35 protein-coding genes and 2 pseudogenes are annotated in these 44,721 nt (G+C 46.0%); 26 read left to right on the top strand and 11 right to left on the bottom strand.

What is annotated here, in order from left to right; genetic code table 11:
* Positions 1 to 492: 492 nt before the first annotated feature.
* Positions 493 to 851 (top strand): annotated as a pseudogene (locus tag H6G00_RS15795) (sigma-70 family RNA polymerase sigma factor); the annotation flags it as partial.
* A gap of 47 nt (positions 852 to 898) precedes the next feature.
* Here the strand turns inward: H6G00_RS15795 and H6G00_RS15790 are convergent.
* Positions 899 to 1,147 (bottom strand): hypothetical protein, encoded by a 249-nt coding sequence (locus H6G00_RS15790; RefSeq protein WP_190797483.1) that lies wholly within the window; start codon positions 1,145 to 1,147, stop codon positions 899 to 901.
* Positions 1,148 to 1,764: 617 nt separating this feature from the next.
* Here H6G00_RS15790 and H6G00_RS15785 point away from each other — a divergent pair.
* The 3 genes from H6G00_RS15785 to H6G00_RS35450 all read left to right on the top strand — a co-directional run bounded on the left by H6G00_RS15785 (position 1,765) and on the right by H6G00_RS35450 (position 3,140).
* Entirely contained in the window at positions 1,765 to 2,049 is a 285-nt protein-coding gene (locus tag H6G00_RS15785) for a hypothetical protein (RefSeq protein WP_190797482.1), read from the top strand.
* Between the two features lie 17 nt (positions 2,050 to 2,066).
* Complete coding sequence (locus H6G00_RS15780; RefSeq protein ID WP_190797481.1) at positions 2,067 to 2,363, top strand: helix-turn-helix transcriptional regulator; 297 nt, start codon at positions 2,067 to 2,069, stop codon at positions 2,361 to 2,363.
* Between the two features lie 234 nt (positions 2,364 to 2,597).
* Positions 2,598 to 3,140, top strand: a complete 543-nt coding sequence (locus tag H6G00_RS35450) for a hypothetical protein (protein WP_242042295.1) — start codon at positions 2,598 to 2,600, stop codon at positions 3,138 to 3,140.
* Positions 3,141 to 4,130: 990 nt separating this feature from the next.
* Here H6G00_RS35450 and H6G00_RS15770 read toward each other — a convergent pair.
* Positions 4,131 to 5,366 carry a hypothetical protein gene (locus H6G00_RS15770; protein WP_190797480.1) on the bottom strand — a complete coding sequence of 412 codons (1,236 nt, stop codon included), beginning with the start codon at positions 5,364 to 5,366 and terminating at the stop codon, positions 4,131 to 4,133.
* A 1,030-nt stretch (positions 5,367 to 6,396) separates the two neighbouring features.
* On the bottom strand, positions 6,397 to 6,618 hold the full coding sequence (locus H6G00_RS15765) for a transposase family protein (protein ID WP_206757013.1): 222 nt from the start codon (positions 6,616 to 6,618) through the stop codon (positions 6,397 to 6,399).
* Positions 6,619 to 6,692: 74 nt separating this feature from the next.
* On the opposite strand from H6G00_RS15765, the gene H6G00_RS15760 reads away from it, so the two are divergent.
* The gene (locus H6G00_RS15760; RefSeq protein ID WP_190797479.1) at positions 6,693 to 10,412 is read left to right on the top strand and encodes an NACHT domain-containing protein; all 3,720 of its coding nucleotides are present in this window, start codon (positions 6,693 to 6,695) and stop codon (positions 10,410 to 10,412) included.
* A gap of 141 nt (positions 10,413 to 10,553) precedes the next feature.
* Here H6G00_RS15760 and H6G00_RS15755 read toward each other — a convergent pair whose 3' ends face one another.
* The 4 genes from H6G00_RS15755 to H6G00_RS15740 all read right to left on the bottom strand — a co-directional run bounded on the left by H6G00_RS15755 (position 10,554) and on the right by H6G00_RS15740 (position 12,639).
* Positions 10,554 to 11,252: a hypothetical protein gene (locus H6G00_RS15755; RefSeq protein WP_190797478.1), complete on the bottom strand. Its 699-nt coding sequence runs from the start codon at positions 11,250 to 11,252 to the stop codon at positions 10,554 to 10,556.
* Positions 11,249 to 11,905 (bottom strand): hypothetical protein, encoded by a 657-nt coding sequence (locus H6G00_RS15750; RefSeq protein ID WP_190797477.1) that lies wholly within the window; start codon positions 11,903 to 11,905, stop codon positions 11,249 to 11,251. Before H6G00_RS15750 ends, H6G00_RS15755 begins: the two co-directional genes overlap by 4 nt.
* A 73-nt stretch (positions 11,906 to 11,978) precedes the next feature.
* Entirely contained in the window at positions 11,979 to 12,299 is a 321-nt protein-coding gene (locus H6G00_RS15745) for a helix-turn-helix transcriptional regulator (RefSeq protein ID WP_190797476.1), read from the bottom strand.
* 52 nt (positions 12,300 to 12,351) lie between these two features.
* Positions 12,352 to 12,639: a hypothetical protein gene (locus H6G00_RS15740; protein WP_190797475.1), complete on the bottom strand. Its 288-nt coding sequence runs from the start codon at positions 12,637 to 12,639 to the stop codon at positions 12,352 to 12,354.
* Positions 12,640 to 13,063: 424 nt separating this feature from the next.
* Here H6G00_RS15740 and H6G00_RS15735 point away from each other — a divergent pair, with 424 nt between their 5' ends.
* The 4 genes and pseudogenes from H6G00_RS15735 to H6G00_RS36670 form a co-directional block, all read left to right on the top strand.
* Positions 13,064 to 13,246, top strand: a complete 183-nt coding sequence (locus tag H6G00_RS15735) for a hypothetical protein (RefSeq protein ID WP_199318517.1) — start codon at positions 13,064 to 13,066, stop codon at positions 13,244 to 13,246.
* Positions 13,247 to 13,818: 572 nt separating this feature from the next.
* Positions 13,819 to 15,789, top strand: coding sequence for a hypothetical protein (locus H6G00_RS15730; RefSeq protein WP_190797474.1), 1,971 nt, complete (start codon positions 13,819 to 13,821; stop codon positions 15,787 to 15,789).
* Between the two features lie 3 nt (positions 15,790 to 15,792).
* The gene (locus H6G00_RS15725; RefSeq protein ID WP_190797473.1) at positions 15,793 to 17,022 is read left to right on the top strand and encodes an FAD-dependent oxidoreductase; all 1,230 of its coding nucleotides are present in this window, start codon (positions 15,793 to 15,795) and stop codon (positions 17,020 to 17,022) included.
* A 149-nt stretch (positions 17,023 to 17,171) separates the two neighbouring features.
* Positions 17,172 to 17,318, top strand: a pseudogene (locus H6G00_RS36670) (hypothetical protein); the annotation flags it as partial.
* Between the two features lie 3 nt (positions 17,319 to 17,321).
* On the opposite strand, the gene H6G00_RS15715 reads toward H6G00_RS36670, so the two are convergent.
* Together H6G00_RS15715 and H6G00_RS15710 are read right to left on the bottom strand one after the other, a co-directional pair.
* Positions 17,322 to 17,921: a hypothetical protein gene (locus H6G00_RS15715; RefSeq protein WP_190797472.1), complete on the bottom strand. Its 600-nt coding sequence runs from the start codon at positions 17,919 to 17,921 to the stop codon at positions 17,322 to 17,324.
* Between the two features lie 134 nt (positions 17,922 to 18,055).
* A complete protein-coding gene (locus H6G00_RS15710; RefSeq protein WP_190797471.1) occupies positions 18,056 to 19,108 on the bottom strand; it encodes a PDDEXK nuclease domain-containing protein in 1,053 nt (350 codons plus the stop codon).
* A 144-nt stretch (positions 19,109 to 19,252) separates the two neighbouring features.
* Here H6G00_RS15710 and H6G00_RS15705 point away from each other — a divergent pair, with 144 nt between their 5' ends.
* From H6G00_RS15705 to H6G00_RS15640, 14 genes are all read left to right on the top strand, one after another.
* Positions 19,253 to 19,891 (top strand): AAA family ATPase, encoded by a 639-nt coding sequence (locus tag H6G00_RS15705; RefSeq protein WP_190797470.1) that lies wholly within the window; start codon positions 19,253 to 19,255, stop codon positions 19,889 to 19,891.
* Positions 19,875 to 20,786: a ParB/RepB/Spo0J family partition protein gene (locus tag H6G00_RS15700; RefSeq protein WP_190797469.1), complete on the top strand. Its 912-nt coding sequence runs from the start codon at positions 19,875 to 19,877 to the stop codon at positions 20,784 to 20,786. Before H6G00_RS15705 ends, H6G00_RS15700 begins: the two co-directional genes overlap by 17 nt.
* A 130-nt stretch (positions 20,787 to 20,916) precedes the next feature.
* Positions 20,917 to 21,510 carry a DUF1819 family protein gene (locus tag H6G00_RS15695; protein WP_190797485.1) on the top strand — a complete coding sequence of 198 codons (594 nt, stop codon included), beginning with the start codon at positions 20,917 to 20,919 and terminating at the stop codon, positions 21,508 to 21,510.
* A 23-nt stretch (positions 21,511 to 21,533) separates the two neighbouring features.
* Positions 21,534 to 22,118, top strand: a complete 585-nt coding sequence (locus H6G00_RS15690; protein ID WP_190797468.1) for a DUF1788 domain-containing protein — start codon at positions 21,534 to 21,536, stop codon at positions 22,116 to 22,118.
* A 14-nt stretch (positions 22,119 to 22,132) separates the two neighbouring features.
* The gene (brxC, locus tag H6G00_RS15685; RefSeq protein WP_190797467.1) at positions 22,133 to 25,693 is read left to right on the top strand and encodes a BREX system P-loop protein BrxC; all 3,561 of its coding nucleotides are present in this window, start codon (positions 22,133 to 22,135) and stop codon (positions 25,691 to 25,693) included.
* Positions 25,690 to 26,853 carry an ATP-binding protein gene (locus H6G00_RS15680; RefSeq protein WP_190797466.1) on the top strand — a complete coding sequence of 388 codons (1,164 nt, stop codon included), beginning with the start codon at positions 25,690 to 25,692 and terminating at the stop codon, positions 26,851 to 26,853. Before brxC ends, H6G00_RS15680 begins: the two co-directional genes overlap by 4 nt.
* A gap of 7 nt (positions 26,854 to 26,860) precedes the next feature.
* Positions 26,861 to 27,406, top strand: a complete 546-nt coding sequence (locus H6G00_RS15675) for a hypothetical protein (RefSeq protein WP_190797465.1) — start codon at positions 26,861 to 26,863, stop codon at positions 27,404 to 27,406.
* Between the two features lie 5 nt (positions 27,407 to 27,411).
* Positions 27,412 to 30,918, top strand: coding sequence for a BREX-1 system adenine-specific DNA-methyltransferase PglX (gene pglX, locus H6G00_RS15670; RefSeq protein WP_190797464.1), 3,507 nt, complete (start codon positions 27,412 to 27,414; stop codon positions 30,916 to 30,918).
* Between the two features lie 2 nt (positions 30,919 to 30,920).
* On the top strand, positions 30,921 to 32,714 hold the full coding sequence (locus H6G00_RS15665; RefSeq protein WP_190797463.1) for a DUF262 domain-containing protein: 1,794 nt from the start codon (positions 30,921 to 30,923) through the stop codon (positions 32,712 to 32,714).
* The gene (gene pglZ / locus H6G00_RS15660; protein WP_190797462.1) at positions 32,714 to 35,209 is read left to right on the top strand and encodes a BREX-1 system phosphatase PglZ type A; all 2,496 of its coding nucleotides are present in this window, start codon (positions 32,714 to 32,716) and stop codon (positions 35,207 to 35,209) included. Before H6G00_RS15665 ends, pglZ begins: the two co-directional genes overlap by 1 nt.
* A gap of 13 nt (positions 35,210 to 35,222) precedes the next feature.
* A complete protein-coding gene (brxL, locus tag H6G00_RS15655) occupies positions 35,223 to 37,289 on the top strand; it encodes a BREX system Lon protease-like protein BrxL (RefSeq protein ID WP_190797461.1) in 2,067 nt (688 codons plus the stop codon).
* 721 nt (positions 37,290 to 38,010) lie between these two features.
* On the top strand, positions 38,011 to 38,325 hold the full coding sequence (locus H6G00_RS15650) for a hypothetical protein (protein ID WP_190797460.1): 315 nt from the start codon (positions 38,011 to 38,013) through the stop codon (positions 38,323 to 38,325).
* Positions 38,326 to 38,350: 25 nt separating this feature from the next.
* A complete protein-coding gene (locus H6G00_RS15645) occupies positions 38,351 to 38,728 on the top strand; it encodes a hypothetical protein (RefSeq protein WP_190797459.1) in 378 nt (125 codons plus the stop codon).
* A 5-nt stretch (positions 38,729 to 38,733) separates the two neighbouring features.
* Positions 38,734 to 39,183 carry a hypothetical protein gene (locus H6G00_RS15640; protein ID WP_190797458.1) on the top strand — a complete coding sequence of 150 codons (450 nt, stop codon included), beginning with the start codon at positions 38,734 to 38,736 and terminating at the stop codon, positions 39,181 to 39,183.
* A gap of 334 nt (positions 39,184 to 39,517) precedes the next feature.
* Here the strand turns inward: H6G00_RS15640 and H6G00_RS15635 are convergent, their stop codons facing one another.
* Positions 39,518 to 40,240 carry an ImmA/IrrE family metallo-endopeptidase gene (locus H6G00_RS15635; protein ID WP_190797457.1) on the bottom strand — a complete coding sequence of 241 codons (723 nt, stop codon included), beginning with the start codon at positions 40,238 to 40,240 and terminating at the stop codon, positions 39,518 to 39,520.
* 4 nt (positions 40,241 to 40,244) lie between these two features.
* On the bottom strand, positions 40,245 to 40,607 hold the full coding sequence (locus tag H6G00_RS15630; RefSeq protein WP_190797456.1) for a helix-turn-helix domain-containing protein: 363 nt from the start codon (positions 40,605 to 40,607) through the stop codon (positions 40,245 to 40,247).
* Positions 40,608 to 40,835: 228 nt separating this feature from the next.
* On the opposite strand from H6G00_RS15630, the gene H6G00_RS15625 reads away from it, so the two are divergent.
* The 3 genes from H6G00_RS15625 (at position 40,836) to H6G00_RS15615 (ending at position 44,645) form a co-directional block, all read left to right on the top strand.
* On the top strand, positions 40,836 to 41,642 hold the full coding sequence (locus H6G00_RS15625; protein ID WP_190797455.1) for a PD-(D/E)XK nuclease family protein: 807 nt from the start codon (positions 40,836 to 40,838) through the stop codon (positions 41,640 to 41,642).
* Positions 41,643 to 41,657: 15 nt separating this feature from the next.
* A complete protein-coding gene (locus tag H6G00_RS15620) occupies positions 41,658 to 43,904 on the top strand; it encodes a Piwi domain-containing protein (protein WP_190797454.1) in 2,247 nt (748 codons plus the stop codon).
* Between the two features lie 267 nt (positions 43,905 to 44,171).
* Positions 44,172 to 44,645, top strand: coding sequence for a tyrosine-type recombinase/integrase (locus H6G00_RS15615; protein WP_242042294.1), 474 nt, complete (start codon positions 44,172 to 44,174; stop codon positions 44,643 to 44,645).
* Positions 44,646 to 44,721: the final 76 nt, after the last annotated feature.

Here is a 44,721-nt window from a genome sequence, read left to right as displayed (position 1 = left end):
CACCTCACTTTTACGCTCACCACGCTTTACTGCATCAATCGCTTTGCGACGAAGGTCATAACTGTAGGGGGCTGACATTGGCACTCCTAAACGCTTATCTATCTCTAAAATAATGTCCTAGCTTAATTGCGTAAAGCTATAGCAACTAGGGTTCGCTTGCGTCAGTCCCGAGGAAAATCGTCGGACTCTTTAGGAGGGATGGGTGATCGCTGTGCTGCTTTTATCTAGACCAAAACAATAAGCCCCAACCTAGCGGTCAGGGCTTTATTTTCGTATGTGCTGACCTTATAAAGCGTGGTCAGCGGTTTTGATATGGATATATCATCCTGCTTCCTCTTGCTCTGGCATAGTCGGAAACCTACCCATCTTGATGGGTAGAAACAGGCAGACGTGATCTTCTGCATCGGAGCACAATATCTAACCCAGCCTTAGCTCGACAGATTGAAGCAGGATTGACAGCCAGGGAGGAGGCACCAACAGGACCAGACAGTGATACAGCGGGGCGATCGCGCTAAACGGCGGCTGATTGAGGCAAACCTGCGTCTGGTTATTTCCATCACCAAGAAGTATCAGAATCGGGGCTTAGAACTGCTGGACTTGATTCAGGAAGGGGCTTGGGGCTTGACCGGGTTGCTGAGAAGTTTGACCCAGCCAAAGGCTTCAAGTTCAGTACTTACGCTTACTGGTGAATTCGGCAGACGGTGACAGGGGCGATTACCCCAAAGGGGGAGCTGCTTTGTATCGCCACTCAGAGCCGGACGATTTGCGTCCCGGTTCACATCGTTGAAAAGCTGAATAAGGTCAAGAAGACCAGGCAGCAGCTAACAGCAGAGTTAGGCAGAATGCCAACCACAGATGAAGCGGCGATCGCCGTCCAGAGTTTGTCCTAAACAAGGGCTTAGAGGGTATCTGCCTCTGGCTGGTCTACCTTTGGCATTTCAGTTGCGCCATGCTCGGTGATGAGGTAATCGGCATCTGCCGTATCTAACCTGATCCTCACTGAGTTAGCGTCATCTACTCCCTCTAATTCACTCTCGGAACTGCTTCTCTCCAGGGCGGCGATCGCCTCCGGGTCGCCCTGCTGTGCTAACACAGTCAGCAAGTTGATGACGGTCTGGTTAACGGATTTAGATACTGGTTCTGACATGATTCAACCTTCGTGCAGTAATTGACCCAAGATTCTACTGCATCGCTGCATCATTGCCCATACTTTTCACTCCACAGGCGATCGCCCAGGGGTTAAAGGTTCTTATGACGCTCGCATCAGTCCAAAACCTGGTCACGAGATGTCACATAGAATGACCATTTTGGCTATGGCGATCATCCTCTTCAAGGTGTAATGAACCCACCTCCTGACCCGTCAGCGATTATTATGTAGCCTTGGAAGAGATCGCCCGTAAACCGGAAGAGATTGCGGCAGGACACGTACAAAATCCTGCAAGATTGCCTTCAAAGCCCCATTTTTCGTTTGCCTCTAAGGCTGAAATGACAGAAAACGGAAAATACTGAAACCACTTCAAAACAAAGCTTTCAATTTCGTATTGCAGGACTTTGCATGTGTCCTGTCACAATCCCTACTTCGAGGTCATCAAAGATGGAGACAGGCAGGGCGATCATTGTACGTTTGCTCATTTCAGGCAGCATAGATCCTTCAGCAAATATTAGCTCCTTCGTGCTAAAAAAAGATTGATTGCATCTTATTAGCACTAATACTATGCTATTAATGCTGATTATATGCTATTCCTCTGTGTGAGACTAAGTTCTATGAACAAGCCGATCTCTCCCGCCCGCTTCCCTGCTGAACGAACTGCTGGAAGATCTACCACCACCCAAATTTCGACTAGGACAGTATGTGCGCTGGTGCTGTATGCCCAGCCACGACTACGGGAGAATGTTGGGATTGTGTATGGCAGTGGGGCAAGCGTGAAGGTGCGGGGGTATCACTATGCGATCGCCCTGGATACTTCTAGTCCATCCTATGCAGATGGCATTACCTCTGATTGGGGGGCTGAGGATGACTTGGAACCAATTGACCTTAAAGAACCGTAGGTAGCGGAGGAATTATTGTGAGACGAAGCCCCTCCCGCAGACAGTGGGAACTCTTTCAGCTTTATTCCACCTGCCCTCCTCCTTTGCACCCAATGGTTTTTACACAGTTTTGGGAGGTGAGCTACAAGGAATTGGAGACTCTCACCGGTGCCTCACTTAGTACGATCGAGCATTGGTTTAGTGGAGGAAGAAGCCGTCGAGAACCTTCCGATGCTATCTGTCGCCGACTGGCAGAGATTCATCTGCTGTGGTCAAATAGCGATCGGATTAAACCGAGCCTGATTCAGAATTGGTGTCGGTTGCAAAAACAGTGAAGAAGTACGATAGTAGGCTGCGCTCACATTAACTGCGTCTATTGCAGAAAACAGTTTATGGCAACGCATCGTTATAGAGCGCCATACCTACGAAAAGACCGAGAAGGGGTTTGAACCATGCAGAGTAGAGACTGAACTTATAGGGCGATCAGCAACTGTCATTTTGACAGAGCTTGCTTTCTATTTGATGGTTTTTGCCTTTTCAATTAGAGGGTTAGTTGAATGTAATTAATCATGTTCACTGATTTACCATCGCCTCTGTCCCATGATCTTGCTTGGTTGATCATCGTGCCTAAACGTGTAGAATTCTGTCAACCTTCATTCCATTTTGGTGAGAGAGTAAAATTTTGTCAGGGACAAGGCAAGGATCGATCCTGGGAAACAGGACGGATCACAGGAATGAAGTTTTCTCAGCAGGAAACTTGGATTTACTTCGTGGAACTAGATAAAGATAGTCCGCTCTCTATATGTGGCGTTCAAGAACTGTTTGCCAAAGAAAACGAATTAAAACTGGTTCGCGATTCATCTTCCCTTAGAGAAAGAATTCGGTTTAATCAGCAATGGTTTCACACTAAGCGAGCAGCTGCTATGTTGGGAATTTCTGAGGAACAGCTTCGTAAGCTGCGCCGTAACGAATTGTTCAAAAGCAACTATCATTATCGAGATACAAGCATCCCAGGAGCAGGACGACCTTACTGGCAGTGGCATGTAGAACGTTGTGCGGAAGCACTAGAAGCCTCACCGAAAAAATGTCGCACCATCAAAGGCAAAAGGTAAGGTATTGTCCCTACTTTTGAGTCTCCGCTCAAAATTAAGAAAAAATTAGATAAATTTAGCGGATCGGTCGTTGAAAGTCTTGTTCTAGCGTGAGTCTTACTCATATTTCAACTATGAGTAAGAGCTATTTTCTTCATGGTGTAATTTCCCAACAAATGTCTAAAACCCATGAAGGCTCTTCGTTATGGAGATTTAAGAGGAAGCTGGCATATTCTTTTTGGCACTTAAATGTAATTAAACATTCTGTAAAATTAAGAAAATTTTAGACTAGTCGAGAAGCGTCTAATCCTGGGATAGCACGAACTTACTGATAAAATTCTAGATACTGTTGTGAATTGCTGAACCAATTCGAAGGAGCTTTCAGGAGTTACTAACCCAGCAACTTTTGATCCAACATAAGAAATCGTGCTTTGACTTCGTTCAGCACTCGCTTGTCCAGTGGGTTGAGCGAAGTCGAAACCCACACCAGTAAGGTATTTTGTTGCCGAGTAAATTTCAAGCCCAGTAAACAGCCCTTCAAAGCTCACTATCTGTCAGTTTGGGTGCTCACAAGCACTATTTTGAAGGATACTTGACATCGAGCTAACATCGGTTCGGACTTACGGATGCACCGTTAACCCAATGCCTCAAACCTCTCCACTGCTTGATGAAACGATTGTTATATAGGATCTAAGCGATCACGCCAATGTGCCTTCAGAGTTTGTTTCTCATTTAGGAGCCATTAAGCAAGTTGCTACGATATCAATAGATCTCATCAATTGCGAATCAGCCTTCTCTGCAAGAAAAACATACTTCCTCGAATGATTTTCTTGATGATTGCAACAATGCTACAAGTGGGGCAAGCTTCACATATTAAAGATATTCAACTGTTGTCCGTCCTCAGTACAATTAGAGTCTGACCTCCGTTTGCCCTCGTTGCGACTGGTTGTTTTCAGCACAACGGTATCAGACTTTGCAGACTAGTGAATTTCAACGGATTGAATTGGGGAGCTAGCTATCTGTATCCTTTGGGGGAGAATCACTCTGAGCAGTCTCTGATCTTATAGTAGAGGGATCAGCTTTAGTCTGATCCTGAACGTATTTCTGCATCAATCGGTCATACTCTTCCTGTTGATCTCTTTTGTTGATCCACTTAAGATAAGTCTTTGTATGGACAGCGAGACTATGTCCCATCTGTCGAGCCGCTAACGCATCTGGTAAGCTAAACTTCATAGTCCTTATTGCCCAAGCATGTCGCAAATCGTAGAGATTGAAAGGAAGATTTGATTTGCATCTCAAGTGCTCCCAACATATTTGTCCGTAGTCTGAATTGATTTCACACGAACGTACTTCTGGTAAGTTGACCTCCCGTAGCTTGAAAAGTTCAACCCATTCAGGGCGAAAGGGCCAAACCTGATGAACACCGGTTTTTCCGCCTGTAATCTCAAGCATTTGCCCTGTTTGAATAAAGTGCTCAAGCTCCAGATGAAACAATTCATGCGGTCTCAACCCATACGTTGCAATCATTCCATAACCCCAACGCCAAGCAGGATCTTCAATCTTGAAAAACCAATCAGCAATTAAATCATCGGATGGTGGGTTACGGGGTGCGGAATTTGAAGATGAATAACTTCCAGCCAAATCAGAGAAGTCAGCTTCAATATCAGCACAAGCAGCTAACAACTTAAAAACTTCAGACGTGCGCTTCCGGGTTGAGCTATTTTTTGGTTGTAACTCGATAATACTTCTCAAAAGCTCTACCGTTAGACTCTCTTCCCCATGCTCCTTTGTAACTTTATTAAGTGAGGTGACATAATTTTTTTTCCAAGAATTATTATCTGTGGCATTACGTTCTTTTGTTAAAAAATACTTTTTCTCTAATAACTCTGTTGCCTTGTTAACTGTTATTAATTCTGTCTTAGCCTCAGCAAAAGACTCAGATTCTTCTGTAAAGATTTCTGGTTTCAAGAATTCCTTGTAGTTAATCCAGTCGAAAGTTCGACTAGACAATGCTCCACCAATTTCCTTTGCTTTCCTTTCTGCCAATTTGACACCTTTAGGATCAGCACCATAAGTTGGAAGCTTATGCTGATGTCGCTTAGTTCCACCAGATCCAGGGATCGGGTCTGCCGTGAAAATCAGATAGATACAGCGCCCAATCCGCTTCATCGTTACCTTGATTCCCGCTGTTTTGTGACGTTTGTTGATAGCGTCAATGTTTGCGTCAATTTGTTCAAGACTTTTCATTGGTTGAAAGGGTAGAAATTAAGAGGGTCCACAGATAAAAACTGAGATAGCCACAGTACTGGGAATGCACTACAAAACTAGACCACCACTTCGATAAAGCTATTCAGCCTTATGTAGCAGAGGGGACAACAGGTAGAACAAACGTCTGGTCAAATTAGCCCTACCTACTCAAGCTATGAAAACTAAATGAAGGCAACGGAGTTTAAGGAGGAAAAGCTCATAAGTAGAAAAATAGTTTTCCTGAAATAGCAGTAAGTTTAAAGGGTAATTTCCCTACTTAGATTTCAGGTTCAACTTGGCAATCTTGAGTGTTCTAACTTCTCCTGGTCTAAATCCGTACACATACAGAAAAGAGAGGCATAAAGCCAGATGCGGCTTCAGCAAGTGACTTTGATGAAGTCACTTCTGTCTTTGAAGTCATCTAAACTCCTGCAACTCATTGGAATTTTTCATCAGGAGTTACCTAATTTATAAAGTTGATAAAGATAAAGGACAGAACTGTTATTACAAATAATTGGCAGCACGATGTAAGGGCAACGAATTCCTGTCACGCTTACAACATCTGTCGTTCAAGTTGTTGAGAAAACTGTCCTTAGGCTTAGTCGTCTCTATACGGATACGATTTCTTGCAGAAAATCGTATCCGCATCACATTCAACTGGCATAGTTCCAAAATACTTTGAGGGAACAAAAAATTCGAGATCAAAAAGGATCAAAAAGGATCAGAATATGAAATTCCCTCTTGGCAACAGGAAATAGTTTTAGGATTTACGCAAGAGACATTCGAACGGATGGGTGCCTGAGTTGCTCAATCAAGTAGTCAGAGAGCATCCCATGCTTAATCTGATAAACCGTTCTACCGTTTGATCAGCAATTGCTCTGAGGCAAGTCCAAACGAGCAAGGCACAAGCAATATGGTTGCGTTGAATCCGAGCTTTGCAGCATTAGACTTGTTGTGAATAAAGTTTTTTAAGGAAAAGAATCTTTCCTTATCACTTCCATCTGAGTTAGGCAACTACCAAATAGAAGTTTTATAGCCCAGTTGCTATCAACATCGAACGATCATCAAAATCAGTCACACGATTTCTGTAAAGATCGCCCACAATTCTGTATCGTTTCACTTCCGCAAACGCATTCTCACATCGTACACGCCGACTGCTTTTCTCCCGATTTTCCTGTTTCTGTTCTTCACTTAGACCGCCTTCTCTCAGTTTCTCATGGGAAATCTCAATGTTGTCATACTCCTTGTGCAAACCCGGATTAAGTATGCCTGCACCTCTCAGATTGGAAATAAGCTTGTTAGTAGTAGCATCTACAGCTTGAAATCATGAAACAGAAGTATGCCTCACGAAGTGTTCGGCTATCCAAATCTGGGTTGGATCGTATAGAAAAGGCAAAAGCGGAGTTAAGCCGAGAGCGGAAAAAAGCAGTGACCATAGAGGTTATTGCTGAAGAGGCTGGTGTATCTGCAGGCACAGTTAAAAGATTCTTGAAAGAAGACGGGATTCGGTTGCAGAATGCATACAAGATCGGGTTAGCTTTAAAGATTTCTAATGATGAGCTTGACACTCTAATTACTAGAGAATGTGCAGCATCAGGAGATGAAGAATCATTAGAGCCTATAGGCGTTGAGCAGAAACTCGTTTTAGCAGCACGTCAACTCTACCGGTTCCAGTTAGAAGGAATCCGAGGTATAACCTCTAACCCTCTACTGAAAAGTATCGGCTCTAGCTTTGACTGGAATGACAGCCTCGTACCTATAGGTTTAGCCAAGTGGAAAAAGGCTCCAAAACAACCTTTGGGGGTTCAGCCTGAAGAAGGCTCTACCTTCTATAGTCCCGCAAACTCCCAAGAAGGACAATTCTCTCCTAAAACCTTCCTTCGCACCACAGTGGAAACATCAAGATCTGGACAACAGGTTCGAGCTATTGTTCTTGGAGAAGCAGGGTCTGGCAAGACTACCTTCTTACAATGGTATGCCCATAGCATCTTTGAGTGCGAGCAAGCTGACATCGTGATTTGGGTGCCTTCCGGTGAGTTAGGGCAGCAATCTCTAGAAGATTACCTGACAACTACATGGCTTAAAAATGCCCTTGCGACGACACAAGTTTCCGTCGAAATGCAGGAGGCTCTGGCAAAATTATTCTCCCGTCATCGTGTTTGGTTGGTGATAGACGACATAGAACAGATGATCTCGCTCTCCAAGAACTTATCGATCAGTTGGATCAGACAAGCCCATATTTTGTTGTCCTGTCGCCTTTCTCACTGGAATAACAACTGGAACCTTCTCTCAAACTACAATGCGTACCAAATTCTCGATCTGAGTACGACTTCTACCACTACGGACGCAATAGATACCTTTATCAACAAATGGTGGAAAGCTAACTCGGAACGCGGACTAAAGTTACAAACTCAGTTGAGGAACCCTAGAAACTCTCGACTCCGAGATTTAATTAGAAACCCGTTGCGCCTCACGCTGCTCTGCCGCCTCTGGGAATTTCAGGAGGGTGAACTTTCCCAAACAAAGGCTGAACTTTTTGCAGAATTCGTCAAAGCATTTTATTACTGGAAGCAAGACCAGTACTGTGTTAGTCAGCAACAGAAAGAAGATTTACACCACGCTCTGGGGCAGTTAGCCCTACAAGCCCTTGAAAAAAATAGTTCAAGGTTCCGCATCCGTCGCGGTTTACTCGAAAGAGTTTTTTCTACAAAACTAGACCTTCTAAAATTGATTATTGACCTTAACTGGCTCAATCCAGTTGGGAACGCCGCAGAAAGGCCATACGAGGAAGTGTACGCATTTTGGCATCCTACTTTCCAGGAATACTTTGCTGCGATCGCGATCAATGCAGAAACACCAGAGGAAGATAGCTGGAGCTTTTTTCTACCAAACTCGCACATCGACTGCCCTGTGAGAACCGAGAGGGGCGCTCACCCATACCGAATTTTTGACCCCAAGTGGAAGGAGGTGTTCCTCCTGTGGCTTGGGCGTAAAGATGTGGAAGCAGTAGAAAAAGAGAAATTAATAGAAAAGCTTTTAGACTTTAATGATGGTTGTGGCGGCTTCTACAATTTACAAGCTTGGTGTTTAGCAGCAGCAGGGATTGCCGAATTTGAACCACAAAATACTGCTGTGTCAGAAAAAATCATAAAGCAATTGCTTGAGTGGGCACTGCATCCCGACCTAACGGAAACTCTTGAAGAAGCGTCCGAAAACATATTGCTCAAGAAGCTGTTAGCAGACTTGTCTTGTGTCCGTAGCCAAGAAATTTTTAAAGAGAGTCTCAGCCATCACTACTCGATCGCTAAAAAGGCAAGACTTGCTCTTAGCGAGACAAATCTTGACCTAGCAGTTCCTATCTTGCTGCAACTACTGGCATCAAATCAGTCTAGAGGTATGCGGTTGAAAATTGTTGAGTTACTTGGTGAAATTGGCAAGAACAACTTAGATGCTGCGATCGCGTTGACGAATTTAGCTCAGACTGATTCTGACGATGAACTCCGCCAAAAAGCTCTGGTTAGTCTATATAAATTCTGCACTGGAACGATAGAAACGGTTGAGGTTATAAGCGAGAGCTTAAAAAACGATGAAGGATCGTATTTATATCAAGCAATTAATAGAATCTTGAGAAGTCAAGGTATTGATCATGAAGTGATCGTAGATAGACTTCAACAAGAACTGCAATGCACTCAAGCTCAAGCCCAAAAAATAATTATTTCTAGAAATCTTTTCAGATTCTCTCCAGATAACCTAGACACAATAAATTTACTCATTCAACATTCTGAACCTAATGATATTAGCCGATTACAACTAGACGATGATTTTGAAAATACAGAGCAATTTACCAATGCTTTATGTTCGTGGCTCAGAAAGCAAAGAACTTGCAGAAACAATGAGGCAATAGAGAAATGTCAGGAGATCGCCTCCCTACTAGGAAAGCTTGATCCTGGTAACACCATTGCTAGAAGCAAATTAGAGAAATTACTACCAACTGCTCCAGATAGATCCCTGCGTCTTTCCATTGCTCGAAGCTTATGTGATGTTAGCCCACGTCATTCCGTAGGAGTCAAAACTTTAATAGAGTTGTTTAGATCTAGCCAAAATGAAGATGAAAGGCTTGATGCTCTTATGCACCTTTTAGTTCTAAATTTGCATAAAGAAGCATTAACAGCTATTAATTCTTGGGATTTAACTACTCTTAGTGAACCTGTACAAGTTAAAATCGCTTGTAATTTAACTGACAGAATTGGTACTGACAATTTAGAAGCACGTAAAATCCTTATTCACTTAATGAATAACTCAAGTTACCCTAGAGTTCAACTTGATATAGCTAAGCACTTTCTCTTGGACAAAAAAACTTCCTCTCAAGCTGTTGATGTAGTTCTCAGTATATTTGAGGTACTAGATGAATTAGAACAAGCCAAATTAATAAATTTTTTTATATCAAATAAGATCAGGAATTCGAGAGCTATATCAAAATTCAATCAAATATTGAGCAGCACTGACAAGGAAACTTTGCTTGAGGTAAGTATTCTATTCTTTAGTACCTTAGAAGTGAACAGAAATAAAGCCATCAGAAGTTTTAATTACTTACTCGATAATAGCAGCAACTTAATTTGTAAATATCGTGCCATTGTCAATCTGCATTCAAGTCATCTTAAGTCCTCATTAATTATCCCTCTACTTATTAATTGGTTGAATACAGATATATTCTCTGAGGTATTATTTAACATTAATGAATTAATTGGTTCACTAAACGGGATAAGTTTTTCTTTCAACGCACAATTAGAGGTAGAATTTGAGGGTTTTCCTAATCCCAACAATTTACAACCCGAACTGGTTGGGTTGCAAGGATTAAAAGAATTAACAACTCAAGAACATTTTGAACAGGTTGTTAGCAGTATAAGGGGCAATCTGCAACCAGACTCTAACAAAAAGCCCTTCAACTACGCTAGCTGTTATGCGATCGCATTACACTGTGCAGAACAGCTTCCCTACCCAGAATTCTATGATTACTTTGTTAGCTCTTCTAATTGTTCTCAGTAATGTCTTTTCATCCTAACAGGATTCATTCGCCTTTCTAAACCCACAAACGTTACCTTGATTTATATTGTTGCAACACAACCGGTTTATCGGTAGCCATTAAGTTAGCTAGTCACAAAGCGAGTGCTAGAGGAAGGGGAAGAGTCAGAATAGTTGCTGTGGATTTCTAGGATGCCTATACACCTGATTTGCCAGCTCCACCAACCCCTCTCCTGCCAGTTCCATCAGTCGTTCAGGCAAGTTCTCGGTTGCAACAAAGATGCTGCCGTCATCATCCACCACAAACTCTAGAGACTCCGCCGTCACGAGAAAAGGAAACCACTCTCCCTTCACCTGATAAGGAGATTGAACTTGCTCAACATCGACAACACACACTTCCGTTAGCGGAAAAGCAAACAACCCCTCGATCGCCCCTTGCAGCCCTACCTCTGTCACTTCAAACGGCACTTGAGATTGGCTCATCCAGCGCCTTCGCTCCCCCAGGCGCTGCATCTCCCTCGACTGGTTCAACCGCTCCCCCAACTGGGCGATTTCTCTGGCAGGAAACTTTAACGTCCGTCGCACACTCGCTAAGTAAGAATCAAAGTTGAACTGCACACTATCCTCCTGCAATCTCCCCTGCACCTGCTTTTGGACAATGGCGATCGCTGCTTCTAATAAGTTCGCTTCCTGATCGCCTTTCCTCTCCCGTGACAGACTTCGCATTTGTTCGCGCACTAACTCGACTAAGCTCAACTCCAGACCGCTACTGTGCTGCTCGACCTCTCGCTGCATCAAGCAACGGGCGATCGCCACGACGTTTTGCAACACGAACTCTTCCTGAGACAACACCTTCAATCTCATCCGCCCACCTCTGTCAGGTAGCAATAGTATTGGCTCTCGCTGATTAATGCTGTGCCCACCAATATCCCCACGACCGGTTGAGCATCTAATTCAGCACAAGCAGACGTATAAGCTGCCATCCGAATCAACTCTTCCTCAATCACCTGCTTAACCTCAGCAATAGACTGAGTCGTCGCCTTGGACTCCACCAGATAGATCTTGCCGTCGCCCTCCATCACAATATCGGGATAGTCGTGATTGGGGCGGGCAAGCTTGCGGCACCCGTAGAGCCGCTGAATTAAGAATCCCGCAATCCCCTCACCAATCCCTGCCACGGCACTCTTATTCGGAGCTACCACCTTGTTCTCAGTGCGGCTATAGAACAAGGGAAGATAGCCCGGTTCCAAAAAAGCCCCACAGGAGTAAGTAAACCAGTATTGCAGTTCCTCCAGGGGGCGATAGACCAACTGTTCAGAGTACTTAGTGATCATCCGTTTCAAGAGGTTCTCCTCAATCTGCAAGGGAGCAGCTAAGCTGTAGCTCATCGGCTTAACCGCAAGTCGGGACTGCAACTGGAAGCGCATCGTATACCGGCTCGCCGCCGCTTTAGCGAGAGACTGTTCGAGCGAGGAGAGTTGGCAACAGCGACGTTCTAGATGGATTTGAATCGGCATAGGGTGGAGGATGAGAACGGGCGACTAACCCTCACACTAGATTTCCAGACTCCCACAATGCAAACCTTCCCTATCACGGTGAGGGTTCTTTCCCATTGGTTCGCAGCATCGGGCAAAGATGTCGCCTGAGAGCGAGGGGAACTTTGTAATATTTCTCCCAAAGCAAATCCATCTCGGCAAGACGACGTAAATAGAGAGGTTCAGGCGGACGGTAGTTGCCCGACCCGGCAAACCAGCGGTCTACTGTGGGTTGAGAGCAGCCACAGATCTGCGCCATCTGAGCATGAGTGACATCCCACTTGGCATAAAAATCAAGATGGGACATCTGCAGCTGACAGTGGGTGTAGAAGTGGAACAGTCTTAGTTCATGCTGTCCCAAGTTGCGAGGACTCATCGTGGTTCTTCTTCCAAAGCAACAGCAGCAGGCTGAATGAGGGCGAGGGTTGTTAGGGAAATTCTGGCAGGCGAATGTCGTCCTCCCAGGCAAGGTCAGCTTGAACCCAGGCACGAGAGGGGCTAGCAGGGGAGAGGAGAATAAGATATCGCCATGACCAAGCTTTCAGGTGACTGGCTGGAGCATATTGCAACCCAACAATGGTGCCAAAGTCTTGACTGGGTAGAGGATTCCAGCAGACCTGGTCTCCTAGATTGAACTTAGGCGCAGAGGTACTGTGTGGAAACTGCTCGGGTAGAGGTAGAGAGAATTCGGTAAATAAAGTTGAGGTCTCTGCCATAGCAATCTGCTTGTATCAATGGGTGATGACGATGTAGCTACGTAACGATCTCAAAGCTCTGCTGTCATTGAATCGGTAAGCTTTTGTGGTCTTCATTCTTCTTTGGCTTAGATACTCCTATGCGAGCGTATAGTGATGCCCCTTAGCCTTCACGCTTGCCTCATTGCCATACACAATTCCAACGATTCTCCCGTAGTCGAAGCTGGGCACACAACACCTGTACTGTCCTAGTTGAAATTTGGGTGGTGGATCTTCCGGCAACTCGTTCGGGAGGGAAGCGGGCGGGAGAGATCTGTTTGTTCATAGAACTTAGCCTCACACAAAGGAATAGCATATAATCAGCATAAATAGCATAGTATTAGTGCTAATAAGATGCAATCAATCTTTTTTTAGCACGAAGGAGCTAATATTTGCTGGAGGATCTATGCTGCCTGAAATGAGCAAACGTACAACGATCACCCTGCCTGACTCCATCTTTGATGACCTCGAAGTATGGGCAGAAGGCGAGGGAAGACCAACAGCCAACCTCGCTGCATTTCTTGTAGAAATTGCAGTGAAGGAAAAGTTTCGGGAAAAATACCTCCCGAAAAAGGAAAAGGAAAAGTAAGGCTACTAGCGGCTGGAATAATTGTTGAAATTCTGAGCCTTTTTGAGCTTTTTTGATCCTCAAAAACCTATATCTAGGGGGTAGACTCAATAAAATAACGGGAAGGCACTACTAAATAGTTCTTTTGTACTATTGCGTGACGTGCCAGATTCGTAGTTAAAGGTTCGTTATTGATAGGAGTAGGAAGTTGATAAGGAGGGTGCCCAAAAACGTTTGAACCCCCAACTGTTGGTACCAGTCAGGGGTCGCACGAAGTATTCATTGAAGTCACCGAGTTTATGGCACACAAGCGGTGAGGTAAGCGTGGAAAACTTTCTGCCGCTGTGTTGATCGGTATGTAGCCTGGACAAGCCTATTAGGCAAATCCATCGTTGCATGACGAGATTTTGCCATGCAAGTAAATATTAGCATTTTGGGATCAAGTTGCAAGTCCCAGTAAGATTCTTTATGCAATTTTTGCTTGTCTGGTAAGCAACTCCGGTGACTTTTTAACTCGCTACAACCAAAAGTCACTCATCGGAGATTCTTATGAGAAACGTTTTCTCCTTGCTTAATTGGCGGGGAGGCAAATCATGATTGCCTCCCCTGCACAACGCCCTGTTCCACAACGCTTCGAGTTCGTTCGAGAGTGGAACGACGATTTTCTTCAACTTTTTCCCCATCGCGGCGATTACCTCTGGGCAGAACACCCTGAACCCGGTAAGCGCCCTACATGGAAGACCGAAAGTCGGCATCTTTTGAGCGATCGCACGATTAAACAGGGAGCCTATCTATTTGGGGTTCGGTTTGGACCAACCACGAACTATCTGTTATTCGACATTGACATTCGGAGCTATTACCACCCCCGGCAAGATCCCTTTGCTATCTGGAGCATGGTTGAGGCACTGGAACCCCTGGGGCTAGTGAGCTACGTAGCCGTCACGAGTTCCAATAGCGGTGGGCTGCACCTGTACTTCCCATTTGAGGAAGCTCAAACCTCATGGGCGCTCGCCCTGGCTGCCAAAACCCTGCTACAGAACAAAGGGTTCAAGTTTCAGGGCGGACAGCTTGAAATCTTCCCAAACCCCAAACCCTTCTCTGAAGCTCAAATTAACTACAGCGGGCACAGACTGCCACTTCAGCAGGGATCTTATCTACTGAATCAGGAATGGGAGCGAATTTTCACCGCTCAGTCTACTTTTGTCCAGCAGTGGCAGTTTGCAGCGCGTAAGAACTCTGTCTCTCGCCAGGGAGTTGAACGAGTTTTACAAACTGCAGCGCCCAAGCACTACAGCAAGAAGCTCAAGGTTTCTGGGCAGAAATACTACAGCGACCTGTGCAACGACTTACGAGATGGATTCACAGGTCCAGGACAGACCCAACCGCTATTTGCTAAAGCTGCCAATCGTGAACGGGTGTTCTACCACGCCATTCATGGAGGCAGTCCCTTAGAGGGTGAAGCTTTAGCAACCAGAATTGCCGAAGTCATTCGTTCCCTGCCAGGCTTCGACGAATTCTGCGGACACCAGCATGAGGTTGAAGAGCTAGCCAAGTCCTGGGCAAGAGCTGCCGAGCGACGATACTATCCCTACGGCTCAAAGAAGCCAATCCTGGAGAACCAGTCCGACCACCAGCTTCTACCCAAAAAGCCAACCTGGAATCAGCAGCAAGCGCAAGAAGCAAGAGAGCGGATCAAACAAGCAATCGCCGACCTGGTTGAGAAGAACGTCCTACCACCCCAAACCACAGCCCGAAGAAACGCCCTGCGAAGCTACAGAATCGGCAACACAACACTCGATAAAAACCGTGATTTATGGCATCCAGAAAACCTAAACCCCTTACTAGATGAGCAATACCACCCTATCAAGCCGGATTTAGAGAACTCAGATCGCCCAGAATTCTTACCACGAGAGGAATACCACCCTATCGCTCCTAATAAGCTTTTATGCCCGCCTGCCTCTGCGCTTCAAGCGCAGGAGGCAGGTCAGATCGACCTTCTGGCTGTTGGGGGGTCTGGGGGGTTATCCACAGGTGATTTTTCAGACGGTTCTCAACCTACACAGGAGCTACAACCCACTGAATCTGCGGGTGATCCGGTGGTTGAACCAGGACCCTCACTGATTCGGGAGATTCTGAGCAAGCTTGCTGCCAACCGCCAGAGGGCTAAATCCAACCCCTACTCAACCCAACCTCCACCGGATGAAAACTACTTCCGCCAGACGCAGCAGCGGCAGGGCGATCGCCCTTGGGTTCGGGATGAATTCGTTCAGCAATCCCTGGAATTGTCGGAGATTAATCCACCACCTACGTCTGCCCCAGCTGTAGGTGAACAGGGTGCCTCTGTCGGTTCTGCGATGTCAGGGGACTCAACCACTTCTTCATCTCCATCTGTGCAGGCGCTCCTGAGTGCAATCGAGTCTGAGGTTGAACGACTAGGTTGGATTGCAGCCCAGGAAGCGATTTGGGTTGCCCAACATTTTGCCGGGAAGAGACACTCTGAGCTGAGTCTAAGAGAGCTAGTCCTGCTATTGCGACAATTGAAACAGCTACATCAAAACCGCTAAAGGATGGAAAACCTTCAACCCTTGTCTGATTCCTTCTGGCTTGCAGATTCAGTCAATCGGAATTTGCAAAGTACACCTCAGTTGCCCACCGCTTCTGACGTGGTGGTGATTGGTGGAGGCATCTCTGGTGTCAGTGTTGCCTACTGGCTGAGTGAACTGGGTGTCGAGGTGGTGTTATTGGAGAGGCGAGGGCTAGCGGAAGGTGCAACTGGACGAAACGGAGGACATCTAGCACCTGGTACGAACAAAGACTTTGCCGATGCGATCGCCACTCATGGGCTGGAGGAAACGCTCACCATTTGGCGCTTCACCCAAACCGTCGTCCAACTGGTGCATCAGTTTATTGACCAACATCAGGTTGATTGCGACCTCCACTTCAATTCTCTGGCATCGCTGGCACTGACCGCGCTGGAGGTTGAGCAACAACGGCGGTCATTTGAGTTGATGTGGGATTCAGGGTTTGATGTCGAATTCTGGGACAAAGAGCAGGCTATGCATCACACCCAGAGTTCACGTTTTCTGGGAGGACTCCTTTACAAAGAACATGCTCAGGTCTGGGCCACCAAGTTAGTCGTGGCGATCGCCCGTGTCGCGATGCAAAACGGAGCCAATATCCAAACCGGGACACTCGTTGAAGCCGTTGAGCAAAGCCGGAATGGTTTAATAGTTCGCACTCCACAGGGTGAGATTCGAGCAAAATTCGTGGTTCATGCAACCAATGCCTATGTGCGTCATCTGCGCCCTGTCCTGAAGGATCTGATCGTGCCTGTGCGGGGACAGGTCATCGTTACAGAACCCGTACCACCGTTGTGGGATTTTGATTGGATCACTAATCACGGCTACGAATACTGTTTGCAACGTCCTGATGGTCGGATTGTTTTAGGTGGAATGCGATGGCGATCGCCCACCCACGAGTGGAACGTTGAAGACGACAGCCAGATTGAACCTGCCGTTAGCGAAGGACTACGGACATTTTTACCAGATCACTTTGAAGCGTTACGCAATGTCCAAATTGGGCAGGAGTGGACCGGCATCATGGGGTTTAGCCCGGATGATAATCCATTCGTGGGTGAGCTACCGGGCTACCCCGGTGAGTACATCATCGCGGGCTACACCGGACATGGAATGCCGATCGCTTTTGGGGTAGGCAGGGCGATCGCCCAATTAATTACAGGACAGCAGCCCCAATTGCCACTTGCGTTCTCACCTGCTCGATTGTGGCAATTGAAGTAAAAGAATCGATTTCAGGAGTGGGTGCAGGACAAGGTTGGAGCTGTATTCCCCCAGTTTGAACAGAGCGTGTGGGTGGTTCAGACCACGCACCGGAGTACTGAGCGAAGGTCTCCGTCAATGGCAAAGAGTACGGGGAAGAAAAAGGGCGTGGGAGAAAGGAGGCTGAAAAGCAGGCTGCTGAGGATATCCTATCTAAGCTAAGGTCAGGAGTTAACTTAGAGCTAGGGTTAGATTCCAATAGTTTTCGGAATGGCATTTCAACGGGACTCCTCTTTCCAAAAACTATTGGAACTTGACAGCTAGAGTCGTCCAAGCTCAAGTAGAACGATTGTACAGTCGGCGATCGCCATCTCTGTGCTGGGGCGACCAGTAGTCTCTCGAATAAATGCCTCTATCTTTTCGGCATTCCATCCTAGAGGTTTGGTATACCGTGCGATCGCGGCTCTCATCAGTTCGGCAGAAATGGGATACTTGGCGATCGCCTCTCCCAGTAACTCGGGTTCTTCCAACCAGGAGGTGAGGTCAGGGCGGATATACCAGTCAGCTTGGGCTGGGTCGAAGTTTGGTGGTGGAGCAGTGAAGTAAATTGCGTCAAGTTCATCTTCAACCTGGAGCCAGCCAACCTCTTTGGCAAGGAACAGCCATTCCTCTTCGTCTGCCTCCAAGAATCGAGCGTTGTCCTCTGCCCCTTCGCCCAACGGGTTATAGACACCTGCTAGCCAGGCTAAGGTGTGTTGGTCAGGGTTCTTGTGTCTATCTTGCTCTAAGAAGTTTTCGATCTCTTCTCTAATTTCTACGCTGCGCTGTTGGGAGTCAGTCTGCTTCTTCTGGAGTTTCTGGGATGCAGATTTCCGAGAACTACGCTGCTTCGGTTGTACGACTCCAAATCCCCGCGCCATGTTTTTCCCTCCCATCTGTCCGTGAAGCAAAAATACTTCCTCTATCTTCTGAGTATAGAAGCAGGGTTTTGAATAAGGCAGGCTAGAAATCCCTCCCGCACTATAGTTCTGCTTGTTGTTAGCTTTGCCGAACGCTATTCGCTCTGTTCTGGCAGACTTTCTTCGATATCTGAGGCGATTGCCTCTATTTCCATTTCTAACTGCTCAATGGAGGGTAAGTTCTCCTGAAGTTTGCCAGGTAGCTGGTGAGTGGCCACGGCAATCGGTGTATTCAAGTTTCGCAGGGCATACTCTGCCTTTGTCTTTCTCTTAGATTTGCAAAGAATCAGCCCAATTGTTGGATTGTCGGTTTCGTGGCGCATTAGATCATCCACTGCTGACACGTAAAAATTCATTTTGCCAGAGTATTCCGGTTGGAATTCTCCCATCTTCAAATCGATCACAATGAAGCAACGCAGCTTGAGGTGGTAAAAGAGCAAGTCGAGGTAAAAGTCTTCACCATCAACCTCAAGGTGGTACTGGCTGCCCACAAAAGAGAACCCAATGCCAAGTTCTATTAGAAAGTCTCGAATATGTTTGACCAGCGCCTGCTCTAACTCACGCTCTTGTACATCGCCCTGAATCGAGAGAAATTCAAAATTGTACGGATCTTTAGTTAGCTGCTGTGCTAGGTCTGACTGTGGTTTAGGTAATGTGCGATCGAAATTGGTGACAGCCTTACCCTGCCGTCCGAAGAGATTACTTTCAATCTGCCAGACTAGGACATCCCTGCTCCAGCCGTTTTCAATGGTTTTTTCTGCGTACCAGAGCCGTTGCTCTTGAGTCTTTAGCTTGTCGAGAAGAGCAATGTTGTGCCGCCATGGCAATTTACCAACGCTGCGTTGGTAAATTGCCTCATCTGGGTAGGACTCTGCAAAAGCCTTCATATAGCCCAAGTTGGAGCGGGAAAATCCTTTAATCTCTGGAAATTCCTTCCTCAGGTCTTTTGCCAACCGTTCGACAACCCTAGTTCCCCACCCCTCGCTCTGCTGCTGTTCCAAAATCGATCGCCCGATCTGCCAGTACAGGTGGATTAGCTCCTGGTTTACAGCCAGCGCCGCTCTAACTTGAGCGGTCCTAATGCGCTCTTTGAGTCGATTTAGGAAATCATCGTAGTCCTGGGGCAGGGAAAGCCAGCGATCGCTCACGAAAGTAGTACTCTGAAAAGCTGTGGTTCAGTCCTTTATCGTGACATGATCCCAATACATTTGGCTTAAACTTGGCAAGATTTTGAGTGCACCGGAGATACGATTCCTGGCATCATAAAGAGCAAAGAGGTTATCAGAATAGCAATGCTCATTGGCGTTTTAAACAGAAAAGGGGGATGTGGTAAGTCAACGACGGCTGTCCATCTAGCGTACTGGCTATCTCAGAAGCAGCAACGTGTGATTTTAATTGACTCGGATGGTCAGATGAGTTCCAGTCAGTGGCTCAAGAAGCTAAATATGCCTTCTGTTGTAATTGACGATCCCGATGACTTGTTTGACCAGATCGGAAAGCTATCTGAGGCATATGATTCCGTTGTTGTGGATTCTCCTTCTGTTTTGGGGGAGCCAGCTAAGTCTGTATTGCTCAGCGTAGATTTGGCAATTGTCCCAGTTCAGCCTTCTAACTTGGATCTCCTCTCAGCCAAGGATATTGTCCGGCTGGTTCACCAAGCGCAGAAGATTCGGAAGGGTGCACCCAAAGCAGCGATGTTTCTCAGCCGAGCGTCACGGGGAACAGTGCTTATGAGGGAGGCTCAAGAAGCGTTGAGCAAGACTCAAGGGTTTGTGCTGCTGGATTCAGTAATTCACCAACGGCAAGCGATCGCCGATGCACCTGGACAGGCAGCAACAGTTTTTACGATGACGGGAGAAGCTGCAAAAACCGCTGCAAAAGATTATGACAGTTTGTTTGAAGAGGCTATAAGTTATGCCAAGGCGAAATAGTTTGAAGGATGAATGGCAATTTGAGCCTGAGGCTACTTCAGATAAACAGAGCCTTCCAGTTGAATCAATTATTTTACCCGCAAGCCAGCCCCGCCGTTATTTTGACCCTGAAAAACTCCGTCAGCTTACGGAATCGGTTCGGCAACATGGCATTCTTGAACCCATCCTAGTACGCCCCTCCCAGAAAAAGGGATTGTATGAGTTGGTCGCTGGAGAACGGCGGTTTAGAGCAGCTCAGGAGGTGGGGTTATCTTCCGTTCCCGTCACGATTAGGGAGTTGAGTGATGAAGAATCGCTACAGCTTGCCCTGGTTGAGAACTTACAGCGTGAGGATTTAAACCCTGTTGAGGAGACGGAGGGAATTCTGCAATTGCTGGCTCTCAGGCTCAAAATTCCGTCGCTCGACGTTCCCCCTCTCCTTTATAAAATGCGAAATGAGGCGATCGGCACAGTTAATCAAAACGTTTTGATTAACTCAGAAGCTGAATCAGTTCAGGCTGTTTTTACCGAGGTGGGGACGATTACCTGGGAGTCCTTTGTAACTAGCCGACTGCCTCTTCTCCGGTTACCACCGGAGATCCTTGAATCTCTCCAGAGCGGAAAGATTGCCTATACCAAGGCGCAGGCGATCGCCCGTGTGAAGGACGACGACCAACGCAAGGAGCTTTTAGGAGAGGCAATAGCTCAAGATTTATCTCTAAGTCAGATTAAAGATAAGATAGCTATCCTCAAGGCTGCCAAAGTGACTAATGATAGTGAGCCTTCTCTAAGGAGTCAAATTGATGAGGTTTTACGTCAGGCGAAGCAATCCAAGGTATGGGATGATCCCAAAAAACAGCGAAAACTAGAAAAAATATTGGCAGATCTCAAAACTCTGGTTAGTAATACTGATTAATTGTTGCTAGATAGCTGCCTTGATTAGAAGTCATGAGTACCTACAAGGTAAATAAGTGGATGAAAGCAAGTAGAGCAGTGGAGCGCGTAGAAACAAATTGGATTTAGGTAGGGGAACGGTGAAATATAGCATGTCGTTTACAACAGGCACTTTATTTCATCAGGAATCAGTGAAGCTTGCCGAATTGTTCCTGGAGTTTCAGGACTGGAGTCTTGTTCGAACCGTAGTTCTCTCAAAAAATCTTTTACAGTCCCGAACTGTAAACACTTCAAAACGAGTTTGTAGGGAAGTTTGCTCTAGGTTGAGGACTCTTAGCGCAGCGCAGCTTGATTTGCTAGTTCATGGGTCTACCCAAGATCAAGGCTACCTTTTATGGCTAGCTGTTTGCCGCCGTTACAAATTCATTGCAGATTTTGCTGTAGAAATCGTTAGGGAGAAGTATATCAGCTTGCAGTTTGTGCTCAATTATGATGACTTTGACTTCTTTTTCAATAAAAAGTCTGAATGGCATGAGGAATTAGACCAGATTAAGCCAGCAACAAGAACGAAAACACGCCAGACTCTTTTCAAAATGCTTAGAGAGGCAGATCTTCTAACTTCTAACAACATAATCAACGCGGCCCTGCTTAGTCCCCAACTCCTTAACGTTATTTCTCAGGAGAATCGTCAGGATATTTTGGTTTTTCCAGCGTTCGAATCTGACCTTAAAGAATGGGCACAATGAACTTGGTCATAGATAAAAACAACATGAAAGAACGATTTCATCACTTATTCTCTGTTATCTCTGGGAAACGCTTCCTTCAGAAGCAGGGATTGGGTAATGAGGTGCCGTTTTTCATCTGCCCATTCAAGCCTGAAGAATCCGTTGAAATGGAACAGTTGCAAAAGCAACTTGTCAATCGATTGGAACAGTCTGGGGTCAGAGTCCTAGAAATTAATCTCTACGATCTCTCGGTTAAGCTGTTGAAAGAACGGGAGATTTGGGAGCAAATCCTTGATGTGGAGCAGTCTACTTCAAAAGCTGAACTGAAGGAGCTTTTACAGGGTGTCCTTGATCCAGAAACTCATTTGGTTCCTGCTGTTGCAAGCCAGATCAAAAGCACTGAGTTTGATGTGATGTTCATATCAGGAGTGGGACAGGTTTTTCCGTACATCCGTTCCCACAATGTGTTGAACAACCTGCAAAGTACAGCTAAGGAAAAGCCAACCGTTATGTTTTTTCCGGGTGACTACACCCATTCCTTAGAATCTGGTGCATCCCTTGATCTTTTTGGCAGACTACACGACGACAAATACTACCGAGCCTTCAATATCTTTCACTGCGAAGTCTAAGCGGGAAACCCACCATGATGCTAAGCACTATTTTCGAGAAACCTGTCGATCGCCCAATTGAGGGGGTTATCAAGGCAGATGATGAGGTGAGTCTCCGGCTAGAACTTGAGGAATACATCCTAACCCGTGAAGTAGAGAAGCGACTTGAAGCATTTCTAGACGCATACATTGGCTATGAGGGGGCTAATGGGGTATGGCTATCAGGTTTCTTCGGATCTGGCAAGTCTCACCTCCTGAAAATGCTGGCACTGTTGCTGGAGAATCGGGAAATTGAGGGAACGCCTGCGATTGATTGGTTTTTACCGAAGTGCAACCACAATGAAGTCCTTCGGGGCAATTTAAGACGAGCTGTTGCCATTCCATCAAAAAGTATTTTGTTCAATATTGACCAGAAGGCTGATGTAATTAGCAAGACTGAATTCGATGCCTTACTGTCGGTCTTTGTAAAAGTCTTCGATGAAATGTGTGGGTACTATGGCAAGCAAGGACATATTGCCCAGTTTGAGCGCCATCTTGATAGTCGCGGTTTGTACGATGCTTTTAAGGAAGAGTATCAACTTGTTGCAGGTAGACCCTGGCACAGGGGTAGGGAACAAGCACTGCTAGAAGGCAAGAATATTGCAAAAGCGTATTCAAAAGTTACGGGTGATGCAGAGGATTCTGCTGCCGGAATTCTTGATAGATACAGAAGCCAGTACAAAGTGTCTATTGAGGACTTTGCAGAACAGGTAAAGGACTTTGTAGACAAGCAAGCACCCAATTTTCGATTGAACTTTTTTGTTGATGAGGTTGGGCAATACATCGCTGAGAACGTGAAACTGATGACTAATCTGCAAACCATTGCAGAGAGTCTAGCAACTAAGTGTCGAGGGCGGGCCTGGGTAATTGTTACTGCCCAAGAAGACATGGATGCGGTAATTGGGGAGATGGGTCATCAGCAAAGTAACGACTTTACAAAGATCCAAGCTCGGTTTGCAAATCGCATGAAGCTAACCAGCCAGGATGTAGCAGAAGTTATCCAGAAGCGCTTGTTGGCGAAGAATGGGGCGGGTACAACGCTACTTGCGGATGTCTATCGAAATCAAGTCAATAATTTCAAGACTTTGTTTGATTTTGCGGACGGCTCACAAACCTACCGAAACTTTCAGGATCAGGAGCATTTCATCCATAGTTATCCCTTTATCCCTTACCAATTCGCGCTATTTCAGGCAGCCATCAAGTGCCTGTCCCAGCATAACGCCTTTGAAGGTAAACATAGCTCTGTCGGTGAGCGCTCAATGCTAGGTGTCTTTCAAGATGTCGCGATTCGAATTGGTTCTCAGGATCTAGGGCGGCTCGCAACCTTTGACCTTATGTTTGAGGGCATCCGCACCACACTAAAATCAAATATTCAACGCTCCGTTTTACAAGCCGAAAACCATCTTGACAGTCCTTTTGCCATTCGTCTGCTGAAAACACTCTTTTTGGTCAAGTATGTCAAGGAGTTTAAGCCGACGCTGCGAAATTTATGTGTTTTGATGCTGGAGAGCTTTGAACAGGATTTAACCCAATTACGTAAGCGAGTTGAGGAAGCACTCAGCCTTCTAGAGCAGCAGACCTACATTCAGCGCAATGGTGAGATGTATGAGTATTTAACCGATGAGGAGAAAGACGTTGAGCAGGAGATTAAGAACACGGAGGTAGAAGCATCCGACGTTGCTGAGGAGCTAGAAAAGCTCATTTTCGACCACATCATTAAGGCTCGAAAGATTCGTTACGACAATAATGGGCAGGACTACTCGTACTCTCGAAAGCTCGACGATCGCCTTCAAAGTCGAGAGTATGAGTTAGCCATTCATATCATTACCCCTTTCCATGAGCATGCAGACAAAATGTCTGTTTTGCAAATGCAAAGCATGGGACGAGATGAACTGTTGGTGGTGATGCCACCAGACGACCTTCTGGTCAGGGACATCTTAATGTACAAACGGACTGAGAAGTACATTAAGCAGAATATGTCTGTAACCCAGCAGGAAGTAATTAAGCGAATTCTAACGGACAAGGGTTTTTACAACCGGGAACGTTATATCGAACTGCAAAAACTGTTGCAAAGACTGTTGGGTAAAGCAAAGCTTTTTGTTTCTGGCACAGAGCTTGAAATCGGAGGTGAGGATGCTCAAAGCCGTATTGTCAGAGGATTTCACGAACTGATTACAAGAGTGTATCCCAATCTAAGGATGCTACGGGGGGTTGTCTATACTGAGCCTGATATTAGTAACTGCCTCAACCACTCCCAAGAGAGTTTGTTTGGTAGTGATGTTACAAGCTTGGCAGAGTCTGAACAAGAAATAATTGCCTTTATTCAAAGCAATCATCGAGGGGGTGTTCGCACTACTCTGAAATCTTTGCTGGAGCGATTTGAGCGCAAGCCCTACGGATGGTACTACGCTGCAATCCTTTGTAACCTGGCAAAACTCTGCGCCCGAGGCAAAGTAGAACTGCGAACGGATGGAAACCTTCTAGAAGATGAGGATTTGGAACGGGCAATTCGTAACTCCCATGGACATGGCAATGTCGTTCTTGAGCCGCAGGTTGACTTTACGGCATCCCAGGTTCGCAATCTAAAAGATTTTTATGCCGACTTTTTTGACACCCCACCTAGTTCAGGGGAAGCCAAGGCTTTAGGGAAAGAAACAGGTGTGGCATGTCAGGAACTGAAATATTCTTTGACGCCACTAGCATCTCAAGTGTCTCAATACCCATTCCTTAGCGCTCTAACTCCAGTACTCAACACGCTTAAGGATATTTGTGGCAAACCCTATACCTGGTATCTCACTGAGTTACTTCGACAAGAAGATGCCCTTCTTGATTTGAAGGAGAAGGTGATTGATCCAGTTCGCAAGTTCATGAATGGACCGCAGAAGGGGATTTTTGATGATGCTACAAAGTTTGTACAAGCTCAGCAACCAAATTTTGCCTATATCAGTGGTGATGAGTCTGGGCAAGTAGTTGCAGCCTTAGCCGATCCAGAATGCTTCAAGGGAAATCGAATGCAGCAGTTGAAGGCGCTGATCGACTCTCTAGAGTCCACGGTATCAGCCCAAATTGCTCTGGAAATAACTGAGGCACAAACAGCGGCGAATATGTTGAGAAGCCGTTTGTGTAGCATGGATGAGTTTTCTGTTCTTACGCCGCAACAGCAGCAGCAGTTGACCCAACCGTTCGATGCTTTTGAATCTGCGATCGCCCAGCAAAAACTCATCGCTGTAATTCGCGACACGTTACGACAATTTGAGGAAACTGAGTATCCGCAGTTGCTGTCACGAATGACCACTTGGGCACAGTCTGTTCCTTCTCCCGCAGATGATCGAGGAACGACCGATACAACACCCTCTACCTCTTACAGCGGTGCTAGCACCTCAGATGCAAGAACTACAGTCGCAGAACCCAAAATTGAATATGTTTCTAGCAAATCTGTGCGGGTTCCATTTGACAAAGCATGGTTAGCTGACGAAGCAGATGTAGATCGCTATTTAGCTGCTATGCGGGAAGCTTTACTCGCAGAGATTCAGAGTGGGAAGAGGATTCAAATATGATTACAAGACTCGAACTCACAGATTTTACTGTTTTTACGAAACTAGAGGTCGATTTTTCGCCAAAAATCAACTTAATTGTTGGTCATAACGGCACTGGAAAGACACATCTGCTTAAAGCTGCCTATAGCCTTTGTGCAGGTGCAACTATCTTTAAAGACAAGCCAGATGCCAGCAAAGCCGAGATCCAGACAGCGATTACAACCAAATTGCTGCGCCTCTTTACGCCTATAGAGGGAAAACTTGGCAAGCTGCGCCGCTATGGTGCCAAAAAAAATGCTCAAATGCAAGCTCATTTTGCATTGGGTGGGCAATTAAAGCTTTCTTTTCATTCCAATTCGAAAGCATTAACTATTCAAGATAGTACTGATTGCAGTGAATATCAGTCAGCAGCCATTTATATTCCGACGAAAGAAGTTCTTTCCTTGATCAAGGGCATAAGCAATAAAGAGCATGATCCAAGAACTGTCGAGCTTATCTTTGACGCTAGCTACCTTGATCTTGTAGCAAACCTTATGCGTCCCAGCTACGAGGACCCTGAAGCCGAACTTGCCCTTGACCCACGGTTTAGCTCTATAGTTCCCATGTTAGTTAACCTTATAGGAGGAAAATATTGCTGGGAAGGTGGCGACTTTTACTTCCAATCTGGGAGCTATGAAGAGAAAGCTGATCCAGATCGACCCAAAGGTCAACATGCTCAGAGCTATCAGGATTCTACAGTAGCTCGCTTTAAACCGACCAAGGATCCAGTGTACGCCAGCAGTATGACTGCTGAAGGTTTTAGAAAGATCGGGATACTCCATCGATTACTCTGCAACGGAACGTTGAACCCTGGTGTGAGTGGTCCATTGTTCTGGGATGAACCTGAATCTAATCTAAATCCCAAGATGATGAAGCATTTAGTGCAGGTTCTATTGGAGCTATCTCGAAATGGTCAGCAAATTATACTTGCAACGCATGATTATGTTTTGCTCAAATGGTTTGACTTACTAATGGACAAGGGCAAGGAAGATCATGTGAGATTCCATGCACTTTATCGAGATGCTGAATCTCAGGAGATCAGGATAGAAAGCATGGACGATTACAACTTGATCAGTAAATCAGCAATTTCGGATACATTTGCTGAACTTTACGATGCAGATGTAAGAAGAGCATTGGAGTAACAAAAGAATGCAAACATACAAGGCAGAAACCAATGCAGAACTACTTTTCTCTTTTCCTGACGAACTTGAGTGGAGCGAACTTGATAGACAAGGTGTCAAACTACCTGTTCGAATGAAGTTTGTTGATCTCGTTATAGAAAGGGAAAAAGATGTACTACTTGTTGAGATTAAAGATCCATCGCATTCAAAATCTCCTCATAGTGAACGAAATAGTTACTTAAAGCGATTATTGGATAACTCTGTTTTGACGCAAGAATTGACACCCAAAGCTAGGGATTCATACGCCTTTTTGCATCTTATGGAGCAGGATAGTAAACCATTTAAGTATGTTGTCTTAATTGGGCTTGATGCATTCGATGCAAATCATCAGAAAGCAGTTCTCACTGGATTTAAAGATCGGTTATTGGCTGATATTCGCTGTGAAGCCTACGAAGCGTGGAAACGTAAACATATACAAGATTGCCTAGTATTGTCAGTTGATAGCTGGAACGCAATGTTTCCTGAATGGCCCATTAAAAGACTGACTGGAACCGCTGTCTCAGGAGGCATTTAGGCATTATGGACACCTCAAAACTCAAAAAATTCGCTCAGTTTGCCCGTCGTCGGCTGATGGAAGAGGTTGCAGCCAAGTTGAAATTGGTGCTAGATGCCGATAGCTTAGCTCGACGGGAGAATGGAGAAGCGGTACTAAAGCTGGAAGAACAGATTAAAGACTGTGGGCAAGCTTGGTTGGTTGAACGAGTAGCCTACACCTGGTTCAACCGTTTTTGTGCGCTGCGGTTTATGGATGTGAACCGCTACACTCGCATTGGAGTGGTGTCCCCGGCGGAAGGGCAGTTTCAGCCAGAGATTTTGGCGGAAGCGAAGATGGGGCACATTGATGAGGAGATGGTGCCGCAGCCGCTTCGAAAAAAGATTTTTGCGTTGTTGGATGGCTCTGCACCCAGCCCCGATGCCCAGACTGAGGCGTATCGTCTGCTTGTGGTTGCAGCATGTGATGGCTACTACAGGGCAATGCCTTATCTGTTTGAGCGGATTGATGACTACACTGAACTGCTGATGCCAGATGATTTGCTCTCCGGCAACTCCATACTGGCTTATACCCGTGAGGCGATGACTCCGGATGCTTGTGAGGATGTGGAGGTGCTGGGGTGGTTGTACCAGTTCTACATTTCCGAGAAAAAAGATGAGGTGTTTACCGATCTCAAGAAGAAGAAAAAAATCACTCCAGAGAATATTCCAGCAGCCACCCAACTCTTCACGCCCCATTGGATTGTGCGCTACCTGGTAGAAAACTCCTTAGGTCGCTTGTGGCTACTGAACCGTCCCAAATCACGGCTGATTGAGCAGATGGAATATTACATCCAGCCTGAGCAAGCAGAAACGGACTTCTTGCGGATTAACAAACCAGAGGAAATTAAGATTTGCGATCCAGCTTGTGGCTCTGGGCACATGTTGGTTTATGCGTTTGACCTGCTGTACGCCATTTATGAAGAGGAAGGCTACGAGCAGCCGGAAATACCTGAAAAGATTTTGACTTATAACCTGTATGGTATCGAGATTGATGAACGAGCCGGGACACTAGCAGCTTTTGCCCTAACGATGAAGGCAAGAGCTAAACAGCGTCGTTTCTTCCGTAAGCCAATTCAGCCAAATATTTGCATATTAGAAAGCATTCAGTTTGCAGATGGAGAACTGAAGGATTACATGGATTTTATTGGACGAAATCTATTTACGGTTCCGTTACTGGAAACTCTGCATCAATTTAGAGAAGCAGACAATTTGGGGTCTTTAATTCGTCCAGTTGTGGCAGATGTTAGAGATGTTTTGAGACTGTTGGAAGAGAAGGATATTGGGGGGCAGTTGTTGCTCTATCAAATTCATCAGAAGGTATTGAAGGTATTGCAGCAAGCTGATTACCTTAGCCCCAAATATCATATAGTAATTGCCAATCCGCCTTATATGGGTGGAAGTGGAATGAATGAACAACTTGGAGATTGGGCAAAAAAGAATTATCCTGATAGCAAAACTGACTTATTTGCCATGTTCATCGAGCGGAACCTAGACCTCTCTGTAAAGAAAGGTCTAGTAGCTATGATCACTATGCAAAGTTGGATGTTTTTGTCATCTTTCGAGAGGTTAAGACAAGCTTTACTTAACAATCAAGACATCCTGGCTCTTATTCAAATTGGCTATAATAGCTTCCCCGAACTAAACTCTAAAGTTGCTCAAGCTTGCGCCTTTGTATTAAATAACTACCCAAGTGAAGTATTAGGCAGCTATTTGAACCTAAATGATGCGCCACAAGCAGCTGACAAGGAAAAAGTTTTTTTGAGCAGCAAGAAAACCAAGATTTTCCGAGTTAGAAAGCAAGACTTCAGGAAAATTCCTGGCAGCCCGATCGCTTACTGGGTAAGTGAAAAGGTAAGAAAGATTTTTGAAGAATCAGATTCCCTTGGCTCAGTTGGATCACCAACTCATGGCATCGTGACAGGAGATAATGAGAGATTCTTGAAGAATTGGCATGAAGTTTCCCATCATAATATTTGCTTCACAGCTACTAACAGAGAAGAGTCAGTGAAATCTGGGGTTCGATGGTTTCCTGTAAGTAAGGGCGGTTCTTTTAGAAGATGGTTTGGAAACCAAGAGTTCGTTATTGACTGGTTTAACGATGGCTACGAGTTAAGAACTACAAAGCATCACACAGGAAGAATTAGAGCTACTAATTTTAATCTTGACAGGATATTTAAGCCTGGCATTACTTGGTCAACGATAACAAGCAGCTCGTTATCAATGCGATATTTACCAGAGGGAATGATATTTGAAAGTAAGGGATCTGTTTGTTTTTCAGATACAGAAGAACAACGCCTCTTTCTCTTAGCCCTCACAAATACACATGTCATTAATAAATTACTGCTTATAATGTCGCCTACATTGGATTATCATGAAGGTCCTCTTAGCCGCTTGCCGATTGTAACCTTACAGACTTCTCAACCGTCAGAAATTGCTCAAAAATGCCGAGGCTTATCAGAAGAAGATTGGAACTCGTACGAGACTTCTTGGGACTTTGCTAAGTTTCCCCTTCTAATTGTTAATCATTATCAAACCAAATTAATAGATGCTTACTCAGAATTGCGAAAGCACTGGTTAGAGATGACACAAATAATGAAACAGTTAGAAGAAGAAAACAACCGTATCTTCATTGATGCTTATGGACTACAAGATGAGCTGACACCTGAAGTTTCTCTTAACGAAATTACTCTTACCTGCAATCCCTACTACCGCTATGGAAGCGACAAAACAGAAGAGGAGTTAGAAGCCCTCTTGTTAGCCGACACTATGCGTGAGTTCATCTCCTACGCTGTTGGCTGCATGTTTGGTCGATTCTCTCTTAATAAACCCGGTCTTATCCTCGCCAACCAGGGCGAAACGATCGAAGACTACCTCCAGCAAATTCCTAACCCCACGTTTCCCGCTGATGCCGATAACGTCATTCCCATGCTTGATGGCGATTGGTTCCCTGACGACATCTCCGAGCGCTTCCGCAAGTTCCTGCGTGTCACCTTTGGAGAAGAGCACTACACGGAAAATCTCAAATTCCTTGAAAAAGCCATTGGCAAGGACATCCGAAGGTACTTCCTGCGCGACTTCTACAACGATCACATTCGCCGCTACAAAAAACGACCAATCTACTGGCTATTTTCCAGCCCCAAAGGCACCTTCAATGCCCTTATCTACATGCACCGCTACCGTCCAGACACCGTTAGTGTCGTGCTCAACGATTACCTGCGCGAGTTCCGCACTAAGCTAGTATCCCATAGGAGCCATCTAGAAGCGGTAAGCATTAGCACTGCCGCCTCTGCTGCAGAAAAGACCAAAGCCCTAAAGGAAATTGAGTCTCTAAGGAAGGCGATCGATGAGTTGGAGAGCTACGAGCGGGAAGTACTTTATCCTCTGGCAACGGAACGGGTAGAAATCAACCTGGACGATGGGGTTAGGATAAACTACGGCAAGTTTGGTGCAGCTCTGAAAAAAATACCGGGTCTTGAGGCAGTAGAAGATTAGCAATGGCTGGCGAATACGAAAAGGCAATCACCATTGAGAGAGCGGTTCAGCATGTGGTGAACCGTAAGTACCTGCTTCCTGCCATTCAGCGGAAATTCACCTGGAGCAGCTCGCAAATTTGTACCCTCTTTGACTCCATCATGCGGGGGTATCCCATCAACACCTTTATGTTCTGGGAAGTCAAAGACCCTGAAGTCAAAAAGAGCTTCCGCTTTTATCAGTTCTTAGAACGTTACTGTGAGCGATTTGAAGAAAATAATCCAGAATTCAGCACTACTGGGCATGGTGATTTTCATGCGGTGATTGATGGTCAGCAGCGCCTGACCTCGCTATACATTGGCTTGAAGGGCACCTACGCCTACAAACTATCCCGCAAGTGGTGGCCCAAAACGAAGGACGATAGTATTCTTCCCCCCCGCCGTCTCTATCTAAATCTAGCTAATCCGCTAGACGAAGAAGAAAACGAGGAGATGATGGGCTATGAATTCCGCTTTCTGACAGCTTCTCAATGGCAAGCCGACCAAACCAAGCCAGACAAATTCTGGTTTCTGGTTGGCGATATCCTGGACTGGTCGAACGCTGAAGCCGACGATGACATCCTCGATATCGTGATGGATTTTCTGGGAAAGGCAGGACAAACCGAAAACCGTTTTGCCCGCAAGACCTTGACTCGTCTCTACTTTGCGATCCGGCGAGATCAGGTCATCCACTACTACAACGCAACCAACCAAACCATCGATCATGTGCTGGATATCTTCATCCGCACCAACCACGGTGGCACCCCCTTGGCATTTTCTGACTTATTAATGTCGATCGCCATCGCTAATTGGCGGCACGACGCTCGGCAGCAGATTGATGACCTGGTAGATGCAGTGCGGTTCGGCGCAGATATGGAGTTCTCGATCAATCGAGATTTCGTGCTGAAGACAGCCTTGACGCTAACCGATGCCGATGTCCGGTTTAAAGTGAAGAATTTCACCAACGATCAGGTGGGCAAGGTCGAGCAGGAGTGGGAAAACATCAAAGCTTGCATCCTGGCAACTTTCCGCCTCATTCGCTCCTTTGGTCTCAATGATTCATCCTTACGCGCCAAAAATGCAGCGATTCCCATCGCTTACTATCTTTACAAGAAGCATCTCTGGACAGAAATTAATAAGCCTCTAGAGAAATACACCCCTGAACGTAAGGCTATCCGGCAGTGGCTGCATATGTCGCTCTTGAAGGGTGTGTTTGGGGGACAAGCCGATTCGGTCCTCACCAACCTCCGAAAAGTGATCAGAGACCACCTCACTGAGCCACTCTTTCCACTGGCTCACATCGTTGAAGAATACCGTGGGAAAAGTAAAGATCTGCGGTTCGACGACGACTTCATCGATCGCCTGCTCAAAACTCAGAAAGACGACCCTGCTTGCTTCTCAATTTTGGCTTTGATTCAGCCTGATCTGAACTACAACCTGGCTTTAGACAAAGACCATCTGCATCCTGGAATCGCGTTTTCCCCCAACCGACTAGATACGCATGAGTTTTTAACCGATAACGCAGACCTGAGAGCCTTTTACCAGAACCCAGATCACTGGAACAGCATCGTCAATCTACAACTACTAGACGCTTCCAGGAACCGTTCTAAGCTGGATGAACCATTAAAAGACTGGTTTGCGCGGCAGACGGGGCTAACTCTGGCACAGTTACACATTCCGGATGGAACCAGTTTGAACTTCGAGGACTTTCAAACGTTTTTCTGGGCGCGATCGCAGCATTTGAAACAGCTCTTCCAATCTCTTGGAGAGGTGGTTTAATGGAAAATCGGATTGCCCAAGCCTTAACCCGATTATTTGAGCGCCATCGTATTATTTTCTGGTACGACGCTAAACAAGAATTGCGAGCTGACTTTGAGGGTTTGCAATTAGCGGGTATTGAAAAGATCGAACTGACCAACAATGAGTTTGGGGTGAAGTACCGCATTCTGCGAGAGCAGCCGGCACAGAAGTTTTTGCTTTACCGGGAAGGACCTCAACCAGATGACTTGGACAATTGGCTGCTCGATGTCCAACTAGCCCATGGCGAATTCCGCACTGATCAAATAGGACTGTGGCTTTCTGAACTGGAATTGGGACTCGATTTTGCTGATGTGGTGCAGACTCACGCAGAATTTTATCGAGCTATTAAGCGTAAGGATGCTCTGAAGCGGTTGCTTAAACCTGATGATACGTCTGGCATGATTCGGCTAAAGATGCTAGCTGTGTGTGCAGGTTCAGAACCTCGGATTGATTCAGTGCTAGAGAACCTTTTAGCAGAGCTAGCCGACAAGCGGGATGAAAAAATTAAACTAATTCAGCGTTGCAGCCTGGATAAGTTTCTCTGGGAACAGATGAAGCGACACTATGGCTACGATTCCAAGGAACCTGGTATTCAAGACTTCTGCATCGAGCTATTCAAGTCCTGCTATGCCATGGGAACGGATGGACAGGTTCAACTGACCAGTGATGCGATCGTCTTTTTGAAGCGTTGGAAGGACAGCCGCCAATTTGAGGAGTCCTTTGAAACCCTTTCTGGGGAGTGTGCAGAGATCCTTGGGATTGAGCATGATTTAGGCAAGCGGGACTTTCGTGAACTGCTGGAGCTGGATTACTTCCGTTTAATTGATCAAAAGATCGTCAGCGATTTGGTACGTGCGGTAGCTTCAAGAACCGTCTCTAGTGGTGATGTGACTCTTTGGGCGCGCCAACGACGACAAGGACATTGGTATCGTGAGTTTCAGCATCTGTATGAAGCTGTAGATTACGCATCCCAATTTATCCATGCTCTCGATGAAGCGAACCTGACAATGAACTCTCTAACAGACGGCATTGAGCGCTATACCCGTTCTTGGTTTCGCATAGACCAGCTCTATCGCAAGTTTGTTTACCACGTCCGAGGCTCTGGGCAGGCTTCCTTGATGGCTACATTGAGCGACCAAATTGAGAAGCTTTATTCCAATAACTACTTACTAAAGGTGAACGATCGCTGGCAGTCCTTCGTTGATGTTGTAACGAAATGGGAAGCAGCGTCCATTCCTCTACAGAAAAACTTTTTCAAGCGTTGGGTGCAACCCTTTCTAGAGAAAGACAATAAAGTTTACGTCATTATCTCCGATGCTTTCCGGTATGAAATTGGTGATGAGTTATTAAGCCTCATTCGCCAGGAAGATCGGTATGATGCCACGCTAGAACCCGCCCTGTCTATGCTGCCCAGCTATACTCAACTAGGCATGGCGGCTTTACTGCCCAATACAGTATTAACCCTGGCAGACAATCAAACTGGAACTGTAGAAGTCGATGGGCAAAGCTCACAAGGCACTGCTAACCGCATCAAAATCCTTGACCGCTCCAATCCACAACGAGTAACGGCGATCAAGGCAGAAGAACTTATGGCGTTGAATCGAGAAGACTGCCGATCGCTCGTGCGTGATCATAATGTTGTTTATATCTACCACAATCGCATTGATTCCACTGGTAAGCCAGTTACAGAAGACCGGGTATTTGATGCAGTAGAAGAAACCCTTCAAGAGTTGATTCGATTGATTAAGAAGCTGACGGGAGCTAACGCTAGTAATCTACTAGTAACTTCTGATCATGGTTTTATCTATCAGAATCAAGCGATCGAGGAGAGCGACTTTGCCCAGGAAGAAGCAGAAGGTAATCAAATCCTGTTTCGAGATAGACGGTTTGTTCTTGGGAAAGGCTTGAAGGAAAAGACAAGCTTCCGTAAGTTCCAATCATCAGAACTGGGGTTGAGCGGTGATATAGAAGTCTTGATCCCTAAATCCATTAACCGATTGCGTCTTAGGGGTTCAAGTATACGGTTTGTTCACGGTGGGGCATCACTACAAGAAGTCGTGATTCCAGTTGTTCGTATTAATAAGAAGCGACAGAGCGATATTTCTACCGTAGAAGTTGAGATTATCAGAGGTTCAAATTCAGCAATCACTTCTGGGCAAGTGGCTGTTACCCTTTATCAAGCACAACCCGTAACTGACAAAGTGCAGTCGAGGAACCTGCGAGCTGGCATCTATACTCAGTCTGGAGATCTAATCTCTGATTCCCACGACCTAACGTTTGATTTAACTTCAGATAATTCAAGGGAACGGGAGCTGCAAGTTCGGTTTGTGCTAACCCGCAAGGCTGATGATGCTAACGGGCAAGAGGTCATTCTACGACTCGATGAAAAGCTAACAGGCACCTCACATTACAAAGAGTACAAATCACTTCGGTATATGATGCGACGGTCATTTACCAGTGATTTCGATTTTTAGGGACAGGTGAATCATGACTGACCTTGACCAAAAGATAAATACGTTTTTTCCGGGACTCGTTGTTCGGAAAGATCTTGTCAAGACTGTCAAGGGAAATGCGATCGTTCCATCCTATGTCCTGGAATACTTGCTAGGTCAGTATTGTGCGACCAATGACGAAGCCTCTATTCAAACGGGAATAGAAACTGTCAAGGAAATATTACTTAAGCACTATGTACATAGAAACGAGGCTGGACTTATACGCTCCAACATTAAGGAAAGAGGTCGCTACAAAGTTATTGATAAAATCAGCGTTGCCTTAAATGACAAAGCTGATGTCTACGAGGCTGAGTTCGCGAATCTTGGCATTAAGAAAGTGCTGGTTGATTCTGGCACAGTTAAAACTCATCCCAAATTATTGGTCAGCGGGGTCTGGTGTATTGCAGACATCGAATATGAGTTCACCGAAAATACAAATACCAGCCCCTGGATCCTTTCCACACTGAAACCCATCCAGTTATCCCACTTCGATTTTGAGGGTTATGTAGAGGCTCGTAAGCAGTTTACGACAGATGAGTGGATCGATCTGCTCATTCAAAGCATTGGCTTCAATCCAGATTTATTTGGCAAGCGGAGCAAGCTGATGCAGCTGATCCGTCTAATCCCTTTCTGTGAACGCAATTACAACCTGATTGAGCTTGGACCTAAGGGAACCGGTAAGTCCCATATTTACTCTGAGTTTTCACCTCACGGCATCCTGCTCTCTGGTGGTGAAGTCACTGTCCCTAAACTTTTTGTCAACAACGCTTCTGGGAAGGTTGGCTTGGTTGGCTACTGGGATGTCGTAGCCTTTGATGAGTTTGCTGGGAAGCAGAAGCGGGTCGATAAGTCCCTTGTGGACATCATGAAGAACTACATGGCAAACAAGTCTTTCTCGCGTGGTGTCGAAACGTTGGGTGCAGAAGCCTCAATGGTCTTTGTAGGGAACACACAACACAATGTTCCCTACATGCTTAAACATTCTGATCTGTTTGAAGAGTTGCCTAGTAAATTCTACGATTCTGCTTTCCTTGATCGCATTCACTTCTACATTCCTGGATGGGAAGTGGACATCATTCGAGGTGAAATGTTTTCAAGTGGCTATGGATTCGTAGTAGACTACCTCGCTGAGATCCTCCGGGCATTTAGGAGTCGTGATTATTCAGATCGCTACAAAGAGCAGTTCTCCTTATCTTCAGACATTTCTACTCGAGATAAGGATGGAATTAATAAAACCTTTTCCGGCTTGATGAAGATACTCTTTCCACATAATGAAGCTACCACACAGGAGGTTGAGGAACTCCTTAAGTTTGCAATTGAAGGACGGAAGCGGGTTAAAGATCAGCTGATGCGTATTGACTCAACCTACTCACCTGTCCAATTTATTTATTTTGATGGCTCAAACCACTCTAAATCGGTTACCACCTTAGAAGAAGAAGAGTATCCTCACTACTACCACAAGATTGTAGGCGAGGTGAGCATCGAGAACTCTGCGCTTGTTGATACCTCTTTACAGTCAACACCTGTTCCTCAGGAGGCTACTGCACTAACGAATGTTGACCTGAAGGAAAAACATCTCACTTTTCAGGAGAATCAACGGGGCGTTTCTTTTGACACTCTTTTTGCTCCCTACCTATCCGGAGCAAAAAGAATAATTGTTACTGATCCATACATACGTCTCTTTTATCAAGTGCGTAACTTTATGGAGTTCCTTGAAACAATTGTGAAATATAAGGATTTTGAGGAAGAAGTCTCTGTTCACCTAGTTACAGCAGAGGACGACTTCAAAAGTATTCAACAGCAGGAGTACTTTGAAAGAATTCAGGAGTCTTGCAACACGGTAGGCATAAATTTTACATGGACATTTGATAAAAGCGGAACAATACATGCTCGACACATCACAACTGATTGTGGGTGGAAAATTCTTTTAGACCGAGGTTTAGACATCTTCCAACACTACGATATGAACGATACTTTCGCTTTTGCTAATCGACTTCAACAATTCAGAGCATGTAAAGCTTTCGAGATAACCTTTGTTAAGGACCAAGTTTTGAGAGATTAGCTCCTGCTGACTTCCTGCTGACTTTAAGAATATCTACCTTTTTCTGGATGTGTTCTAATTGAGGTTTGCTAAGAAAGTCAAAATCGAAATCAACAAAGAATGACTGAGGACGATCGAAATTAAGCAGCTAAAGCGATCTGCGAAAGCTATGGAGTTGTTGCTAGAGCTATCTTGCTAATACTATAGCCCAGTACAGGAGGACAAAAATAAACCCCAGAACACCTGCTCTAGGTTCATCACTAAGAGGGTGATAGTGATAGCAGTTTTGGCTGCGTTGGAGAGTTTCACCATCCCTCAAGCCAAACTAAAGCGTCCCTTGGCTTTTCCAAATTTGCCTTCAATCTGGTTGTGTACGCTGGCATCAACCAACGTTTGTTAGCATTGCTCAGCGGAGAGTATCGGTCGTTGGACAACTCGGTGGTGGGACATTCAGGCGAATGCCTCGTTTACGACAATAGAACTGATGGTTGCGGATGCGGTTAAATTTGGTCGCTATGCACTTAATACCGGGTAGTGACCAGAATGCTCTTTGAAGCTTCAAGCTATTCTGATTACACTCGTAGAGAGGTGATTGAAGCTGTAAAGGTGCGTGCAAGTGTATTGTAAGAATGATAATCTGCAAAGAAAGGGTGTATTCGGATCAGCACGCACCTTATGTATTTATACTTGCGCTTTAACGTTTATGCCGCCCAGAAATATCAGATCAGCAAACAGTACTCTCTTGAAGAGCCTTGCTCAAGTTCAGAGTTTTGACGACCTTCCTAAAAAGGATAAAGGTACTTTTTTGGACAGGGTGTCAAAGGGTATTGTTGCCACATTTATGAACAAATTTGGTATGGAGGCAGGTAAGGACTATGTTGGTGGCTTGTCAGATAATGCTGAATGCGCCGACTTTATAACGATCAGTCGTAAGGCAGGAAATTTACTCAAATCTACTTTGAAACATAAGAAGAAGCAAAACAAAAAGACAAAGAAGAAAGCTAATTCGTCTGAGGAATTTATTCAGCTAGAATTACCTTTTGATGATGTTGCTTAGTTAGTGTAAAAATGCGAGGTACTGTTTGAACTACAAATATCCTCTTCCTGATGGCAGAATTGTTGAGTTTAAAACCTCGCCAGAGAGTAGGTATATTGCTGTCAGAACTGTTTCGGATGCCATTCGTGCATTGAATCCGTTATGGACAAACAATGGAAAGCCACCTGGGTACATATTCATTTTTCCAGTAAATGAGGTGGCAGGAGAAGCACAGGAGGTTCTAGAAACCTTTAAAAATGAAAATCAGGATGTAGAAATATTGTGGTTTGACTGTCACGCTTTTGAAAATATCTTAGATAGCATAGGATTAAATTCTGAAGAATCTATAATCAGTTTTGTCGAGGAAAATAAAGATGCAATGAATATCCTTGAAAGAGCCCGAAAACGCTCACAGAAGGAATAGATTATATGCCTCAGGTTCTTCACTTTTACAAATTTACAGGCTACTCTGATAGCCTTCTAAAGATTTCAGATTGGGAATCTATCTATAAATCAGTCAAAACTTTATTTGAAGCTCAAAGCCGATTCGATGCGCGTATTGAAGATGTAATATCTCAATGCTTTGAACCCATAGCTTTAAAGAGAGTTAGTGTAACTGAACAGGCTCTTACTGAGAAAGTCGAAAATTTTGATGATGTTATAAACTATATTTTTGATTGCAAAGTTTCCTCTTTCTTCATGGTAAATAGAAATATCTGGAATGCAATAGAGCAAATAATTTCCGCTAAAAAAGCAGAGTTCTCGCAAAGTGAAAAAGATATTTCAAGTTGTTTTAAGGTAGAGCGTGAATTTATAAGCGATTACTTTGAACTGGAAAGTTGTTTTGATAAACACATATTGTTTGTTGATGTATCATAGTACTCCCTATTCGCTCGCGTGTAGCTTAAGCAGATTACTATAGCAGTTGCTGCTACCTAACTCTTCTTGTAGTAGATATGCTCGCCTTTGGGCGCAGGGCTGATCCAGACATTGAGCGGAGCCACACTCCCAAAGTTGCGGATGGCTTGGATGAGTTGAAGGAGGCGATCGCGCTCTAATTCCAGATGAGGACTGACCATTCGATTCTGTCGATTAGGTGGTGAATCGACAGAATTATAGGAGACCTATGAGTTCTGTCGATAAATTAGTTTATCGACAGAACTGAGAACCTCTCTCAGCATTGCCCTCAACTACTCTCCTGCTTTAGGAGAACCTAATTTGGGGTAGATGACGATTCCTGCCATGTCAATAACGGCTCACCAGACTTCAGCCTCTTACCGGGATAAAGCCGATTACCGCTCTCCTCAATCAACTCCAGGTCTTTTAGCCGATGGATGAGATTCCGTTGTGAAACCCCAAGTTCCTCTTGAATGGCTTTCAGGTGGCTCCAGTTCAAGAGATTCCGTCCTTGACGAACTTCCTCAATCTTGAAGCGAGGCATGAGCAAACAGCTAGAGAAATACTGGGCTTGCCACTCGCGCCAATCTTCCTGGGTGCGCTGGGTATTCCGATAAATCACCTGCTCGTCCACAGTGCGGCACAGAAAGATTTGCCTGTCCATTGCCGGAGTCAGTGGCAGCTCACCCTGAGTCATCGTTCCATCGGCTTCACCCTGGTTGACATGCAGCACCCAGTGTCCCACCTCGTGCCCAACAGTTGATTGATAAAGTCCTTCATTCGTGTGCAGTGCCTGGAACTCCAAGTTCAACTCGATCTGTTTCTCGGTTGGGTAGATTTTGGCAGCAATAACGCCGTCACGTTCTGGGTCGAATGACATCCAATTAACCCCAAGGTCAAAGAAGTCAGCCGTCCGTTCAGCCAGGTTTGTCCACCTCTTTGGCATGTAGTCCTGAGCCTGCATCGCTGCAAGCACTTTATCCGCCTGCTGCTCGATTTGACATTTATTCAGTTGTCGATACGGCTTAATCACTCCCACCTAATTAGTCCTCCGACTGCTCTTCCTGTTGCGCCTCTTGCAAAATCCGCTGTGCGATTTCTGGATTATCCCGAATTGTTCTAAGCAAAACTGGCATTTGTTTTTGATGAGTCTTGGCGAGGTCTTGCACTACTTTTGCGTCTTCGGGAGTAATTCGCCCTGCCAGGTAGCTGAGTTCTTCAGCATCCAGTTCAAGGTGATGAGCCAGTGCCCGAATCACATCCTCCTTCGGTGGATAATCAGCGCGATCGTTCTCCAACTTGGATAGGTAAGTGTAATCAACCTCAACCAAACCAGCTAAGTCCCGTTGACTGAACCCCTTGCTCCGTCGAGCCTCTCGAAGCCGTTTACCAAAGGTTTGATCCACTACAACCTCCCTACTGACAGATTGATCATAGCGGGGGTTGACGACAGAAATCAACATGAATTATGTTATGGCAGAAGGTTGACGAGAAAAATCAACCCTAAGACCACTTTACCTAGCGTGCGCTTCATCTGAAGTGTCTGTATATAGAGTTTCACTGGTAATTTTGTACTAATTCTTCTTGAGATACTTAGTGTTAGTAGTCCTTCCTGTCGTGAGGAGATTGCCCCAATGCAGACTGTTTGGAGACCGTTCTTCAGTTACAACCTCTGGTCCCTGTTTGAGCCAGCAATCGGGCAGGAGCAGCGGCACTGCCCCATGAAGCGGGGCTTTCTGAAAGCTCGTGCCAAAGAACCAGAGATTGCACCCCTGATTCAGCAGGAAACGACTTATCAGGAAATTGGGCTGCTTGCACAACAGGGGATTTATGAGTTTCACCAGGACATGGGTCGGTTGACAAGTGACGATGGGGTGCGTCAGGTGGCGGTAATTCTCGATTTAGAGCACAGGAGTCAGGAGGTTCGCGATCGCGTCAATCAGGTCCTGGTCAACTATCGGGCGAACCCGGTACTGTTGGGCAAAAACATTCTTGAGTTGAGCCGGGGAGACGAAGGTTTTCCTGAACCCATCCTGCTGCGTTCGGGAAACCGCGAGTGTAATCTGTTTGCCGCAATCGACTGCATTGTCCTCGAACCAGACGGCACACTGTACATCATCGACTTTAAGACTGGAAAATCCCAGTTTGACCGCCGCCAAGCCTACGTCTACCTGCTGGCTGCCCAGCATCTCTACCCTAACCAGGAGGCGATCGCCTCTTTTTACAACCTGGAATCGCAAACCTGGTCAGATCCAATTCGGGCATCAGCCGTGCAATTGCAGGTATTGGAGATGGATCTGTTTCAATTTGCCCAACGACATCAAAACGACTTGCAGCGCTACAGGGGCAAATCAGCATCGTTTGAACAGATATTCCCGCCCCATCCCGGTTACCAGTGCCAAACTTGCCAATTTCAATCCGTTTGTCAATTTGCCGCTTAGTGGAGCATCCTAACTATGATTGCATTAGCTGCCCAGCCAGTTGTTCAGGATAAGAACTGCCTGAGCGAAATTTTTGTTCTGAGCCATACCGATCTGAACTTGATTAGTTTCCGATTGTCACCCCTGACAGATCGTGAAGATGGGTTGCGGCTGAGCTACCGCTTTTCACGGTACTTCCCAAACGTCATTGTGGTTTGGAAGGAGGGTCTTTTTTATGCCCTGGCGAAGCAGGGACAGACTCTACCAGCGGATGCAGAATGGACGGGGGCGCTGGAATACATCCACCGTGAGATTTGTGAACCTTCTGACCCAGAGTGGCGATTTCAGCGATCGCGGAATCCGCAGGTGACTCCAGATATTATTGCCGCCTTTGCAGAACAGATTTTGGATGTCAGCCAACCGTTTCGACCCAAGACTGTATATTCGGAGCAGAGCATTGAGGTCAAGCGGAGAGCAGACTTTGGGGCAGCGACGGTTGAAATCAACCAAATGATTTATCCGGCGATCGCACTATCTCCCCACAGCCGCATTACGTTTCAGGGGACGTTAGATGGCTTCTTGGCGAATCACCCCTACCGCCAGAACCCTGAGCGGTTGCTGGTTGGGTTGAAGGTTGAAACCCTGGACACCGATAGCACCGCGACTATCGAAGAGATTGTTGGAACGATCGCAGAGCATAAGAATGTTCTACTCACAAAAGCCAGTGGCGCTATCAGTCGTACAGCACTGGAAGAAGCTCCGGCAGATCAGCCAGTGGTGGCTGTGCGCTTTGGGCAAAACAGCAAACGCCTCTACCCCTATGCAATGGCGGCATTGCGACCCTGCGTCACCGCCGAAACCGCCAATCAGTTAGACGTTGATTTTGGAACTCTGCTGGAGCAAACCAAAATATCGTATGCAGATCGTCAGCAACTCCTGAGGGAATACAGCGCAGCCGCAAAGGAAGCACTGCGACCCTACGGCATTCAATTTCTCAAAGCGATTAACGGCAGAGGCAACGGGGACTTGTTCTGGTTACCAGAGCAGCCGATTGAGCAAACTCCAATTCAATTCGGAAACGCTGTGGCAGGACTCTACAGCGGCATCCTACGTGGACTGGCGAGTGGAGGAGTTTATCAGCGGCACCGGGACTATCAAAATGCTTCAGAAAGACCCGTTCGGCTCGCGGTACTAAACCTGCTCAAGCCCGAAGCGCAGGTGAATGGATTTATGCAGCAGGTGCGGCAGCAACTCGATCGCTATAAGTTTCCCAGCTTACAACTCAACTCCAGCACCGAAGCCATTTCAGTGGAGAACTGGAACAGTCCAGAGGGTCGAGCGACGCTGGAGGACAAACTGGATGAGTTGATGACAATCAAGCCGGACATCATGTTTGTCTTCCTGCCCCAAAGCGATCGCAGTTGTGACGATGACGAGAGCGGTAGCCTCTACCACCGGATTTACTCGAAGCTGCTGCGCCGCCAGATCGCTAGTCAGTTCATTTATGAAGAGACACTTCGGAAAGAAACTCGATACGTTTTGAATCAGGTGATGCTGGGAGTGCTGGCGAAATTAGGGAACATTCCTTTTGTTCTCGCAGAACCCTTGCAGGTTGCCGATGTCTTTATTGGGTTAGACGTGGCGCGTTCCAAGAAGCGGCGGTTGTCAGGCAGTATGAATGCTTGTGCCGGAGTCTGCTTGTACGGTAATCGAGGAGAATTTATTCGAGCAAAGTCGGAAGATGCCGCGATCGAGGGAGAAGAAATTCCGCAGCGGTTTCTGGAGGCGCTACTACCAGCCGGTGCATTGAGAGGAAAAACAGTTCTAATCTATCGAGATGGACGTTTCTGCGGCGAAGAGGTTACTCACCTATTGAACTGGGCAGCGGCGATCCAATCTCGGTTCATTCTGGTCGAGTGTCGTAAATCCGGTACGTCAAGGCTTTATAACCTCCCGCGATCGAACTCGGAGGGAGGGCGTAGCATTGCGGCTCCGACTCGCGGACTTGGGTTGAAACTCTCCAGCCATGAAGCCATTCTGGTCACGACCCAGGTCAGTGACAGAATCGGAGTTCCCCGTCCAATTCGCCTAACAGTTCGCCCTGAAGGGCATCCAGCATCAATCGAGCAAATTATGGATGCCACTTTGAAGCTGACCCTACTGCATCATGGTGCCCTGAAGCCACCCCGATTGCCGATGTTGCTGCACGGTGCTGATCGGTTAGCAGATTTACGCCTGAATGGAGTTTATGTACCTGAGTGCGATCGCCAATTTTGGCTCTAGCTCTCCAAAAGTAATTTTGTCGATGGCAATCTGAATCGACGGAAAAATCTTTGATGTTTTGTCCCGGTTAACTCCTCAACGATAAGTTTTTCTTAAGTTTGCTTGGTTTCAAGACTTGGGCTTACGAAAGAATCAGTGTTTGAGGGTGATAGATTAACTTATTGTCCTTTCCTAATGTAGAATGAGCTGAACACCCGTACTGCTTCAGCCGTGAAAATCAACCGCCACGATTAAGCTAAGATCCTCTCGCCACAGGAGATCGCTTGGTTGTTTGATGGCAAGGTGGGGTTGGTTTCAGATCTGAAGCTATTGCGGCTACTGGTTTGGATAGGGAGAGTGGCAGGAATGGAGGCGATCGCCTCCCTATCGTTGCTCTCTTATATAGAGGGGTTACCGACTGAGCGAGATCGAGCGTTGTTTGGCATCTGCCTCTACACGACTGCGCGGGTCAATGAGGCATGTTCGCTGCACACGGCTGATGTGTATGGGACAGATGGGCGGGTGCGCGATCGCATTACCTTTCGGCGGGCAACAACCAAAGGGAAACAGGAGACGCGATCTGTTCCAGTGTCGCCGGAGTTAAGGAAATTGCTGGAAGGGTATCGGATCGATCCGAGACAGATCAGCTTCGCTGCGCGTCCTTACCTCTTTCCAGGGCGCTGGGGGAGAGGACGCATTTGCCCGGAGTCTGCCGATGCTATTTTATACCAATTCTCCAAAGTAAGGCGACAGATGGTATAAAGCTTGTAGAGGGTTCAACGGTAGAATATGGCAGGAGTTTACAAGCTAGAGATTAAAGAGAGTGAGGAAGAGCTCA

Origin of the sequence: Leptolyngbya sp. FACHB-541 (assembly GCF_014695875.1) — a bacterium.
Taxonomy (GTDB): domain Bacteria; phylum Cyanobacteriota; class Cyanobacteriia; order Elainellales; family Elainellaceae; genus JAAUTN01.
The sequence above is the reverse complement of the archived record's forward strand: the minus strand, read 5'-3'. Positions and strand labels throughout refer to the sequence as shown.

Bases quoted from the DNA above. Each gene is read 5' to 3' on its own strand.
- H6G00_RS15735 (WP_199318517.1), top strand. From the start codon at position 13,064: ATGCTGCCTGAAATGAGCAAACGTACAACGATCACCCTGCCTGACTCC.
- H6G00_RS15700 (WP_190797469.1), top strand. From the start codon at position 19,875: ATGCCAAGGCGAAATAGTTTGAAGGATGAATGGCAATTTGAGCCTGAG.
- H6G00_RS15750 (WP_190797477.1), bottom strand. From the start codon at position 11,905: ATGCCGATTCAAATCCATCTAGAACGTCGCTGTTGCCAACTCTCCTCG.
- H6G00_RS15730 (WP_190797474.1), top strand. From the start codon at position 13,819: ATGATTGCCTCCCCTGCACAACGCCCTGTTCCACAACGCTTCGAGTTC.
- brxL (WP_190797461.1), top strand. From the start codon at position 35,223: ATGACTGACCTTGACCAAAAGATAAATACGTTTTTTCCGGGACTCGTT.
- H6G00_RS15680 (WP_190797466.1), top strand. From the start codon at position 25,690: ATGATTACAAGACTCGAACTCACAGATTTTACTGTTTTTACGAAACTA.
- H6G00_RS15760 (WP_190797479.1), top strand. From the start codon at position 6,693: ATGAAACAGAAGTATGCCTCACGAAGTGTTCGGCTATCCAAATCTGGG.
- pglX (WP_190797464.1), top strand. From the start codon at position 27,412: ATGGACACCTCAAAACTCAAAAAATTCGCTCAGTTTGCCCGTCGTCGG.
- H6G00_RS15745 (WP_190797476.1), bottom strand. From the start codon at position 12,299: ATGAGTCCTCGCAACTTGGGACAGCATGAACTAAGACTGTTCCACTTC.
- H6G00_RS15715 (WP_190797472.1), bottom strand. From the start codon at position 17,921: ATGGCGCGGGGATTTGGAGTCGTACAACCGAAGCAGCGTAGTTCTCGG.
- H6G00_RS15770 (WP_190797480.1), bottom strand. From the start codon at position 5,366: ATGAAAAGTCTTGAACAAATTGACGCAAACATTGACGCTATCAACAAA.
- H6G00_RS15740 (WP_190797475.1), bottom strand. From the start codon at position 12,639: ATGGCAGAGACCTCAACTTTATTTACCGAATTCTCTCTACCTCTACCC.
- H6G00_RS15665 (WP_190797463.1), top strand. From the start codon at position 30,921: ATGGCTGGCGAATACGAAAAGGCAATCACCATTGAGAGAGCGGTTCAG.
- H6G00_RS15620 (WP_190797454.1), top strand. From the start codon at position 41,658: ATGATTGCATTAGCTGCCCAGCCAGTTGTTCAGGATAAGAACTGCCTG.
- H6G00_RS15690 (WP_190797468.1), top strand. From the start codon at position 21,534: ATGAAAGAACGATTTCATCACTTATTCTCTGTTATCTCTGGGAAACGC.
- H6G00_RS35450 (WP_242042295.1), top strand. From the start codon at position 2,598: ATGTTCACTGATTTACCATCGCCTCTGTCCCATGATCTTGCTTGGTTG.
- H6G00_RS15640 (WP_190797458.1), top strand. From the start codon at position 38,734: ATGCCTCAGGTTCTTCACTTTTACAAATTTACAGGCTACTCTGATAGC.
- H6G00_RS15725 (WP_190797473.1), top strand. From the start codon at position 15,793: ATGGAAAACCTTCAACCCTTGTCTGATTCCTTCTGGCTTGCAGATTCA.
- H6G00_RS15695 (WP_190797485.1), top strand. From the start codon at position 20,917: ATGTCGTTTACAACAGGCACTTTATTTCATCAGGAATCAGTGAAGCTT.
- H6G00_RS15675 (WP_190797465.1), top strand. From the start codon at position 26,861: ATGCAAACATACAAGGCAGAAACCAATGCAGAACTACTTTTCTCTTTT.
- H6G00_RS15705 (WP_190797470.1), top strand. From the start codon at position 19,253: ATGCTCATTGGCGTTTTAAACAGAAAAGGGGGATGTGGTAAGTCAACG.
- brxC (WP_190797467.1), top strand. From the start codon at position 22,133: ATGATGCTAAGCACTATTTTCGAGAAACCTGTCGATCGCCCAATTGAG.
- H6G00_RS15755 (WP_190797478.1), bottom strand. From the start codon at position 11,252: ATGAGATTGAAGGTGTTGTCTCAGGAAGAGTTCGTGTTGCAAAACGTC.
- H6G00_RS15625 (WP_190797455.1), top strand. From the start codon at position 40,836: ATGCAGACTGTTTGGAGACCGTTCTTCAGTTACAACCTCTGGTCCCTG.
- H6G00_RS15790 (WP_190797483.1), bottom strand. From the start codon at position 1,147: ATGTCAGAACCAGTATCTAAATCCGTTAACCAGACCGTCATCAACTTG.
- H6G00_RS15785 (WP_190797482.1), top strand. From the start codon at position 1,765: ATGAACAAGCCGATCTCTCCCGCCCGCTTCCCTGCTGAACGAACTGCT.
- pglZ (WP_190797462.1), top strand. From the start codon at position 32,714: ATGGAAAATCGGATTGCCCAAGCCTTAACCCGATTATTTGAGCGCCAT.